Source organism: Roseovarius sp., assembly GCF_030373445.1.
In the GTDB taxonomy this organism is placed as follows: Bacteria; Pseudomonadota; Alphaproteobacteria; order Rhodobacterales; family Rhodobacteraceae; genus Roseovarius.
Genome location: NZ_JAUCYU010000009.1, coordinates 1 through 54,018 on the forward strand (window position 1 = coordinate 1; position 54,018 = coordinate 54,018).

The following is a 54,018-nucleotide window of genomic DNA, read 5'->3' on the forward strand; positions in this document are numbered from 1 at the left end:
TGTTTCGATGGTGTAGATATGACACCAACAATAAGTGTTGTAAAGACACTTAATGTCGAGATCCGCGGTATTTCCCCTAACCGCATGAAAATAAACGATTCGAAATTTTCTTTTTCGTGTTCCGGGCCGGCCATGAGTTCGCTTCACGGGGCTTGATTTCCGTCATTGGCTCCATGAGTCGCCGCCCATTGAGCCCGAAGTGCCAGCCGGCGCCCCGTTGCCTGTGGCCCTTTCGCCGCATTCGCGAATCCCCGGTCCCGGTTTGCGCGGGACAGGGTGGCGTTCTGCCGCCAGCCTTTGCTATCACCCAGGTGCCGGGGGGCGAATTTGAGGATTACGGCACTCATGACACGCCTTCTTGCCGCGCTTTGCGTGATTTTTTCCCTTTCCATCCCGGCCATGGCGCAAGATCGCGGGCCCTATAGTTTCGGCATGCTGGTCACCAATGACTCGCTGGGCGATGGGCATGACCGCTGGCGTACCGGCTCGATGGCGTCGAGCCACGTGTGGGCGCCGGGCTGGACCGGGGAGGGGGATTACGGGCTGGGCCAGGTGTGGGAGCTGCGCGTCAATGCCGAGGTGATGGGGCCGGAGAACCTTGCCACGCCGGCGCCGCTGGACCGGGTCTATGCGCAGGCGCTGTCCTTCGGGCTGCACAGCCACTTCAGGCGGAACGCCATCGAATACGCGATTGGCGGCGAGTTGGTGCTGACTGGACCGATGACACAGCTCGACCATGTGCAGGAAGCACTGCACGACGTGCTGGGCGGCCGCGATGCCTCGCCCGCGACGAAGGCGGCGCAAGTCAGCAACGATGTCGACCCGGCGGTGGTGTTCGAGGCGGGACGGGAGTTCCAGCTGGGCCAGCGGACGCGGCTGCGTCCCTTCGTCGAGGCGCGGGCCGGGGTCGAGACGCTGGTACGGGCGGGCGCGGACTTCACGCTGGGGCAGTTCGGGCAGGGCGGCCTGCTAGTCAGGGCGCCGGTCACGGGCCACCGTTACAGCGTAATACAGGAGGCGCCCTATAGCGGGTTGTCGCTGATGGTGGGGGCGGACACGGCCTATGTGCACAGCAGCGAGTTCATCCCGTCGAGCGGCCCGGTGCAGCTGAACGAGACGCGAAACCGGGCGCGCGCCGGCCTGCATTGGCGCAGCCGGGCGGGCAGCAGCGTGTTCTACGGGCTCACGTGGCTCGACAAGGAATTCGGCACGCAGCGCGAGGAACAGGTTGTGGGTTCCGTGCAGCTACGGATCAAATTCTGAAAAAACGTTCTTTGTGAAGGGTTTCCAAGGTGATTCGCATTTGGTACGCTTTGCACAATAAAAAAAGAGACTGAGGCAGGACGACAGGTGATGGAAACGGGCTTTCGGGGCGCGTTTGTCATTTCCTGGTCGCAGACGGAAGTGGACGGTTTGACCGCCGCTCCAATCGAATCCCTCGCCGTTGGCGCGACATGGTCGTGGCAGGGCGAGATCGTGCGGATTGACGGGCCAAACGGTGTGCTGCGGCTGGAAGGGGCAAATGGGAACGGGACAAGCCGCCGCTGCGCGGCCAAGCTTGTCCGGCGGCTGGTGTCAGCGGCCAGGACAGACACGCGTAATCTCGAAGAGGTGGAAGAGACCGGGCCACTGGCCGATACCGGCTTCGTGGTGACGGACGGGCTGAAGGCTTACAACGTGACGGTGGTGCCGGTGGGATACGGCGCGCCGCCGCTGGTCATGTTCGTGGATGACATTCCGCCGAAGCGGTGCGAGCTGTGGGTGGTGCATCACTCGCTCGACCGGTTGGGGCAGAATGCCACCGGTCCGGAGACGGGCGGGGTGATCTGTTTCACCCCCGGCACGCGGATCGAGACGCCGGAGGGGCCGCGGCTGGTCGAGGCGTTCCGCGAGGGCGATTACGTTCAGACCAAGGATAACGGCGCCCAGCCGGTGCAGTGGATCGGCAGCCGGCGGATGACCGGCGCTCGATTGTTCGCCATGCCGCAGCTTCGCCCCGTCAGGATCAGGGCCGGGGGGCTGGGCGTGCAGCGGCCCGACCAGGAACTGCTGGTCTCGCCCGAGCACCGGATGCTTGTGAAGGGGGCCGTGGCGCGGGCGCTGTTCAACACGCCGGAGGTGCTGGTTTCGGCCAAGGACCTCGTGAATGACGGCTCGATCACGGTCGATCGGAGCGTGCGGGAGGTGACGTACATCCACCTGCTGCTGCCCCGCCACCAGGTGCTGTGGGCGAACGGGGTGGAGACGGAGAGCTTTCACCCGGCCTCGGCCGCGCTGTCGACGCTGGACCCCGGCGACAGGGCACGGCTTCTGGCGATCAACCCGGGGCTGGAGCACGAGCCGAGGGCCTATGGCGGGTTCGCGCGGCGAAACCTGAATACCTCGGAGGCGGCGATCCTGATGCACGAGGCGGCCTAATGGGCCGGGTTAAGTGGGGGCGCTGCCCCCCGCGTTGAAATCTGGAGATTTCAACGCTCCCCCCGGGATATTTCCGGCCAGAAGAAGGGCGGGAGGGTTTGCCGTGTTTTCCGCGGTTGACACTGTCTCGCGTGGCTGTATAAGCGCGCCTTCATTGGTGTTGGTGGCCCCCGCGAGGGGATCCCTGTCACCCCGGCCAAATCCGGGGAGAGGACAACGCCCTTCGAAACCCTGAACGAAGGAGATCAGCCGTGACCAAACGCACGTCTGCCAAGTACAAAATCGACCGCCGGATGGGCGAAAACATCTGGGGCCGTCCGAAATCCCCCGTCAACCGCCGCGAATTCGGCCCGGGCCAGCATGGCCAGCGCCGCAAAGGCAAGATGTCCGACTTCGGCCTGCAGCTGCGCGCCAAGCAGAAGCTGAAGGGCTATTACGGCGACCTGACCGAGAAACAGTTCCGCCGCATCTATGCCGAGGCCGAGCGTGTGCGCGGCGACACCGGTGAGAACCTGATCGGCCTGCTCGAGCGCCGTCTCGACGCCGTGGTCTATCGCGCGAAATTCGTGCCGACCATGTTCGCCGCCCGCCAGTTCGTGAACCACGGCCACGTACGCGTGAACGGCCAGAAGGTCAACATCCCCTCCTACCGCGTGAAGGAAGGCGACGTGATCGAGGTGCGCAACCGCTCGAAGCAGCTCGCCGTCCTGCTGGAGGCCGTGCAACTGGCCGAGCGTGACGTGCCCGACTACATCGAGGCCGACCACACCAAGATGACTGCCAAGTTCGTGCGGACGCCGGGCCTGGGCGACGTGCCCTATCCGGTGATGATGGAACCGAACCTCGTCATCGAATTCTACGCGCAGAACTAAGGCGTTTCTGCAACAGCCGAAGGGCCGCGACGGGGGACCGCCGCGGCCTTTTTGTTTGTTCTGGCCAAGGCGATTTCCCGCCGATACAAGGCCCGGAAGGAGCAAGCTCATGACGAAAATCAAGCCGCAGCCGGGTATCCTGGATATCTCGCCCTACGTGGGCGGTTCGTCGAAAGTCGACGGGGTCGAGAACGTGGTGAAGCTCAGTTCGAACGAGAACCCGTTCGGGCCAAGCGAGGCCGCGAAGGAGGCGTTCCGCAAGGCCGGGTTCGACCTGCACCGCTATCCCTCGACCGGCCACGAACGGCTGCGGGAGGCGATCGGCGAGGTGCACGGGCTCGATGCCGACCGGGTGATCTGCGGCGTGGGCAGCGACGAGATCCTGAGCCTTCTGTGCCAGGCCTATGCCGGCCCCGGCGACGAGGTGATCCATACCGAGCACGGCTTTGCGATCTACAAGATCAGCGCGCAGGCCAACGGGGCGACGCCCGTGGAGGTGCCCGAGCGCGAGCGGGTGACGGATGTCGATGCGATCCTTGCCGCCTGTACCAAGAAGACAAAACTGGTCTTCATCGCCAATCCAAACAACCCCACCGGCACGATGATCGGGGAGGCCGAATTGGCGCGGTTGGCTGACAGGTTGCCCAAGCATGTGCTCCTGGTGGTGGACGGGGCCTATGCCGAGTATGTCGAGCATTACGACGGCGGCGCCGCGCTGGTAGACATGCGCGACAACGTAGTAATGACGCGGACCTTCTCGAAGCTTTACGGGCTGGGCGGGTTGCGCGTGGGCTGGGGCTATGGCCCGGCGCACGTGATCGACGTGCTGAACCGCATCCGCGGGCCGTTCAACCTGTCGACCGCCGCGCTGGTCACGGCCGAGGCAGCGGTGCGCGATGGGGAATGGGCCGCGAAATGCCGGGCCGACAACACGCGCCTGCGGGCGTGGCTGGCCGAGGCGCTGGCCGAGAAGGGGGTGCCGTCGGATACCTCGACCGCGAATTTCATCCTGGCCCGCTTCGCCAGCCGGGAAGAGGCCGAGGCCTGTGACGATTACCTCAAGTCCGAGGGGCTGATCGTGCGGCGGGTGGCGGGGTACAACCTGCCGCATTGCCTGCGTATCACCGTAGGTGACGAGCCTTCCTGCCGGCGGGTGGCCCATGCCATCGGCCAGTTCAAGGAGGGGGCACGATGAGCCAGGTCTATGACCGGGTGGCGCTGATCGGGCTGGGGCTGATTGCCTCGTCGATGTTCTGGGCGATGAAGCGTGCAGGATTGGCGGGCGAGGTGACGGGCTATGCGCGGTCGGCCGAAACCCGCGACGTGGCGCGCGAAATCGGGCTGTGCGACCGGGTCTGTGAGACCGCCGCCGAAGCTGTGGAAGGCGCCGATCTCGTGGTGCTGTGTGTGCCGGTAGGCGCGATGGGCGCCGTGGCCGCGGAAATCGCGCCGGTGCTGAAACCCGGCGCGACGGTGAGCGACGTGGGCTCCGTCAAAAAGGACGTGATCGAGGCGGTGGCGCCGCACCTGCCCGAGGGCGTGCATTTCGTGCCGGCCCACCCGCTGGCGGGCACAGAGCATTCGGGCCCGCGCTCGGGTTTTGCCGAGCTGTTCGAGAACCGGTTCACGCTTATCGTGCCGGTCGAAGGCAGCGATCGCGAGGCGGTAGAAAAGCTGGAAGGCTTCTGGCAGGGAATGGGTGCCAAGACCGAGGAGATGGATGCCGAGCATCATGATCTCGTGCTCGCCGTGACGTCCCATGCGCCACACCTGATCGCCTACACGATGGTGGGCGTGGCCGATGACCTCCGCCGGGTGACCGACAGCGAGGTGATCCGCTATTCCGCCGCCGGTTTCCGCGATTTCACCCGGATCGCCGCCAGCGACCCGACCATGTGGCGCGACGTCTTCCTGCACAACAAGGAGGCGACGCTGGAGATCCTCGGGCGGTTCACCGAGGAACTTTTCGCCCTGCAGCGCGCCATTCGCACGGGTGACGGCCAGCATCTTTTCGACTATTTCACTCGCACCCGGGCCATTCGGCGTGGTATCATCGAGGCCGGGCAGGATACCGATGCACCAGACTTCGGACGAGTGAAAAGAGGCTGAGACATATGCGTTTCATTTGGGTTATCCCATTGATCCTGATGGGATGCGGGGCGTTCGGCGGGCGCGACGATGAGCAGGTTTCGAGCCGCGGATCGGTCTGTGGCCAGCCCGCGATCAAAGGGTCGGTGGTGGGCGAGGTCGACGGCGCCAGCGCCATTTGCGGCATTGAGAACGCGGTCGAAGTCACCCGTGTCGGCGGGGTTTTGCTAAGCCAGCCGGCGATCATGGAATGCAACACCGCGCGGGTGCTGAACGCATGGGTCCAGCGTGACATGGACCAGATCGTCGGCAACATGGGTGGTGGCGTTCAGGAACTTCGGGTGGCCGCGCATTACGTCTGCCGAACCCGGAACCACAAGCCGGGCGCCAAGGTCTCGGAGCATGGCAAGGGGCGGGCGATCGATATCTCGGCCTTTCACCTGCGGGACGGCAGCGAGATTTCGGTGCTTGCGGATTGGGGCAATGGCCGCAAGGGGCGCGTCCTTCGGCGGCTGCACGAGTCGGCCTGCGGGCCCTTCGGCACGGTGCTGGGGCCGGAATCGGATCGGTTTCACCAGGACCATTTCCACTTCGACACGGCGAATTACCGGTCGGGCGCCTACTGCCGCTGAGGCGGGCGGGCCGCGGCCCGGTGAGAGCCGCGGCGCAGAGCGCTATTCGGAATGCGAGCCGTGGTCGTCGCCGCTGCGTTCCTCGACCTTGAAGACGATGTCGATTTCACCGGCCTTTTCGAAGATCAGGGTGACGGGGATCTCGTCGCCGACCTCGAACGGGTCGCTGAGCCCCATGAACATCACGTGATAGCCGCCCGGCGCGAGTTCGACGATGTCGTCGGCGGGGATCGCAAGCTTCTCGATATGGCGCATGCGGGCGACGCCGTCTTCCTCGTAGGACTCGTGCACCTCGACCTTCGGGAAGTCGCCGCGCACGCCGATCAAGGCGTCGTCGGTTTCGCCGTCATTGGCGATGGTGACGTAGCCGCCGCCGGTCTTTGCCGTGGCGGCGGTGGCGAAGACCCTGGGGTGAATGATCTGAAGGTCGCCCAGCATGTAGTCATGTGCCGCGGCAAGGCTCGGCAGGGCGAGGGCGAGGGTGGTTGCGATTAGGGTTTTCATGTGTCTCTCCAAGTCTTGAGGTGACCGCAAGGTGCGGCCGGGTGTCTGAGGTTGGTACGGCCCGTGTCAGACGAGCGGCGGCGCGCGAGGGAGAGAGGGGAGATAGGCCGGCACCACGGCGCGCAATGGCTGCGGCACGGGTGCCGGGGCAGATGCAAGCGCGTCTTCGGGTGCGGCAATCGGAATGATGTCTTCGGAGGTATCGGCGGCGTGGACCAGCGCGCAGGTGTCGGGGCTGTCCGAGACCTCGACCGGGTTGCCGTCAGCGTCGAAGCGCAGGGTGCGCAGCCCGTCACCGGTGCAGATGACCATGACACGGTCAAAGGTCAGGCCGAGCGCCGCCGCAACCCCCGCGCCCTGTGGCACGAGGAGGCCGAGCGCCACGATCAGCGCGACGAGGGTTCTGGCAATCCAGCCGGTCATGTCGGAAGGACTAATCCGCTTGCCGGCGGCGGAGCAAGCGCATTCCGCCGCCTGCGGCTATCTGAGGCGGAGGCGAGGGGCATCGCCCAGCGGCACCGGCCCGAGACGGACCTTGCCACCCTTGAAGTTCAGCGGAATGTCGAGCGTCTTGGGGTTGCCCGCCATCTGCGAGATCAGGCCCAGCCCGTCTTCCAGCGTGCCGGCGATGGCATCGGGGAGCGCGCCGGAGTCCACGGCCATCTTGAGGATGTCGCGCCAGTTGCGGGCCTTGACCGTGACGTCGCCGACCGGGAAGCCCTGGTCATCGACCGTCACCTCGCCCGCTGCCTGAAGTTCCAGCCGGCCCCAGCGGGCCTTGGCGAGGCGGATGTCGATGCGGCGCGGCTGGGGGCGGGCTTCTTCGATGGCGGAGCGGTTCCACGGCTTGTCGAACTCGACGGTGACGTCGGCCTCGAAGGCGTCGAAACGTTCCGGCAGCTTGCCCGCCGGGTCGAGCCGCACGCGCCATTCCAGCGCCGGCGAAAGGCCCTCGGCGGCCAGCCCCAGCCGGTAGGTCGAGGGGTGGGCGGCCACCCGCTCGGCGGCGACACGCACCGCCTTTGCCCGGGTCGGCTGATCGGCGGAGCGGGGGGTCACGACCAGTTCCTCGGCCGTCAGGGTAGTGCGTTCCAGCGGCAGGGACAGGTCGGCGCCGACCACGACGCTGGCGCGCATGTCGCTGCTTTCCACGTCAAACTTTTCCTGCGGTGTGGCGACCATCTGCTGATCCGGCCAGACGGCAATGACGTGGTTGGGCTTGTAGCTGAGCGCGAGGATCTGGAACATCGGCGCTTCCCACGCGAGCCCGGTTTCGGGGTCGGCGAGGGTGATGTCGGTAAAGGTGGTGTCGAAACGGTTGGGGAAGCCTTTCGTTTCCAGCGTGCCGGTTTCGGCTGCCCACCCCTCGGCGCGCCGGGCCTCGAGCCAGGCCGAGAACCCCTCGGTTACGCCGGTCTTGCCGATATACCAGTACCCCGACCATGCCGCCGCCGCGATCAGGATCAGGGTCAACAAAATACGCATCTGCCCGGTGCCTCTTTCATAGGGTCTTTCGATGGTGTTTAAGGCCTTGAAAGAGCGAGGAACAGGCAAAATGACGATGTGGGTATTCGGCTACGGCTCGCTGCTGTGGAACCCCGGCTTCAAGCCGCGCGAGGAGGTGATCGCCACGCTGCCCGGCTATCACCGCAGCTTCTGCATGCGCAGCATCCACCATCGCGGCACCGAGGAGAAGCCGGGGCTTGTGCTGGCGCTGGACGAGGCCGAGGGGGCGCATTGCACGGGCGTGGCCCTGAAGGTGAACGAGCCGGAAGAGGCGCAGGTGCTGGAGTACCTGCGCGAGCGGGAGCTGATCTCGTCGGCCTACCTGGAGAAGGTGTTGGCGCTGGAGCTGACCGATGGCCGCAAGGTCGAGGCGGTGACCTACGTGATCGATGCCGCGCATGACCAGTATTGCGGCGGGATGCCGCTGGAAGAGCAGGCGCAGATGATCGCCCACGCGGTCGGCGGGCGGGGGCCGAATACCGAGTACCTCTACAACACGACGAGCCATCTGAAAGAGCTCGGGCTGGAGGATGAGGACCTTGAGTGGCTGGCAAAACGGGTGCGCCAGATCGTGGGATAAATCCTTGGCTTGACACTATATAAATCGTAGTGTGGCGCCAAGAACCGTCAGAGCCGGGAGCCGTCCATATGGACCAGCCGGACCGTGAGGTCGAGCCGCAGTTTTCACAGCCAGTCCGTCAGATCACGCTGATGCTGATCGTGCTCGGGCTGACCGGGTTCGGGGCCTTCGTGGCCCTGCCCCGGGTTTTGCCGGTATTCCAGTCGAATCTATATCTCAACGGGTTCATCGTTTTCGTGTTCTTCATCGGCGTGGTGGCCTGTTTCTGGCAGGTGTTCCAGCTGATCACCTCGGTCCGGTGGATCGAGGAATACGCGCAGGATCACCAGGCCAGCGATACCTCGGGCGCGCCGCGGCTGCTGGCGCCGCTGGCGACGCTGATGCGGCAGCGCCGGGGCAAGCGGATGCAGATCGCCTCGACCTCCGCACGGTCGATCCTCGACTCGGTCGCACAGCGGATCGACGAGGCGCGGGAGATCACCCGCTATATCGTCAACATGCTGATTTTCCTTGGCCTTCTGGGCACGTTCTATGGGCTTGCCACGACGGTGCCGGCCGTGGTCGACACCATCCGCAGCCTTGCCCCGCAGGAGGGCGAGGGCGGGGTCGAGGTGTTCAACCGGCTGATGACCGGGCTCGAGGCGCAGTTGGGCGGCATGGGCGTGGCCTTCGCCTCGTCGCTGCTCGGGCTGGCGGGGTCGCTGGTGGTGGGGCTGTTGGAGCTGTTCGCGGGCCATGGGCAGAACCGGTTCTACCGCGAGCTGGAAGAGTGGATGTCGTCGATCACCCGCGTGGGCTTTGCCTCGGGCGACGGGGAAGGCGGGGGCGACCAGAGCGCGATGGCCGGCTTCCTCGAACATATGTCCGAGCAGATGGACGCCATGCAGCAGATGGTCAGCCAGTCGGATGTGAGCCGGGCGATGGTGGATGAAAAGCTGGGCGTTCTGGCGGATTCGATCGAGCGGCTGACCCACCGGATGAGCGAGGCGAATCCGGTCAACACCGCGCTGATGCAGGTGGCGAACGGGCAGGAACGCCTGATTTCTACGCTTGAGGCGCGCAACGAGTCGCTTGGCGAGACCGGCCTCGATGCCGAAAGCCGGATGCGCCTGCGGTCGATCGACGTGCAGATGCTGCGCATCCTCGAGGAGATCAGCGCCGGGCGGCAGGAGACGATGACCGAGATCCGCACCGACCTTGCGGCGCTGACCAAGATCTTCAACCAGTTGCGCAATGCCGAGAGCGGGCGCGCCCGCGCCGCACTTCGCGTCAGGCCCGACGCCGGCAAGACGGAGCGGGAGGGCTGATCCATGGCCCTGTCCCGCCGCACAGGACAACGCTTTCAATCCTCGATCTGGCCGGGCTTCGTGGATGCGATGACCGGCCTTCTATTGGTGCTGATGTTCGTGCTGACGATCTTCATGGTCGTGCAGTTCGTGCTGCGCGAGACGATCAGCGGGCAGGCCAGCAAGCTTGACGAGCTCTCGGCGGAGGTGGCGGCGCTGAGCCGTGCGCTGGGGCTGGAACAGGACCGCAGCGCCACGCTGAGCGAACGGGTGGGCGAACTGACCAGCACGCTGACCGCCGCCCGCCAGCAGCAGGAGCAGCAGACCGCCCTGATCGACAGCCTGCGGCAGGAGCGCGAGGAACAGGCCGAGGCGCTGGCCGCCGCGCAGTCGCGCATCGCCAGTTTCGAGGAGCAGGTGGCGAGCCTGTTGTCGGACCGCGAAACCAACCTCGGCACCATCGCCGAGTTGGAGGACCGGCAGGAGGAATTGCTTTCGGAGCAGGAGCAACTGAACCTTGCGTTGGCCAACATGCGCGAGGAGATCGACGCCCAGACCGAAGAGGCCCGCCTTGCCGCCGCCCGACGCGAGGCGCTTGAGGCGCTGATCGCCGATCTGCGGCGGCGCTATACCGAGGAGCAGGCGGAGGTTGCCAGCCTGTCGGGGCAGGTCGAGACGCTCGAGGCAGAGCTGAGCGAGGAAGAGAAGCTGCGGCTGGCCGAGGCGGCTGCGGCGGAGGCGTTGCGCGAGAAGCTGGAGAATGCCGAGACCGAGCTCACCTCGATGACGCTGGCGCTGGAGGAGGAGCGGCGCCGGGCCGAGGAGACGCTGACCCTTCTGGCGGCGGCGGAGAATGCCGAGGAGGATCTGGATATCCAGCTGGCCGCCGCGCTGCTGGCGCAGGACCAGATCAGCGAGGAGTTGACCACCGCGCAGTTGGCCATCGACGAGAAGGATGCCCGGATCGCGGAGCTGGAAGAGCAGGTATCGGAGGCCGAGGGCAACGCGGTGGCGCGGGCCAGTACGCTGGGTGACCTCGAGGCGCAGTTGGCCGCCGCGCTGGCGGATGCGGAGGACAAGGGCAAGACGCTGGACGAGCTGCGGCTTGAGCTGAGCGAGGCGCAGAGCCTTGCTGAAGGCCGGGCGGAAGATAACCGGACGCTGGAGGAACGCATCGCGTCGGCCGAGATTGCGCTGGCGGCCGCTCAGGCCGAGGCCGAGACGGCGCAGGCGGAGCTGGCGCAATCGCAGGAGGCGTTGACTTCGACCCGGGGCGAGCTGGAGGAACGGCTGGCCGCGCTGGAGGCGGAGCTGGCCGGGGTGAGCGCGCTGGAAACCCGGCTGGCGGAGGCCGAGGCCGAGGCGGAGGCGCTGACGGCGGAACGCGATGACCTTGCAACGCAGCTGTCGCAGGCCGAGGCGGTGGGGCGGGCCTTGCAGGACGAGACCGTGGCGTTGAAATCGCAATTGGAGGCGTCGCAGGGCGAAGCCAGCGAAACGGAGAACCTGCGGGCAGAACTGGCGCAGGCGCAGGCTTCGGGCGAGGAACTGGAAGCGCGGCAGGTGGAGCTGGAAACGCAGCTCTCGCAGGCGCAGGCCTCGGTCGAGGCGCTGGCGCAGGAGAAGGCCGATCTGGAAACCCGGCTGGCGGCGGCACGGGAGGCGCAGTCAGAGGCGGGCACGGAAAGCGCCGAGCTGGAGGAGCGGCTGGCGCGACTGGAAAGTCGGATTGCCGCGCTGACCGAGGAGCGCGAGACGCTGACGGGCGAGGCGAAGAGCCTCGAGGAGAAGCTGGCCGAGGCGCTGGCCGCGAAGACCGCCGCCGAGAACGAGGCGGTCGAGGATGCCGACCTGATCGCCGAGTTGCAGGCGCGGCTGAACCGGACCGAGGAGGCACTGCAGAAGGTGCGCCGGCGGCTGGCCGAGGTGCTGGCGGCGAACGAGGCCGCCGAGGCCGAAGCGGTGAGTTCCGAGGACGTGCGCAAGCAGCTGGCCGCCGCGCTGGCGGCCAAGCTGGCGGCCGAGAAACAGGCCGCCGCGAGCGACGAGGAGGTCGAGGACATCCGCGATCAGCTGGCGCAGGCACTGGCCGCGAAACTGGCCGCCGAGCGCGATGCGCAGGCCGAGATCAGCAAGGCCGAGGAGCGCCAGATCCTGCTGGAAGAGGCGCGGCGCAAGCTGGCCGAGGCCGAGGCGGCGCGCGAGAAGCAGGCGGACCTCGCGACGGAGGCGCAGAAACAGCAGGAATTGCTGAACCGGCAGGTGGCGTCGCTTCGGCAGCAGCTGGGCGAGTTGCGGGCGCTGCTGGATGACGCCAAGGCGCGCGAGGCGGCGGCGAACGTGCAGATTGAATCGCTGGGGCAGGACCTGAACGTGGCGCTGGCCCGGGCCGCCGCCGAGGAGCGGCGGCGCCGGCAGCTGGAAGAGGAGAAGGCCCGGCGGCTGGAGGAGGAGCGCAACGCCCTGCAGGCGCAGAACGAGGATCTCGAGAAGTACCGCTCGGATTTCTTCGGGCGGCTGCGCGAGGTGCTGGGCAATCAGGAAGGCGTGCGGATCGTGGGCGACCGGTTCGTGTTCTCGTCGGAGGTGCTCTTCGCGCCGGCCGAGGCCGAGCTGGAAGAGGCGGGGAAGACCGAGATTGCCAAGGTGGTGAACATCCTGCGCGGGGTGGCCGACGAGATACCGGAAGGCATCGACTGGGTTTTGCAGGTCGACGGGCACACGGATGACATCCCGATCCGCAACAGCCGGCAATTCGAGGATAACTGGGACCTGAGCCAGGCGCGGGCGCTGTCGGTGGTGCGCTACATGATCGACGACCTCGGGATGGACCCGGAGCGGCTGTCGGCGAACGGGTTCGGGGAATATCAGCCGGTGAACACCGCGAATACCGAAGAGGCCAGGGCGCAGAACCGGCGGATCGAGCTGAAGATCACCGAAAAATAAGGGCTATTGGCCGACGGTTATGTCGGCGTGGCGGGCGGCGATGAGAGTGTCTCCGCGCCTCAGCGTGACGTAGCCGCGATACTGGCCCGCGGGCCAGCCGCCATCCGGGCTGCGCCGGCCATAGGCGCGGAAGAGCTGGAGTTGCGGGGCGATCAGGGTGATGGTGCGGGTGAAGATTTCGCCCTCGGGGCCGGTGGCGGAAAGGGTCAGCGTGTCGTTCGGTTCGGCATGGAAGACGTGGCCATAGAGGACGAGGGCGTCGCCGGGCGTGGTCTGCGTGACGCGGGCGGCGCCGGTCTGGACATCGTCGAGCGTGGGCACGGCGGTGGAAAAGCTGGCGGTGAAAAGGCCGGTGGGCGTGTAGGCGGGGGCAGTCTTCCAGAGGCCGTTGCCGGTGCCGGCGCCGCATTGCCTGGTGTCGGGCCGGAAGGGGTCGATGATCTCGCCATCCTTCAGCACGGTCAGGTGGATATGCGGATTGTTGGTCAGCCCGCTGAGCCCGACGAGGCCGAGCGGATCGCCTGCCGCGACAGTCTGCCCCTCGCGCACGGTGAGGGAGCCGTTCTTCATGTGGCAATAGAGGGTTTGCCAGCCGTCGCCGTGGTCGAGGCGCACGGCGTTGCCGCATTCACGGCCGCGGATGGTGTCGCGGGTTGCGTCGGTGACGGCGATATCGGCCATGCCGTCGCGCAGGGCGGCGACGCGGCCGGGGGCGGCGGCGAGGACGGCGACGCCGTTTTCCATGGCCTCGAAGGACTGCAGGGCAATATCGGTGCCGCGGTGGCCGTCGCGGCTTTTGAGGCCGCAGGTATAATCGTGCTGGCCGGGGCCGGGATCGGCATCGACATAATCCTCGATGAAGCAGGTCTGCCCGAGGGTGCAGTCGATGGGGAGGGAGAGCTGCGGGGGCTCCGCAAACGAAGGCGCGGCCCAGAGGGCCGCGCCAATCAGTGCCGCAATCCGCGACGGCGTCACTAGTCAGCCGTCAGAAGTGGCGGCTTTTTTCCCGACAGCCGGGGACGGCTCGGACCTTCGTACTGAAGATCGATCTTGCCGTCCTTGACTCCAACCTTGACGATGCCGCCCTTGGAGAGTTTGCCGAACAGAAGCTCTTCGGCGAGCGGTTTCTTGATATGCTCCTGGATGACGCGGCCGAGCGGGCGCGCGCCCATCTTGTCGTCGTAGCCCTTCTCGCCAAGCCATGCGGCGGCGGGTTCGGTCAGTTCGATGGTCACGTTCCGGTCAAGCAACTGGGCTTCCAGTTGCAGGACGAACTTCTCGACCACCTGCAGGATCACCTCTTTCGGCAGCGGCGCGAAGGAGATGACCGCATCCAGCCGGTTGCGGAACTCCGGGGTGAAGGTGCGTTCGATCGCCTCGGTATCCTCGCCCTCGCGGCGGTCGCGGCCGAAGCCGATGGCGGCCTTGGCCTGTTCCGTCGCCCCGGCGTTCGAGGTCATGATCAGCACCACGTTGCGGAAGTTCACCGTGCGGCCGTTGTGGTCGGTCAGGTTGCCGTGGTCCATCACCTGCAGGAGGATGTTGAACACGTCCGGGTGGGCCTTCTCGATCTCGTCGAGAAGGAGAACGCAGTGCGGATGTTCGTCCACCCCGTCGGTCAGAAGGCCGCCCTGGTCGAAGCCCACGTAGCCCGGAGGCGCGCCGATCAGGCGGGAGACCGCGTGTTTCTCCATGTATTCCGACATGTCGAAGCGCAGCAGTTCCACGCCGAGCGAGTCGGCCAGTTGCTTGGCGACCTCGGTTTTCCCCACACCGGTCGGGCCGGCGAAGAGGTAGTTGCCGATGGGCTTCTCGGGTTCGCGCAGGCCGGCGCGGGCCAGCTTGATGGCGCTCGACAGGGCCTCGATGGCCTTGTCCTGCCCGAAGACCACGCGCTTGAGCGCGCCTTCGAGATCCTTGAGCACCTCTGCGTCGTCCTTCGAGACGTTCTTCGGAGGAATGCGCGCGATCTTGGCGACCACGGCCTCGATTTCCTTCGGACCGATGGACTTGCGCCGCTTGGAGGCGACGACAAGATGCTGGGCCGCGCCGGCCTCGTCGATGACGTCGATGGCCTTGTCGGGCAGCTTGCGGTCGTTGATGTAGCGGGCCGAGAGATCCACCGCCGACTTGATGGCGTCATTGGTGTACTTGACGCTGTGGTGATCCTCGAAATAGGGCTTGAGGCCCTTGAGGATCTTGATCGCGTCCTCGACCGTGGGCTCGACCACGTCGATCTTCTGGAACCGGCGGGAAAGGGCGCGGTCCTTCTCGAAATGCTGGCGGAACTCCTTGAAGGTGGTGGAGCCCATGCAGCGCAGCTTGCCACCCTGAAGCGCGGGCTTCAGGAGGTTCGAGGCGTCCATCGCGCCGCCGGAGGTGGCGCCGGCGCCGATCACGGTGTGAATCTCGTCGATGAAGAGCACCGCGTCGGGGTGCGCCTCGAGCTCGGTCACGACCGCTTTCAGGCGTTCCTCGAAGTCGCCACGATACCGCGTGCCGGCCAGAAGCGCGCCCATGTCAAGCGAGTAAATCGTTGTTTTCGAAAGAACTTTCGGCGTTTCACCCTGCACGACCTTGTGCGCGAGCCCCTCGGCGATGGCGGTCTTGCCGACGCCCGGGTCGCCCACGAGGAGCGGGTTGTTCTTGCGCCGGCGGCAGAGCACCTGGATGCAGCGCTCGACCTCGTGGTCGCGGCCGATCAGCGGGTCGACATCGCCGCGGCGGGATTTCTCGTTCAGGTCGACGCAGTACTTGGCCAGGGCGCTTTCGCCCTGTTCCACGGCCTCGGGGCCGCTGCTTTCGGACTTGGATTTCTCGTTGTCCATGTCGCTGACACCCTGCACGGGGCGGGTTTCACCATAGGCCGGGTCCTTGGCCACGCCGTGGGCGATGAAGTTGACCGCGTCGTAGCGGGTCATGTCCTGTTCCTGAAGGAAGTAGGCGGCGTTGCTTTCGCGTTCGGCGAAGATGGCGACCAGCACGTTGGCGCCGGTCACTTCCGTGCGGCCGGAGGACTGCACGTGGATGGCCGCGCGCTGGATCACGCGCTGGAAGGCGGCGGTGGGCACCGCCTCGGAGCCGTCGATGTCGGTGACGAGGTTCGACAGATCCTCGTCGATGAATTCCACAAGCGTCGCGCGCAGATCTTCGGTGTCGACCGAGCATGCCTTGAGGACGCGCGAGGCGTCGGGCTCGTCGATCAGCGCCAACAGAAGATGTTCCAACGTCGCAAATTCGTGCCGCCGCGCGTTGGCCAGCGCGAGGGCCGCGTGAATTGCCTGCTCCAGTGTCGTCGAGAATGATGGCACTTTCCTGTGCTCCTTCTGATCTGCGTCCGGGGGCTTGCCCGGAGTCTTGACCTCATAGGTTTAAAGTTTGGTCGATCTGCCGGGTCCTTCAAGTATTTTTTCGCGGCATCCGATCACATTTCTAAACGTTATTGAGGTTTTGCACCTATTTTGTGCCCGGCCGGAAACGGTCGGGGATTTTCAGAAATTGTCCTTGCGCGTCCGGATTTCGGCGAAGACCTCGGCCGGGTTGGCGCCTGTCAGTCCCAGATGGTCCTGAATGCGCGCATCCCCTGCACGCAGGAACGGGTTGGTGGCGAGCTCTTCGGCGAGGGTGGAGGGCACGGTGGGTTGGCCGTTCGCCCGGGCTGTTTCGACCGCCTCTGAACGGGATATAAGCTTGGGATTGTCGGGATCAATGGTCAGGGCGAAACGGGCGTTGGCGGCGGTGTATTCGTGGCCCGAGCAGATGGTGGTGTCGGGCGGCAGGGCCGCCAGTTTCTGCAGGCTTTCCCACATCTGCGGCATGGTCCCCTCGAACACCCGGCCGCAGCCCAATGCCATCAGGCTGTCGGCCGTGAAGGCGACCTTCGAGCCGGGGAAGTGAAAGGCGATGTGGCCGACGGTGTGGCCGGAGACGTCGATCACCTCGCCGCTCTCGTTGCCGATGCGAATGGTTTCGCCTTCCTTAACGGCGGTGTCGAGCGGGGGAAGGCGGTGGGCGTCGGCGGCGGCGCCCACGACCCTGGCGTCGTGTTTGGCGAGGATGTCGTCGAGCCCCTGCACGTGGTCGGCGTGGTGGTGGGTGAGCAGGACCTGTGTCGCGGTCCATCCCTTGTCGGCCAGCGCCTTCAGGATCGGGGCCGCCTCGGGCACGTCGATCACCGCGGTCTCGCCGGTGTCCGGATCATGCGCGAGGTAGGCATAATTGTCGGACAGGCAGGGAACGGTTTCGATCTGAAGTGTCATTGTGTTTCCCCATTCGCCGGTTACTGATACCCTTCAGACTGACTGATCGGGACAGCGGCTGCAATGCATCTTGATGTGCAGGATCTTAGGAATTTCTATTACCGCAGTGCGCTGGGCCGGGCTGCGCAGAAGATCATCCGCGCGGAGGTGCAGACGTTCTGGCCCGAGGCCAAGGGGCAGACGGTGCTGGGCTTCGGGTTCGCGGTGCCGTTCCTGCGGCCCTACCTGGCTGAAAGCAAACGGGTCATCGCCTGCATGCCGGCGCCGCAGGGGGTGATCGGGTGGCCGCAGGGGATGCCGAACGTCTCGGTTCTGTGCGAGGAGACGTGGTGGCCGGTCGAGACCGGGCACGTCGACAAGCTGCTGGTGGTGCACGGGCTGGAGACGAGCGAGCAGCCGAGCGCGTTGCTGGAGGAATGCTGGCGGGTTCTGGGGCCCGGGGGATCGGCGCTGTTCATCGTGCCGAACCGGGCGGGCCTGTGGTCGCGGAGTGACCGGACGCCGTTCGGCTTCGGCCGGCCCTATACCCAGAGCCAGCTTGAGAACCAGTTGAAATCGCACAATTTCCTGCCCGAGGGCCATGCCACGACCCTGTTCCAGCCGCCGTCGGAGAAGCGGTTCTGGCGCAAGACCTCGGGGATGTGGGAGAAGCTGGGCGGCTCGCTGTCGGTGGTGGCGGCGGGCGGGGTGCTGCTGGTGATGGCGACGAAACGGGTGCAGGCGCCGCTTGGGCCGGGGCTGAGAGAGACGGTGAGAAAGCCGCTGGGGGTGCTTCAGCCGAAGCCTGAGGCCAAGCCGGTGTGACGTCGGTATCACGTCGGTATTTTGTCGGTATTACGTCGGTGCGCGCGCCCGTACTTGCGGACGGTCTCGCCGGGCCGCGAGGGATGGTGGCGCTAACGACATGCCTTTGCAGCAAGGCGTTCTGCGGGGTCGTCGCGCGAAGGAATCGCGGTTTCGTGAAGAAATCCACAGCTTTTTCTTCGCGGAAAATATGCGCATTCGGTCGCAGGAGGATTAACCCTTTGAAAACGCTCAGTATTCAATTGTATACCGTTGGTTTCAAGCCGCTTGCTAGGTCCGCAAGGCTCTGCTACACCCCAGCCGAATTTCGATGTTTACAGACAGGCATCGTGTCCTAACGCCCCCGGACGACGGCATCCCTATGCCGTCATTTTGCTGAACCGGGGCCAGAAATCGGAAGGGTGGACGTGTCCGAACCAGCTTCGATCTCCTCCGGCATCGCCGAACGCTATGCCACCGCCATTTTCGAGATTTCGAAAGACGACAAGTCTCTGGCGAAACTTGAATCCAACGTCACCGATCTTGCAGCCGCGCTGGACGACAGCGACGAGTTCGCCGAGCTGATCGCCAGCCCGGTCGTGCCCCGGTCGGAGCAGAAGGCGGCGGTCATGGCGATTGCCGACAAGATGGGCCTCGAGCCGGTGCTGAAGAACGGGCTGGGCCTGATGGCCGAGAAGCGCCGCCTCTTCGTGCTGCCGCAGCTGATCGTGAAGCTGCGCGAGATGATCGCCGAGGACAAGGGCGAGGTGACCGCCGACGTGACCAGCGCCAAGGCGCTGACCAAGACCCAGTCGGAGAAACTTGCCAAGACGCTCAAGGCCACCGTGGGCAAAGACGTCAATATCAATGCGACCGTCGATGAAAGCCTCATCGGCGGTCTTATCGTCAAGGTGGGCTCGAAGATGATCGATACCTCGATCCGCTCGCGCCTCAACTCCCTCCAGAACGCAATGAAAGAGGTCGGATAAATGGGTATCCAAGCTGCAGAGATTTCTGCGATCCTGAAGGACCAGATAAAGAACTACGGCAAAGAGGCCGAAGTGGCCGAGGTCGGCCGGGTTCTTTCGGTCGGTGACGGGATCGCGCGGGTTTACGGGCTCGACAACGTGCAGGCCGGTGAGCTTGTGGAATTCCCGGGCAACGTCATGGGGATGGCGCTGAACCTCGAAACCGACAACGTCGGCGTCGTGATCTTCGGCTCGGACCGCGAGATCAAGGAAGGCGACACCGTCAAGCGCACCAAGTCGATCGTGGACGTTCCGATCGGTGACGAGCTGCTGGGCCGGGTCGTGGACGCGCTGGGCAACCCGCTGGACGGCAAGGGCCCGATCGGCGCCAAGACCCGCGGCGTGGCCGACACCAAGGCGCCGGGCATCATCCCGCGTAAATCCGTGCACGAGCCGATGGCGACGGGCCTGAAATCGGTCGACGCCATGATCCCGATCGGCCGTGGCCAGCGCGAGCTGATCATTGGCGACCGCCAAACCGGCAAGACCGCCGTGGCGCTCGACACGATCCTGAACCAGAAGTCCTATAACGAGGCTGCCGGCGACGACGAGAGCCAGAAGCTCTACTGTGTCTACGTGGCCGTCGGCCAGAAGCGCTCGACCGTTGCGCAGCTGGTGAAGAAGCTGGAAGAGAACGGCGCGATGGAATACTCCATCGTCGTGGCCGCCACCGCGTCGGACCCGGCGCCGATGCAGTTCCTGGCGCCCTATTCGGCAACCGCCATGGCCGAGCATTTCCGCGACAACGGCCGCCACGCGCTGATCGTGTACGATGACCTGTCGAAACAGGCCGTGGCCTATCGCCAGATGTCGCTTCTGCTTCGCCGTCCGCCGGGGCGTGAAGCCTACCCGGGCGACGTTTTCTACCTTCACTCCCGCCTGCTGGAACGTTCGGCCAAGCTGAACGAGGACAACGGCTCGGGTTCGCTGACGGCTCTGCCGATCATCGAAACGCAGGGTGGCGACGTGTCGGCCTTCATTCCGACCAACGTGATCTCGATCACCGACGGCCAGATCTTCCTTGAAACCGAGCTGTTCTACCAGGGTATCCGCCCGGCCGTGAACACCGGTCTGTCGGTGAGCCGGGTTGGCTCTTCGGCCCAGACCTCGGCCATGAAGTCGGTTGCCGGCCCGGTGAAACTGTCGCTCGCCCAGTATCGCGAGATGGCGGCCTTCGCCCAGTTCGGGTCGGACCTCGACGCTGCCACCCAGCAGCTGCTGAACCGGGGTGCGCGCCTGACCGAGCTGATGAAACAGCCGCAGTACTCGCCCCTGACCAACGCCGAGATCGTCTGTGTCATCTATGCCGGCACGAAAGGCTATCTCGACAAGCTGAAGGTGAGCGAGGTCGGCCGGTTCGAGGACGGGCTGCTCAACCACCTGCGGTCGAAGCACCAGGACCTGCTTGACTACATCACCAAGGAAGACCCGAAAATCGCCGGGGACGCCGAGGAGAAGCTCAAGGCTGCGCTGGACGAGTTCGCCGCTGACTTCGCATAAGGGGGGACGAGGCAATGCCGAGTCTTAAGGACCTTAAAAACAGGATCGAGTCGGTCAAGTCGACCCGCAAGATCACCAAGGCCATGCAGATGGTGGCCGCCGCGAAACTGCGGCGGGCACAGGATGCCGCCGAGATGGCCCGGCCCTACGCGGAGCGGTTCAACGCCGTGATGGCGAAGCTGGCCGCGTCGGTCGGTGACAGCGAGAGCGCGCCGAAGCTTCTGCGCGGCACCGGCAGCGATCAGACCCACCTGCTGGTGGTGATGACCGCCGAGCGGGGCCTGTGCGGCGGCTTCAACGGCAACATCGCCAAGCTGGCCCGCGCCGAGATCGAAAAGCTCAAGGCCGCCGGCAAGACGGTGAAGGTCATCACCGTCGGCAAGAAGGGCCGTGACGCGCTGAAGCGGGATCACTCGGACCTGTTCGTCGACCATGTCGACATGTCCGACGTGCGCAACGTGGGCTATGCCGATGCGCAGGCCGTGGCCGCCAACATCCTCGACCGGTTCGAGGCCGAGGAGTTCGACGTCGCGAAGATCTTCTTCTCGCGGTTCGAGAACGTGGTCAGCCAGATTCCGACGATGCAGCAGGTTATCCCGGCCGATGTCGGCGGGGACGAGCAGGCACAGGATGACGGTGCGTTCTACGATTTCGAGCCCGGCGAGGACGAGATCCTGCGCGAGCTTCTGCCGCGGGCCGTGGCCACCGCCATCTTCAGCGGGCTGCTGGAGAACGGCGCCTCGGAACAGGGCGCGCGGATGTCGGCGATGGACAACGCCACCCGCAATGCCGGAGAGATGATCGACAAGCTGACCATCGAGTACAACCGCTCGCGTCAGGCCGTGATCACCAACGAGCTTATTGAAATCATTTCGGGCGCGGAAGCGCTCTGACGAAAACCGGAGACGAAACATGGCAAACGCTAAAGGCACAGTCACCCAGGTGATCGGCGCCGTGGTGGACGTTCAGTTCAGCGACCACCTGCCCGAGATTCTGAACGCGCTCGAATGCGACAACAACGGCAAGCGGCTGGTTCTGGAAGTGGCGCAGCACCTTGGTGAAAGCACCGTGCGCTGCATCGCGATGGACGCGACCGAGGGTCTTGTCCGCGGCCAGGAAGTGACCGACATGGACGGCCCGATCAGCGTGCCGGTGGGCGACGCGACGCTGGGCCGGATCATCAACGTGATCGGCGAGCCGGTGGACGAGGGTGCGCCGATCAAGGCGAAAGAGACCCGCGCCATCCACCAGCCGGCGCCCGAGTTCGAGGAACAGTCGACCGAGTCGGAAATCCTCGTGACCGGCATCAAGGTGGTCGACCTGCTGGCGCCCTACGCCAAGGGCGGCAAAATCGGCCTGTTCGGCGGCGCCGGCGTGGGCAAGACGGTTCTGATCATGGAACTGATCAACAACATCGCCAAGGTGCACTCGGGCTACTCGGTTTTCGCCGGTGTGGGCGAGCGGACCCGTGAGGGGAACGACCTCTACCACGAGATGATCGAATCCGAGGTCATCAAGCCCGACAACCTTGAACAGAGCCAGGTGGCGCTGGTCTACGGCCAGATGAACGAGCCTCCGGGGGCCCGTGCCCGCGTTGCGCTGACCGGCCTGACGCTGGCCGAGCAGTTCCGCGACCAGTCGGGGACCGACGTTTTGTTCTTCGTCGACAACATCTTCCGCTTCACGCAGGCGGGGTCCGAGGTGTCGGCGCTTCTGGGTCGTATTCCCTCGGCCGTGGGTTACCAGCCGACGCTGGCCACCGACATGGGCGCGATGCAGGAACGCATCACCTCGACCAAGCAGGGCTCGATCACCTCGATCCAGGCCGTGTACGTGCCCGCGGACGACCTTACCGACCCGGCGCCCGCCACGACCTTTGCCCACCTCGACGCCACGACCGTTCTGTCGCGCGCCATCTCCGAGCTCGGCATCTACCCGGCCGTTGACCCGCTCGACTCGACCTCGCGCCTGATGGACCCGGCGATCGTGGGCGAAGAGCACTACAAGGTGGCCCGTGACGTTCAGGGGATCCTTCAGCGCTACAAGTCGCTGCAGGACATCATCGCCATTCTCGGCATGGACGAACTGTCGGAAGAGGACAAGCTGACCGTGGCCCGCGCCCGGAAGATCCAGCGCTTCCTGTCGCAGCCGTTCGACGTGGCCAAGGTGTTCACCGGTTCCGACGGCGTCCAGGTGCCGCTGGAAGACACGATCTCGTCCTTCAAGGCCGTGGTCGCCGGCGAGTACGATCACCTGCCCGAGGGCGCCTTCTACATGGTTGGCGGCATCGACGAGGTGAAAGCCAAGGCCGAGAAGATGGCCGCGGAAGCCGCCTAAGCATCGCGCCGCGCCTTTCGAGGCGCGGCATCCTCTCCCAAAGGAGACAGTGAATGGCTGACACAGTCCAATTCGATCTGGTAAGCCCCGAGCGGCTTCTGGCTTCTGTCGAGGCCAGGGAAGTGCAGATTCCGGGTGCCGAGGGCGACATGACCGCGCTGCCCGATCACGCGCCGCTGATCACGACGCTGCGCCCCGGTGTCGTCACCGTGACGGGGGCCGAGGGCACGCAATCCTACGTGGTGACGGGCGGCTTCGCCGAGATCAACCCGGAAAGCATCTCGGTTCTGGCCGAGCGCGCCATCCCGCGCGAGGAGGTCACGCAGGAGCATTTCGACGAGATGATCCGCGAGGCCAACAGCCGGCTGGAAAAGGCGCAGGACGCCTACAAGAACGAGCCCGGCCCGGTCGACGAGGCCGCCAAGCTGCTGGCCGACATGGTGGCGATGGGCGACGAGATCGGCCTTGCGACCACCTCGCGCGCGGCGGCGCCGTAACGGACCGCACCGACCGCGTTGCAGTGACAGGAAAGGCCCCGGGTTGCGGGGCCTTTTGCTTTTGGGGCGGGCTGTTCCGTGGGGGCGGGGCGGCGGTTGTTGACAGGTCGCCAGCCGCCTGAAAGCGTGTCTCCCCGTGGAAATCGAGGCGTGCGACCTGATGTACCAAGTGCTTTTCGAGGGTGAGGTTATCGGACATTCCCGGCTGGAAGGGGGTGATGCGCCCATGGGTGCGGCGTTCGGCACGTTTATTCCCGCCAGCCCGTTCGCGGCGTTCAGAAGAACGGCGACGCCTGAGAAGGACAGCGATCCGGGGACAGTTCGTTGGCTGGGACTATCGATATCGACTGCCGATGGGCAGCCTGTTGAATGCCATGGTGGTGTCGTTCTGTTCGAATACGACCTGGGGGATGAGATCGAATATGAGGTCGATGCGATCGGGATAGACGCGGCCGAGTACGAAAGGCTTTTTCCGGATCACGTGCGAGATTACAAGAACCAGTTCCGGTAGTCCTGGTACGGCGCATTTTTCCAAAACGCCCGCCTGATCAGTTGCTTGGACGGGATTTTCCTTTTTTGTTGCGCATTTCGGTCCAAATACGCCTATAAGACCGCTTCATCGAAGGACAGAAGACCAAGACCAATGAAAGAACTCTCGGGACACACCATCGGGATCGACCAGGGCGACGACGTGATGTTCTCGGATTTCGAGGACGACGGCGAGATGTGGACGGGATCGGGCCCGCGCGAGCGCCGCAAGGCGGTGCAGTTCAGCCGGCGGTTCCAGGCCCCGCCGACGGTGTTCGCAAGCCTGTCGATGTGGGATATGGACAGTGCGGCCAACGTGCGCGCCGATATCAGCACCGACAACGTCACGCCCGAGGGGTTCGAGCTTGTCTTCCGGACATGGGGCGACACGCGCGTCGCCCGCGCCCGGATGCGCTGGATGGCGATCGGGGCGCTCCGGTCGGAGGATGACTGGGACCTCTACTGAGGCCGGTCAGTTGCCGAACTGGCCCTCGTAGATCGGTTCCAGCGTCGGGATCTCGAAAAGCGACGACACGCTGGTGCCGTTCCAGATGTTCAGGATCGCCTGTGCGAAAACCGGCGCGGTGGGCAGGATGCGGATGTTCGGCGTGTTCTTCACCGGGTCGGGCGCCGCGATCGTGTCGGTGATGACCATCGACTTGAGCTTGGAATTGGTGATCCGCTCGACCGCCGGGCCCGAGAGCACGCCGTGAGTGACATACGCGTGCACCTCGCGCGCGCCGTTCTCGAGCAGGATCTCGGCCGCCTTGCACATGGTGCCGGCGGTGTCGCACATGTCGTCGACGATGATGCAGATCTTGTCGGTCACCTCGCCGATCACCGTCATTTCCGAGACCTCGCCCGCCTTCTCGCGCCGCTTGTCGACGATCGAGAGCGGTGCGGTGATGCGCTTGGCAAGCTCCCGCGCGCGGGCCACGCCGCCCACGTCGGGAGAGACGATCATGACGTCGTCGAGATGGCCCTTGAACTGGGTCTGGATATCCAGCGCGAAGACCGGCGAGGCATAGAGGTTGTCGACGGGGATGTCGAAGAAGCCCTGGATCTGGGCGGCGTGCAGGTCCATGGTCAGGACCCGCTCGATGCCGGATTCGACGATCATGTTGGCGACGAGCTTTGCGGAAATGGGCGTGCGGGCCTTTGTGCGCCTGTCCTGCCTTGCGTAACCGAAATAGGGGATCACGGCGGTGATGCGCTTGGCCGAGGAGCGGCGCAGCGCGTCGGCCATGATCAGCAGTTCCATCAGGTTGTCGTTGGCCGGGTTCGAGGTGGACTGGATGATGAACATGTCCTCGCCGCGGACATTCTCGAACACCTCGACGAAGACCTCCTGGTCGTTGAACCGTTCGACGCGGGCATCGACCAGCCCGATCCGGGTGCCGCGGTGCATCGACATGCGGCGGGTGATGGCGTTGGCAAGCGGCAGGTTCGCATTGCCGGAAATAAGCTTCGGCTCGGACGAGATCGACATTGGCAGGGGTCCCCGGGTGGCCTTCGATGACAGAATCGTGACGTTGACACCGCTTAGCACGCGCGTCACGTATGGCAAAGGATGCGGGACCGGAGGAGAGACGAAATGGCCCATATCGATTATTATTTTTCCGCGCTGTCGCCCTTCTCCTACCTCGCCGGCACGCGGCTGGAGGAAATGGCCGGGCGGCACGGGGCGACGATCACCTACAAGCCGCTCGACATCATGGCGCTTTTCCCGCGCACCGGTGGCCTGCCGCCGGGGGAGCGCCACCCGGTCCGCAACGCCTATCGCGCGCAGGACCTGCCGCGGCAGGCGAAGAAGGCGGGGATGAAGCTGAACCTGAAGCCTGCGCATTTCCCGACCAACGCCGCGCCCTCCTCCTATGCCGTGATCGCGGCGCAGAACGCGGGCGGCGGGCATATGGGGGCGCTGGTGCACGGCATCCTGCGGGCCGTCTGGGCCGAGGACCGCGACATCGCGCAGGAGGACGTGATCCGGAGCTGCCTCGAATGGGCGGAGTTCGACCCCGCGCTGGCCGATAGCGGGCTGCTGAGCGGGGCCGAGACCTATGCCGCCAACCTCGAGGAGGCGGTGGCGGCGGGCGTCTTCGGCTCGCCCTTCTACATCACCGATGACGGGGAGAAGTTCTGGGGCCAGGACCGGCTGGACGATCTCGACATGCACCTCTCGGGCACGCTCTGAACGGCAGCCGGGGGGGGGGCGTCCCGGCTTCTTCTTGGTAAAAATACTCACATTCCGACGCCGCCACGCGCGCGGCGCCGGAGGGGATTATCCCTTCGCCACCTCGACAAACCGGTCGATCTCTTCTTCCGTGATCGACCAGTCGCAGACCAGCCGGGCCAGCAGCGGTTCGTCGGCGTCGCCCTCTTCGAGCGGGCCGTCGTAGAGGCCGTAGACCGCGCCTTCCGCGTGCAGGCGTTGGTGGGTGGCGCGGGGCAGGCGGGCGAAGATCATGTTGGCCTGCGGTTCCACGTCGAAGCTGACGCCGGGTACGGATTTCAGCCCCTCGGCCAGCCGGGCCGCGCGGGCGTTGGCCGTTTTCGCCGAGCGGCGCCAGAGGTCATCGGTCAGGTAGGCCAGCATCTGGGCCGAGAGGTAGCGGTGCTTGGAGAAGAGATGCGCGGCGCGCTTGCGGCGCAGCTCGAACTCCCAGGCCTTGTCTGGGTCGAAGAAGACCACCGCCTCTACGCCCAAGCAGCCGTTCTTGGAACCGCCGAGGCTGAACGCGTCGATGCCGGCCTCGTGGGTCATCTGGGCCGGCGTGCAGCCGAGCGCCTCGAGCGCGTTGGCGAAGCGGGCGCCGTCCATGTAGACGGGCAGGACATGGGCATGGGCCACCTCGGTCAGGGCGGCCAGCTCCTCGAGGGTGTAGACGCGGCCCTTCTCGGTGACCTGCGTGAGCGCCACGGGCCCGCGTTGCGAGACGTGCACGTCGCCGGCGGGCCAGTTCTCGATGGCGGCATCGAGCGCCTCGGGGGTCATCTTGTCGCCTTCGCCCGCCAGCGTCAGCTTGGCGCCGCCGGTGTAGAATTCGGGCGCGTGGCATTCATCGCGGTGGATATGGGCGAGCGGGGTGCAGAAGATGGTCTGCCACGGCTGGGCCAGGGTGGCCAGCGCCAGCGCGTTGGCGGCGGTGCCGGTGGCGACGAGGAAGACCTCGGCCTCGGGCGCCTCGAACAGCTCGCGGATGCGGTCGCGGACGGCATCCATCAGCCCGTCGGCGCCGTAGGAGGGGGCAAAGCCCTGGTTCGCGGCGGTGATGGCGGCCAGCACTTCGGGGTGTGCGGGGCCGCAATTGTCGGAGGCGAAATTCATGCGCCAGGCTCCTCGATCAGGTGGTCTTCCCAGTCGTCCTCGTCGACCTCGAATTCGGGCACGGTGCCGTTCAGCACCGAGACGCCCGCGTCGTGCACCGTGTCGGGCGTGCCCGAGATCAGCGGGTGCCAGTCATAGAGCGGTTTGCCCAGATGCAGAAGCTTGTAGGCACAGGTTTCCGGCATCCAGTAGAGGTTGCGGTCGAGGTTCTTCGGGCTCAGGGTGATGCATTCCGGCACGAACTGGTGGCGGATGTCGTATTGCGCGCAGCGGCAGGTCGTATCGTCGAACAGGCGGCAGGCGACGCGGGTGAGGGCGACTTCGCCGGTGTCCTCGTCTTCCAGCTTGTTGAGGCAGCACTTGCCACAGCCGTCGCAAAGCGCCTCCCATTCCGCGCGGGTCATGCGGTTGAGCGGCGTCGTCTCCCAAAAGCGCGGGCGCAGGCCGGTCCGGTCGATGGGGTCGTCGGTCATAGCGTGTCGAGGATGGCCCGGGCGCGGGTGCAGTCGTTTTCCATCTGGGCGATGAAGGCCTCGAGGCTGTCGAAGGTTTCTTCCGGCCTGAGGTACTCGACCAGCGCGACGGAGAGGTCGGCGGAGTAGAGGTCGCCCGAGAAGTCGAAGATGAAGGTTTCGAGGTTGGGCACCTCGCCATTGAACATCGGTCGCAGGCCGAGCGAGGCAGCGCCCCGGTAGTGGCCCTTGTGCGGGCCGTCGAGTACGTCGGCCAGCACGGCGTAGACGCCGAACTTGGGCGGGTGGAGGCCTTCGATCGACATGTTGGCGGTGGGGTAGCCAAGGTCGCGGCCGCGTTGCTCGCCGCCGATCACCGGCCCGTCGATGCGGTGCCAGTGGCCCAGCATCCGCGCGGCATCGCGCGGGCGGCCATCGGTCAGGGCATTGCGGATGGCTGTGGAGGAGACCTCGCCGTTGTCGCCCTCCAGCAGCTCGGCGATGGTGACGCCGAAGCCCATCTCCTTGCCAAAAGCCACGAGGTCGGCGGCGTCGCCCGCGCGGCCCTTGCCGAAGCAGAAATCGGCGCCCACCACCACGTGGGACAGGCCCAGCCCGTCGCGGATCACCTTCTCGGCGAATTCGCGGGGGGCAAGGCCGGCGAGGGCGGCGTTGAAGTTCAGCTCGTAGAGCCGTTCGACGCCCAGCTTTTCCAGCCGGTGGGCGCGTGCCTCGGGGTTCATCAGGCGGAAGGGCGGGGCATCGGGCGCGAAATACTGGCGCGGGTGCGGCTCGAACGTCAGCACGCCCAGCGGCGCGCCGAGCCGGTCGCCGGCGGCGCGGGCCTGCTCGATCACCGACTGGTGGCCGATATGGACACCGTCGAAATTGCCGATGGCGACGGAAGCGCCACGGTCGGCCGGGTCGAGGTAGGTGAAGTCGCGGATGATGCGCATGGCGTTTGCGTAGCCCCATGCGGGCGCGGGTGCAAGACGCGATCCGGGGCGGTTGGCGCTTGCCTCGGCGTCGGGGCGCTGCCAATCTGCCGGGCATGGACAGTGACATGACATTTCGCCGCGCCACGACGATCGACGAGCTTGACGCGATCACCGGGTTTTCGACCGAAGCCGGCGAACGCATCGGCCTGGCCTATCGCCCCGATCCAGGCGACATCTTCATCTCGCCCTATGCCAAGTGCGGCACGACATGGATGCAGCAGATCGTGCACGGCCTGCGCTCGGGCGGGTCGATGGCGTTCGACGAGATCACGGAAGTTGTGCCGTGGCTGGAACTGGCGCATGACATGGGCGTCGACGTGAACGCCCCGCAGGTGGCCGCGCCGCGGGCGTTCAAGAGCCACCTGACATGGGAGGAGATCCCTAAGGGCGGGCGGTACATCGTGGTCTTCCGCGACCCGGTGGATGCGATGATCTCGCTCTACCGGTTCTTCGAGGGCTGGTGGTTCGAGACGGGCTCCATCAGCGTGGACGACTTCGCCGCGTATTACCTGCGGCGCGGGGAGGATTACTGGGCGCACGCGTCTTCGTGGTGGCGGCAGCGGGGGCGCGAGGACGTGCTGCTGGTGACGTTCGAGGAGATGAAGCGCAACCTGCCCGGCGTGGTGGGCCAAGTGGCGGATTTCATGGGCGGCTATGATGCCGCGAGGCGGGCAATCGCAACCGAACAGGCCGGGTTCGCCTTCATGAAGCGGCACGTGGGCCAGTTCGACGACCACCTCGTGCGACAGGCGCGGGATGCGGCCTGTGGGCTGCCGCCGGGCGGGGCCGCGACCAAGGTCGCCTCGGGAAAGAGCGGGGCGCAAATCTCGGACGATATCCGCCGCCGGTTCGACGACCGGTGGCAGGAGGGGATGGCGCAGGAATTCGGCCTGCCCGGCTACAGCGCCCTCGACCAGGCGCTGCAGGGGCGTTGAGCCGCGTCAGCCCTGGTTGGGCCCGCGCAACTCGCTGATGGCGAGGCGGATGCGCTTCCAGTCTTCCGCCTCGTCCGTCTTGCCGGCCTCTTCGCAGTCGCGCATGCGCTGCGCCGCTTCGGCCAGCGCCTTGTTGCCGCGCGCGCTGAACAGGGCGCGGGCGTATTCTGTCGTCTGAATGGCGTCCATTGGGATGTCCTCCATCAGTTTGGGACACCACCATAGCATGTATGGTGCGTGTCAGGCAAAGCTGATGGGGGCATGGCCCGATTTCAAGGGGCCGATATCAGTCGAACTTGCCCGAAGGCGCAAGCACGGTGGCCTCGCCGATCAGCACCTTCTTGCCATTGACCATGCAGCGGCAATCGAGCTGGACGCGGCGCTTGGCGTGGTCGATGCCGATCACCTCGACCTCGGCATGGACCATGTCGCCGGGGCGGACGGGCCCGAGGAACTTGAGCGTCTGGCCCATGTAGACGGTGCCATGGCCCGGAAGCTGTTCGCCGATCACGGCCGAGATCAACCCGGCCGTCAGCATGCCATGGGCGATGCGGCCTTCGAAGATGGTATCCTGGGCGTATTCGTCGTCGAGATGCACCGGGTTCCGGTCGGTCGAGACCTGCGCGAACATCTCGATATCCTCGTCGGTGACGACCTTCCGCAGGTGGCGGGTCATACCCATCTCGATTTCCTCGATGGTAATGGTTCCGCGCGGCATGTTGTCCAACATTCGACCCTCCGAGGTCTGCGAGTGCGTAACTTTCGGACCGATTCACGCCCGATCTGGCAACTTAATTACTTCGCGGGTGCAGAAAATCAAGGGGTAATTTGTCAGCGCAGCCGCCCGATGGTGTAGGTGGGCGACACTTTTTCCATGTCGAGATAGGTCTTTAGCGCCTCCGGCTCGGGCTGGTGCGTTGTCTTGGTGGCCTCGGCTGCAAGACCGCCGGCGATGAACAGGCTGTCGAGATCCTCGCCCATGGCGCCGGCAATGTCGGTATGGGCGCCGTCGCCCACGGCGAGGATCTGGTCGTTCGAGAAGTCGCGGCCAAGTTCGGCCAGCCGGCGGTGGGCGAGGTCGTAGATCGGCGGATGGGGCTTGCCGAAATAGAGGCTTTCGCCGCCCATCTCGGTATAGAGCCGGGCCAGCGCGCCGGCGCACCATTCGCGGATATCGCCGCGGTCGACCACGATATCGGGGTTGGCGCAGAGCAGTTTCATGCCCTTCTGCTTGGCATAGAGGAAGTCGGCGCGCATCTCGTCGAGATCGGCGGATGGGTCAAACGGACCGCAGCAGACGATGCCCTCGGCCTCGGCCAAGGGCACGCTGGTCACGTCGACCGGGTCCTCTATGATCTTGAGCGGTTCGAAGAATTTCAGGTCGTGATCCTGGCCCACGAAATAGACCTTGCGGCCCACGGCGCCGCGGAACATGGCCATGCGCGCGCTGTCGCCGGAGGTGGCGATGGTGTCCCACGCATCCTCGGGGACGCCGAACTTGACCAGTTGCCGCTCGACCCCGCTGCGGGCGCGGGGGGCGTTGGTGACCAGCACCACCACGCCGCCGGCTTTCCGGTAATCCTGCATGGCCGCGACGGCCTCGGGGTAGGCGGTGACGCCGTTATGCAGGCAGCCCCACAGGTCGACGAACATCGCCTTGTAACGGCCGGAAATCTCGGAAAGGGCGGTGATGATCTGGGTCATGGGGCCTCGGCGCCTTGGGTCGGGGGAACGGGGCCAGATATGGCAGGCGCGGCAAGGCTTGGCCAGTGCGAGTTTGCCCCGGCACCGGTTTGCCCGGCGGCCACGGGGGCGGCCGCCGGCAAGATGTCTCAGTGAACCGCGACGGGTTCCATGTCGTGCTGCTTGGCCAGCACGAAGGCCAGCGCCCGGTCGCGCACCAGCGCGAGGCGTTCGCCGTCGGCATTGTGCACGGCATAGAGCGTTTCCAGCCCCATGGCCTGTTGCTGCACGTCCGCGGGCAGGTCGTCGACCTTGACCGGGCGGACATAGACGATGGCCCGTTCCGCCTCGGCGGCGGCGCCGTTTTCGAAATCGTATCTGGTATCCATACCGCTTATCCCTTCTTGATGTTGATGGTCTGCACCACCGTTTCCGGCTGGGCGCGCTTCAGGTCGATGTGCAGCAGGCCGTTTTCCATCAGGGCCTCGCCCACCTCGACCCCGTCGGCCAGCACGAAAGAGCGCTGGAACTGACGCGCCGCGATGCCGCGATGCAGGAACACCCGGTGATCCGAGTCGTCCCGCTGACGCCCGCGGATGACCAGTTGCCGGTCTTCCACGGTGATCGAGAGGTCGCCCTCGCCAAAGCCCGCCACGGCGAGCGTGATGCGGTAGGAGGTGTCCGACGTCTGCTCGATGTTGAAGGGCGGATAGCCCTCGTTGCCCGACTTGGCGCTGCGTTCCAGCATGCGCTCAAGCTGCTCGAAGCCAAGCATATAGGGGTGCGACCCCAGGGATAGCTTTGTCATCGGTGCGTCCTTTTCGATTAAGCGACCGTCCGTCTTCTGCCCGGGCCCCTTTTCGGCGACCCTGCCAATGAAATATGGTATCGGGGGCATTCGGGCGCAAGGGCTTTGCGAAATGCGCCATTGGCGGTATCTTGGGATGTCTGATCTTCAGGGGAATCGGCCCGGATGAACATGTTGAGCGACCTGTCGATGAAATCGGACGAGGTGCTGCGGGTGGAACTGGAGGAGTTTCGCCGCCAGCACCGTGACCTCGACGAGGCGATCCACGCGCTCGAGGAGCGCGGCACCAGCGACCGGCTGACCATCAAGCGGCTGAAGCAGCAGAAGCTGCGCCTGAAGGACCGCATCTCGTGGATCGAGGACAGGCTTTACCCGGACATCATTGCGTAACGGCAAGTGATCGGTATAGTGCGCGCTCCTGACACCGGGCGGATCGCGAGAGGGCGCAGCATGGCCGAAATTTCCGTGGGCATCATCATGGGCAGCCAGTCTGACTGGGCCACGATGAAGAAGGCGGCCGATATCCTGGATGAGCTGGGGGTGGCCTATGAGGTGAAGATCGTCTCGGCGCATCGCACGCCCGACCGGCTCTGGGAGTACGGCAAGACCGCCGCCGGGCGCGGGCTGAAGGTGATCATTGCCGGGGCCGGGGGCGCGGCGCATTTGCCGGGGATGATGGCCTCGAAGACGCGCGTGCCGGTGATCGGCGTGCCAGTGCAGACCAAGGCGCTGTCGGGGGTCGACAGCCTATATTCCATCGTGCAGATGCCCAAGGGCTTCCCGGTGGCGACCATGGCGATCGGCGAGGCCGGGGCGGCCAATGCCGGGCTGATGGCGGCGGCGATCCTGGCGAATGGCGATGCGGCGTTGGCAGAGCGGCTAGACGCGTGGCGCGAGGCGCTGTCGGCCTCGATCCCGGAGGAGCCGCAGGATGGTTGAGGCACTGGCACAGGGCAGCACGATCGGCATTCTCGGTGGCGGACAGCTGGGCCGGATGCTGGCCGTGGCGGCGAGCCGGCTGGGGTTCAAGACCTGCATTTTCGAGCCCGGCGGCGATTGCCCGGCGAGTCATGTTTCGAACTATCATTTCCAGAAAGCCTACGAGGATGAAGACGCGCTGCGCGCCTTTGCCGATGCGGTGGATGTCATCACCTACGAGTTCGAGAACATCCCGACCTCGGCGCTCGATATCCTCGAGCCACTGAAGCCGGTGCGGCCGGGGCGCAATGCGTTGCGGGTGAGCCAGGACCGGCTGGTGGAAAAGGCGTTCCTGGCCGACCTGGGGTTGAAGACGGCGCCGTTTGCCGCCGTTGACGAGGCCGAGGACCTGGCCGAGGGGCTGTCGGAGATCGGCTTTCCGGCGATCCTGAAGACGCGGCGTTTCGGCTATGACGGCAAGGGGCAGGCGCGGATCAACGCAGCTTCCGAGGCCGAAGCGGCGCTGGAGGATATGGCGGGGCAACCCGCGATCCTGGAAGGGTTCGTGAATTTCAGCCACGAGGTGTCGGTGATCGGGGCGCGGGGGCTGGACGGCTCTGTCGCCTGTTTCGACCCGGGCGAGAACGTGCACGAGGGCGGCATCCTGCGGACCACGACGGTTCCGGCACGGCTGTCGACGAAACAGCGGACGGACGCGGTGCTGCTGGCGGGGCAGATCCTCAACAAGCTCGATTACGTGGGCGTGATGGGGGTGGAGCTGTTCGTGACCGAGGCCGGGCTGGTGGTGAACGAGATCGCGCCGCGGGTGCATAACTCGGGCCACTGGACGCAGCAGGGCTGTACCATCGACCAGTTCGAGCAGCATATCCGCGCCGTGGCGGGCTGGCCCCTGGGCGATGGCGGGCGTTATGCCGACGTGGTGATGGAGAACCTGATCGGCGACGACATGAAGAAGGTGCCGGGCGTCGCGCGGGAGGCGGGCGCGGCGCTGCATCTCTACGGCAAGGCCGAGGTCAAGCCGGGGCGGAAGATGGGGCATGTGAACCGGATCGTGCCGGCTCGTCCGTCCTGACGGACGGTCTCGCGAGGGGCGGGCCGAGCGGCTGAGCCTCTGGCCGAGGTGGCGGTCCGGATTGTCGGATTTGAGTATTTTTACCAAGAAGAAGCGATTGGTGGGGCCCGGAACCAAAGCGCGCCGCGCATCGGATCGCTCCGACGGCGGCGCGCGAAATGCGTGTTTGGTTGCATCTCGTTGGGCGGTCATCGGCTCCCCAGCCCGAACCGCCGAGTCAGCGTAGGCCGGAAAAGGTTAACGAAAGGTTAGCACGATCCGGGGCCTCCATTGCGGAAGGTCAGCCCAGGAACCGCATCGCTGCCTCGCCCCTGAGATGGGTGATCCGGCCGCCCGAGAACGTGGCGCAGATGTCGCGGGTCGTGGCGTCGAGGATGACGAGATCGGCGCGCTGGCCGGGGGTGAGCCTGCCGCGGTCGTCGAGGCCCAGCAGGCGGGCCGGGCCGGCGGAGACGAGGGACCATGCGGCGGCGAGGTCGCAGACGCCGCCATCGGCCAGCAGGAAGGCGGCGCGGCGCAGCGAGGGGTAGTGGTAGTCCGAGGCCAGCGCGTCGCAGAGGCCCATGGCGGCGAGGTCGATGGCGCTGACATTGCCATTATGCGAGCCGCCCCGCACCACGTTGGGGGCGCCGAGGATGACGCCGTCGCCGGTGGCGCGGGCGGCTTCGGCGGCCTCCTGCGTTTCGGGGAATTCGGCGAGGTGGACGCCCATGGCGTGCCACCGGTCGCGCTGGGCTTGGGTGCGGTCGTCATGGCTGCCCATGCGGATGCCTTCGGCGGCGAGGGAGCCGGTGAGGGTTTCGAGGGCGGCGGGCACGTCGCCCATGCGGGCGTGCAGGCCTTGCATGTATTCGAGATGTTTCTCGGGGTTGCGGCCGATGCGCAGGGCCTGGCCGGTCAGGCGGGGCGGGCGTTTGCCCTTTTCCAGCGCCTCATGCGGCAGGTGGTCGTTGAAGACGACGTAGGGGATGGCGTAGCGGCGGAGCATGGCCTGCATGGCGTCGTAATCTTCGAGCATGGGCGTTTCGAAACGGAGCTGCGCGATCAGGGTGGTGTCGAGCCGGGGGCGCACCTCTTCGAGGCCCGAGAAGACGCGCTCGGCGAAGTCGGGCCCGCGCATGCCGCCCTCCCAGCTGTAGAACTGGGCGAGCACGGCGGTGGTGATGCCGTTGGCCGCAAGCTCCGCCTCGGCCGCGATCAGGCCCTGGCCGATATCCTTCATCGCGCCGCGCCTTGGGGCGAGGTGTTTCTCGAACCCGTCGCCATGGGCGTCGACGAGGCCGGGCAGGACGAGGAAGCCGGAGAGGTCGATCTCTCGCGGCTGGCGCGCGTCGGTGACCTGCCCGCCGGCGAGGTTGAGATCGCTATCTGCCAGCCCGTCGGGCAGCAGCACGCGCGCCCCGGTGAGGCGGAGGGAGAGGCTCATTCGCTGCCGCCCCAGAAGAGGTCGCCCAGGTTCATGGCGTGATCGAAGGCGCCGGTTTCCAGGAACCGGGTGACCTGTGCGATCACCATCGGGTTGTTCATCATGAAGGTGTGGGTGACGGGCAGCTCGATATGGTCGGCCATCCCCTCCACCCGTGTCGAGGCGACCGAGACCTTGCCGTCATCCGGCCCCTCGATCAGGGTCGAGAAATAGGGGTTGAGCGAGCGGGTGCCGGCGATCACGCCGAGCTCGAAATCGACCGGCGGCAGGGTGGCGGGCAGCCCCTCGGCGCCGGTGACGAGTTCCTGGGCGGCCGGGCCGTTGATCCATTGGAAGAGCTCGACCTCCCCCAGCTCGTCGACCAGTTCCGAGCCCTGGTTGGGGGGGGCCAGCATCACCACGCGGCCGAGCCGTTCGGGCCGGTGATCCTGAAGCCAGTAGCGCAGGAGGATGCCGCCCATGGAATGGGTGACGAAATGAACCTCCGTGTCGCCGCAGACGCGCACGGCGAAGGGGAGGGTTTCTTCCGCGAGCTGTTCGATGGTCTGTTCGGTCGAGGGATAATCGGAGCGGAAGGTGGTGTAGCCCTGTGCCCGCAGCGCCTCCTCCATCACGATGAACGAGGCCTCGGTGCGGGCGAGCCCGTGCAGCATCACCACGCAATCGGCCAGCGCCGGAGCGGGGAGGAGCAGGGCAAAGGCGGTGGCAAGCGCTTTCATGGGGATTGAGATATAGCGAACGGCGGCGTTACAACAGCCCCCGATGCGGAATGGAGGGGCGCGGGCATGGTACGTCTGGCGGTGCGGGCGGTGATCGTCGAGGACGGGCGGCTGTTGCTGGTCAACGCCTATCCCGGCGAGGAAAGCGCGCTGTGGTGCGCGCCGGGCGGCGGGGTGGAGACGCACAGCTCGCTGGAAGACAACCTTGCGCGCGAGGTGTACGAGGAAACCGGGCTGACCATCTCGTTGGGCGAACCTTGCCTCGTGAACGAGTTTCATAGCGAGGCGCGGGGGTTCCACCAGGTCGAGATGTTCTTTCGCTGCCGGGTCGAGGCGGGCGAATTGACCGATGAGTGGGAAGACCCCGAGGCGGTCGTCAACCGGCGGCGGTTCTTCACGCGGGCGGAGCTGGCGGGCATCGCGCTCAAGCCCGACAGCCTGCCGCAGGTCGCCTTCGGGGGCGGGTTTCGGTATGATCCGCTGGAGGAGTTGGTGAAACCATGAACAAGGCCTTCACGAAAGAGGATGATGGCGGCGGGCCAGAGCGGCTGCCCGACCTGCCGATCAGCCCGCACCCGAACCACGTCACCCCGAGGGGGCTGGCCCTGCTGAAGGCGCGGGCCGAAGCGCTGGAGGCCGAGGTGGGACGGCTGCGCGCCGGGCAGGAGGAGGCGGGCGACCTGACCCCGTTGGCGGTGGCCGAGCGGGACTTGCGTTATGTCGAGGCGCGGATATCCAGCGCCATTCTGGTGACCCCGCCCGAGGCGCCGGAGCGGGTGCAGTTCGGCACCACGGTGACGGTGGTCGACGAGGAGGACCGGGAGGCCAGTTACACCATCGTCGGCGAGGACGAGGCGGAGCCGGAGAAGGGGTTGATCACCCATGTTTCGCCGTTGGCCCGCGCGTTGATGGAGGCCGAGCCGGGGGACGTGGTGGATTGGGTGAAGCCAAGCGGCACGGTGGCGCTGGAGGTTCTGGCGGTGCGTCCGGCGGAGGGCTGAGCCGCCTCAGCGGCTGCGCAGGACGGAGACCGCCACGCCGCCGAGGACCAGGACAGAGGCCAGCACGGTCTTCGTTTCCAGCGTTTCCCCGAGGAAGATCATCCCGCCCGCGATGGCGATCACCGGCACGGTGAGCTGTGCCACTGCCGCTACCGAGGCGTCGAGCCGGGGCAGGATGCCGTACCACAGCGCATATCCCATGCCGGAGGTGACCGCGCCCGACAGGACGGCAAGCGCCACGCCCGGCATGGTCACGTCGATCGCGCCGACGGGCAGGGCGAGGCCGATCACCACGCCCACCGGGGTGGCGAGGATGAAGTTCGCTGCCGTCGCCTGAAGCGCATCGTCGGCCCGGCGCCCGGCCAGCGAGTAGATGCCCCAGCCGACACCCGCCGCGGCCATGAAAAGCCCGTGGCGGACGCTCACCTGCACCGGGCCCGCGGGCCAGAGGAGCCAGGCGAGCCCCGCCAGCGCCAGCGCTGCGCCGATCCAGCGGCGGGCCGGCATCGCCTCGTGCGCCAGAAGGCCGCCCGCGAACATGGTCACCTGCACCGTGCCGAAGAGGATCAGCGCGCCGAGCCCGGCGTCGAGCACGCCGTAGGCCAGAGAGAACCCGTACATGTAGACCAGCAGCGCCAGCATCCCCGCCGCCCGCGCCGGCCCGCCCAGCCGCAACCCGCCGCGCAGGATGACGCAGAGCCCGGCCAGCATCACCGCCCCGGCAAACAGGCGTATCGTGCCGAAATCGGTGGGGCCGATATGCCCGCCCGCCAGCGCCATCCGGTTGAGGATCGAGTTGGCCGCGAAGGCCACCATCGTCAGCGCGGTGAGCAGGAGGAGCCGCATCAGAGGCCGTTGAACGGCTTGGGATAGCGCAGGGCCTGCGCCGGGGAAGCCTCGCCCGGCCCGGCCAGCAGCGTGTGCTCGAGCGGGTAGGGCGAGGTGAGGTATGCGGCGCGGTCCTTGCGGAAGCCGGCCTTTTCGTAGAATTCCTCCTGCCCCAGGACGACCACGTACTGCCCTGTCAGTCGCGCCCATTCGGCCAGTTGCCCGATCATCCGGCGGCCATGGCCGTGGCCTTGCAGATCGGGCGCGATGGCGACGGGGGCAAGGCACAGCCAGCCTTTCGGCGCACGGAACGGGGACAGGGCGTAGTAGCCGATGACCCGCTCGCCCATCGGCAGCACCATCTCGCCCGCCATGTCGCCGGATTTGCGCAGCGCGTCCACCAACCGGCTTTCGTCACGGCCGCCGAAGGCCGCGTCCAGCAGGTCGCGCACGGCGTCCTCCTCTCCCGGCTGCATCGGCCGGGTGAAGCCGGGGAAGGCGGGCGTCACGGCCGGCCTGCCATGTCGGTGAAGCCGGGCGTGCCGAGATCCTCGGGGTGGGCCTCGAGGTGCTTGCGCTTGATCCCGTCGGACATGGTTCGAGAGCCGTCATGGCTCCAGCCCGGGGGCATCACGCAATACATCAGCCGGTCGCGCATGGTCAGGCCCGGCTGCGTGGCGTCGCGCCAGATCGCCACCCATTCGTGGAAGGCCACGCGCAGCGGGTTGAAGGTGCCGATATTGTGGACGAGGCCGTAATCGACCTTTTCCTTCTCGTATTCGGGCACGAAGGTGCCGAACAGCTTGTCCCAGACGATGAAGACCCCGGCATAGTTGGCATCGAGGTAACGCGGGTTGCGGCCGTGATGCACGCGGTGGTGGCTGGGCGTGTTCATCACCGCCTCGAACCAGCGGGGCATCCGCCCGATCGCCTCGGTATGGATCCAGAACTGGTAGATCAGGTTCAGCCCGCCGCAGAACAGCACCATCGCCGGGTGGAACCCCAGAAGGATCAGTGGCGCGCGCACGAGCATCATGAAGGTGAAGGTGCCCGTCCATGTCTGGCGCAGGGCGGTGGTGAGGTTGTAATGCTGGCTGGAATGGTGGTTCACGTGGCTGGCCCAGACCCAGCGGATGCGGTGGCCGAAGCGGTGGACCCAGTAATAGCGCAGGTCGTCGAGCACGAAGCACAGCAGCACCACCCAGATGCTGGTGCCGAGGTCGAGCGGCGTGATTTCCCACAGGACCATGAAGAAGCCGTAGGCGACGAAGCCCAGCACGATGCCCGAGGCGACGTTACCCGCCCCCATCAGCAGCGAGGTCAGCGCGTCGCGCGTCTCGTACCGGCCACCGCGGCGCTTGATCATGATCCAGACCAGCTCGGCCAGGATGGCGGCGATGAAGAAGGGTACGGCGAAGTTCACCACGTCCGGATAGGTCAGGTCTTCGGTCATGCGTTTTCCTTCCTCTCCATCAGGGTCGGCCAGAGTTCGGCCTCGTCATCCTCCAGCCGGAGCCGGATACGGGGGGCGGCGAAATCCGGCAGGTCGATGCGCAGCCCGTCCCCGGTGCGACGGATGTCGGCGCCGTTCAGGAAACGGGCGGTCGTGTCCATCCCCATCGGCCAGACCACCCCCGCGCCGTGCGCCGTCTCGATCAGCGCGGCGTGGCGGTCATGGCTCAGGATCACCCGCGTCGGCGGGGTGCCGGGATATTCCCGCAGCCACGCGCGCCGGGCGGCGTCCTCATCCTCGAACCGGGCCAGTTCCGACCGCCCAAGCATATGCAGCAGGATCACGACCCCGGCAATGCCGATGACGACCATTGGCAGAAGTATCTGAAGCGGCATGTGTCCTCCCGGCCCCCTCGCACCCAAGTAAGCCAAATGCCGGGCGCGCTTGTCAAAGGGGGCGTGGCGTCACATCGGTTGCGAGGGGGGCACCGGCGGCGGCGATTTCTTCAGGCGCGCCTCGCGCCATGCCAGGAGCCCCGCGCCGCACAGGATGATCGCCGCGCCGGTCAGCGACACTGCGTCGGGGATGACGCCGAAGACAAGCGCGTCGTAGATCGATGCAAAGACCAGCGCGGCATAGAAGAAGGGCGCTACGAAGCTGGCATCGGCCCGCGCCATGGCGTTGACGAAACAGGCCTGCGCCGCGGCCATCAGCACCCCGATCGCGGCCAGCGCCAGCCACTGCCGTGGCTCGGGCCATTGCCAGACGAAGGCGGCCGCGGCGGCCGAGATCAGCAGGCCGATGACATTGTTGATCAGCAGGATCTGCACCGGCCCCTCGTGCCGGGAGAGCCGCTTGATCAGGATTATCTCGGAGCCCAGCAACATCGCCGCCCCCAGTGCGAGCAATGCCCCCAGTTCCACCACCCCGCCGCCCGGCCGGGTCAGGATGGCGGCGCCCAGAAGCGCGATCGCTGCCGCGCTCCAGCGGATGCGGCCCACGGTTTCGCCCAGCAGCGGAATGGCCAGCATCATCGCGAAGACCGGGTTGAGGAAGCTGATCGCGGTAGCGTCGCTCAGCGGGATGAAGGCGGCCGCCGCGAACATCAGCGTCACCCCGCCCCAGCCGAGGCCCGAGCGCACGGTATGCAGCTTCAGGTCGGGCCGGGTGAAGCGCGGGCGCATCACCGCCGTGACCGCGCCGATGGCGAGGAAGGCGAACAGGAACCGCCCGTTGGAGACCTGCAGCGCGTGCATCTCGAGCCCCAGCGCGCCGGTGCCGAGCGCCTTGGCAAGAAGCGTGGTGGCCGCGGCGAACGCGGCCGCGCAGAGGGTCAGCAGGGCGGCAAGCGCCGGGTTCTGGTCGCGCGGGGTGAACATGGGCGGGGCTTCGCGCGAAATGCCGGAAGGGTCCAGAGGCGAAATTGTGCGCGGTACAAGTTTTCGCTTTCCCTTGCGGCAGTCGGGCGGTATGACCGCGGCCATGATCGCACGCCCCGCATACGCTGCCACCCGACGCCGACGCACCCGCGCCTGACGTCCGCCCGCGTTCGATCCCCGGCGCCCGACAATCGCGCCATTCCCACATCGCATTTGACTCATGGGCCCGCCTGAGCAATCAAAGGGCCTCCATATCAGAGGATATCGCCATGATCCCGTCCGTTCTGCCGACCTACAACCGCGCGCCGCTCTCCTTCGCGAAGGGCGAGGGCAGCTGGCTGATCGAGGATAACGGGCGCCGATTCCTCGACCTCGGTTCCGGCATCGCGGTGAACGCGCTGGGCCATGCGCACCCCGATCTTGTGGCCGCGTTGACCGAGCAGGCGGGCAAGCTGTGGCATACCTCGAACCTCTACCAGATCCCGCAGCAGCAGGCGCTGGCCGACAAGCTGGTGGCCGCTACCTTCGCCGATACCGTCTTCTTCACCAATTCCGGCACCGAAAGCTGTGAGCTGGCGGTCAAGATGGCGCGCAAGTATTTCTACGAGAAGGGCCAACCCGAGAAGGTCGAGATCATCGGCTTCGAGGGCTCGTTCCACGGCCGCTCCTCTGCCGGTATCGCCGCCGCCGGGTCCGAGAAGATGACCAAGGGCTTCGGCCCCCTGCTGCCGGGGTTCCGTCACGTGGCGTGGGACGACCCGGAGGCACTTAAGGCCGCGATCACCGACGAGACCGCCGCAATCCTGATCGAGCCGGTGCAGGGCGAGGGCGGCATCCGCCCGCTCTCCGACCAGGCGCTGCGTGACCTGCGGGCGCTGTGCGACGAGCACGGGTTGTTGCTGATCCTCGACGAGGTGCAGTGCGGCATGGGCCGGACGGGCAAGCTTTTCGCCCATGAATGGGCCGGCATCAGGCCGGATATCATGATGGTCGCCAAGGGCATCGGCGGGGGCTTCCCGCTGGGCGCCGTGCTGGCCACCGAGGAGGCCGCCTCGGGCATGACCGCGGGTACCCATGGCTCGACCTATGGCGGCAACCCGCTGGGCTGTGCCGTGGGCAACGCGGTGATGGATCACGTGGCCGACCCGGCCTTCCTCGACGAGGTGAACCGCAAGGCGGGGCTTCTGCGCCAGAAGCTCGAAGGGCTTGTCGGAAGTCACCCGGAGGTGTTCGAGGAGGTGCGCGGATCGGGCCTGATGCTGGGGCTGAAGTGCAAGGCGCTGAATGCCGACGTGGTCAAGGCCGGCTATGACGCGGAGGTCATCACCGTGCCGGCCGCCGACAACGTCATCCGCCTTTTGCCGCCGCTCAACATATCCGAGGACGAGATCGCCGAGGCCGTCAACCGGCTGGATGCCGCTGCCACCGGGATCGAGCTCACCGTGGCCAAGCAGACCGCCTGACTTTCACTTTTCCAGAAATACTCCGGGGGTCCGGGGGCTGGCCCCCGGTTCTGCCATTAGACAAGAGAAACCGCCATGAACGATTTCCTCGATATCCACAAAACCGACTCCGCCGACCTTCGGCAGATCCTCGACCAGGCGAGCGCCATGAAGACCGCCCGCGCCGGTCGGCTTCGGGGCGCGCCCGATGACGACCAGCCGCTCAAGGACCGGATGGTTGCCCTCATCTTCGAGAAACCCTCGACCCGGACGCGCGTCAGCTTCGACGTGGGCGTGCGCCAGATGGGCGGGCAGACCATGCTGCTGTCGGGCGCCGAGATGCAGCTGGGCCATGGCGAGACCATCGCCGACACCGCCCGCGTGCTCAGCCGCTACGTCGACCTGATCATGATCCGGACCTTCGACGAATCCGTGCTGATGGAGATGGCGGAATATGCCGACGTGCCGGTGATCAACGGGCTGACCGACCGCACCCACCCCTGCCAGATCATGGCCGACGTGCTGACCTTCGAAGAGCATCGCGGGCCGATCGACGGCAAGAAGGTGGTGTGGTCGGGCGACGGCAACAACGTCTGCGCCTCCTTCCTGCATGCCGCCGCGCAGTTCGGTTTCGACCTGACCTTCACCGGCCCCGCCCAGCTTGACCCCGAGGACGAGTTCGTGGGCCTGGCCCGCAAGGCAGGCCGCAAGATCACCATCGAGCGCGACCCCTACAAGGCGGTCGAGGGTGCCGACCTGATCGTTGCCGATACCTGGGTGTCGATGCATGACAGCCAGTCCACCAAGGAGCGGCGCCACAACATGCTGCGGCCCTACCAGGTGAACGAGGACCTGATGGCACATGCCAAGCCAGATGCCCTCTTCATGCATTGCCTTCCCGCCCACCGCGAGGAGGAGGTGACCAGCGCGGTCATGGACGGGCCGCAATCGGTGATCTGGGACGAGGCCGAGAACCGGCTACATGCGCAGAAGGCGATCATGCGGTGGTGCCTGGGCGTGTGAACGACGACGCCGCCACCGGGCCCGGCCGCCTTCTGGCGGCGGGGCTGCTCATCCTGATGGGAATGATGTGGGGGCTGCAATTCGCCATGCTGAAGCTCACCTCGCAGGGTGGGTATTCGGAAATTTCCGTGGTGATGATCGCGCTGGTGCTCTTGTCGGTGGCCTTCCTCGCCATCTCGCATGTCCGGGGCGAGCATATCCGCAGCCTGCGGGGCGTGGTGCCCTTCCTGCTGATCACCTCCGTGCTGGGCTATGTCATTCCGCTTTTCGCCGCGCTCACCGCGGCGGGCGAGATCAGCACCGGCCTGCTCAGCCTGACCGGCTGTACCTCTCCGGTCGTCGCCGTCATCGTCGCGCTTCTGATGCGGACCGAGCGGGTCTCGCCCCGGCGCGTCGCGGCGGTGGCGCTGGGTGTAATGTCGGTGGCCGTGATCCTCGTGCCGCAGGTCGATGCGCCGGGCTTCGGGATGGCGCCGTGGATATTGCTGGCGCTGGTCGTGCCCGTCTCCTACGGGGTCGAGTCCGTTTATATTTCGCGCCACTGGCACGAGGGCATGACCGCCATGCAGGCGGTTACGGGCGAGACCATCACCGCCGCCGTGCTGGTCCTGCCGCTGTTCCTTGCCTTCTCGGGCGGTACGCTGCCGCTCTCCGGCGGCTGGACGCTGGCCGAAACTGCCATCGTCGTCTTCGTGGGCGCGGGCGTGGTGGAAAGCCTGATCTATTTCTACCTGATCCGGCACACCGGCGGGGTCTTCGTGAATTTCGGCACCTTCGTATCGCTCTTCGCCGGCATCGGCTGGGGCATCGTGCTGTTCGGGGAAAGCCATTCCGCGATGGTCTGGGGGGCGGTGCTGTTGCTCGTGGGCTCGCTTTACCTCGTCAGCCGCGAGGGGTGATCTGGCCGATCGGCTTGCACGTGGCCGCGTATGCAATAGGCTGACCTTGGCGGAGCGGGGAAAAGGCGCAGTCATGGCCAAGGCACAGATCGGCGTTTACGGGCTCGGCACGATGGGCAGCGCGCTGGCGCTGAACATGGCCGAGAAAGGGGTGGCGGTGGCCGTCACCAACCGCGAGATCGACTGGATTTCCGCCTTCATGGCCGAGGCGGGGGCGCTGGCCGAACGCCTGCACCCGCACGACACGCTCGAGGATTTCGTCTCCGGCCTCGCAACCCCCCGGGTGATCCTGTTCATGATTCCGTCGGGCGCGCCGATGGACGCGATGATCGAGGCGGTCGCGCCGCTGCTCTCGCCCGGCGACACGATCATCGACGGCGGCAATGCCGATTTCCACCTGACCCGCCGCCGCTCGGCCGCCCTTGCGGAACAGGACATCCATTTCGTCGGCATGGGCGTTTCGGGCGGCGAGCAGGGCGCCCGGCACGGGCCGTCGATGATGGTGGGCGGCACCGAGCATAGCTGGCAGCAGCTCAAGCCCATCCTGCGCGCCATCGCCGCGCAGCACGAGGGCGAGCCCTGCGTCGCCCACCTCGGCCCCGACGGGGCGGGGCATTTCGTCAAGACGGTGCATAACGGCATCGAGTATGCCGACATGCAGATGATCGCCGAGATCTACAGCCTTCTGCGCAACGGCGCCGCCTGGGCGCCCGCCGAGATCGGCCAACTTTTCGCCGAGTGGAACAAGGGCCCGCTGCGCTCCTACCTTGTCGAGATCACCGCCGACATCCTGCAATACCATGACCCCGAGACCGGCCACCCGATGGTCGACGTGATCAAGGACGCGGCCGGGCAGAAGGGCACCGGGCGCTGGACGGTGATCGAGGCGCAGATGATGGGGCAGGCCGCCAGCATGATCGAGGCCGCCGTGGGGGCGCGGGCGTGGTCCTCGGAGAAGGAGACGCGCCAGACCGCGCAGGAGAAGCTGGGCGGCGCACGGGGCGGGCTGGAGCTGGATGGCGCCACGCTGGCCGAGGCGATGATGGCGGCGCGCGTCCTGGGCTATGCGCAGGGGTTCCGAATCCTTGCCGCCGCATCGGCGGAGTATGACTGGCAGCTCGATTTTGCCCGGATCGCCGAGATCTGGCGGGCGGGCTGCATCATCCGCTCGGCCCTGCTCGACGATATCGCCACGGCCTTCCGGGGAGATCTGCCGCATGGCGAGCTGATCCTCGCGCCGGCCTTCACCGAAACCCTCGGCCGCACTTTGCCGGCGCTGCGCGCGGTGGTGGGCGCGGCGGTGGCGCAGGGCCACGCGGTGCCCGTGCTGTCGGCCGCGCTGCAATGGGCCGACACGATGCGGCAGGGTTTCGGCACCGCCAACATCATCCAGGCACAGCGCGACTATTTCGGCCATCACGGGTTCGAGCGGTTGGGGCAGGCGGGCCAGCACCACGGACCGTGGTGGGATTAGGGCGGCCTCAGTTGTCCGGCGCGCCGGGGGTGCGGCGGGTGCCTTCCATCGGCGTGTTCATCCACCGGTAAAGCAGCGCCTCGTAGGCGGTGAGCCGCTTGATGGCGGTGGCCTTGTCCTCGGTCTCGTCCTCGAGCCGGTAAAGCACGGTGGCCCCGGCGGGCACCGCCTCTCCCTTCAGCGTGGCAAGGGTGCGGCCGACGATCTCGGCCTCGTAGCCGAGATTGGTGAGCCGCGCCTGCGGGGTGCGCTTGTTTTCGAGCGAGTCGAGCAGGTTGACGGTGCGCTGGCGCAAAAGAAGCAGCATCCGGAACAAGTGCACCGACATCTCCTGGCTGAACCCGTCGGCGACGACCTCTCCCCCCGCCTGGTTCAGCCTGATGGCGTTCCGGAGCGCCCGGTCGGTGACCACCTTCAGGTAGGGCCGGTTGTAGACCACGTAGCGCTGCGAGGGCTTGCGGGGGCGGCCATCGGGCTGGACGGTGACGGCGGGGGCAGTGATCCTGGCGGAGGCGGGCGGGCTGCGGGTCGTGCTCTCGGGTTTCGGGCTGGCCGGGGCCGGGGCGGCAAGCCCGAGCGACAGGGCGGCGGACAACAGAAGCAACACACGGTCCTTCGAAGCAGCGTTCGTCATCGTCATCGAAGTTCCATGCCCCCACCGGGACCACGCTACAATCCGCACCGCATCCGGTCAAACGGAGACGGACGTGGACCGCTCAGACGAGGACCGAGTTCAGCAACAGGAAGATCGCCGCCGACATCGCCGCCGCCGCCGGCACGGTGATGACCCATGCGGCGATGATGGTCATGAAGTGGCTGCGCCGGACCAGCTTGCGCCGGCGGCGCTCCTCGGGCGGCAGGCGGCGGGCGGGGCCGGCGCCCGCGTTCGAGCTGCGGCGGCGGCGCTCCATGTACCATTCGCGGAAGAAGCCAACGCCGAACACCCCGCCCACGGCAATATGGGTGGAGCTGACAGGCAGGCCCAGCCAGCTTGCCACGATCACGGTGATGGCGGCCGACAGCGCCACGCAATAGGCCCGCATCGGGTTCAGCTTGGTGATCTGGCTGCCCACCATCCGGATCAGCTTGGGCCCGAACAGGAACAGGCCGAAGGAAATGCCCAGCGCTCCGATCACCATGACCCAGAGCGGGATGGCCACCTGCCCGGCGGCGGCGCCGAACTCCGAGGCGTGGACGATGGCGGCGAGCGGGCCCACCGCGTTGGCCACGTCATTTGCCCCGTGGGCAAAGGACAGAAGCGCCGCCGACACGATCAGCGGCAGCGCGAACAGCGTCTTGAGCGAGCGGTTCCGGTTCTCCAGCCCGCGCGACTGGCGCCGGACCAGAGGCACGGTGAGGCCCCAGCAGACCAGCCCGCCTATCAGCCCGATCAGCAGGGCGGTGCCCATGTCGATATGGATGACCCGTTTCAGCCCCTTCAGCGCCAGGTAGGCGGCAAAGGTACCGGCCATCACGCCCACCAGGATCGGCACCCAGAATCGCGCGGCGGCCAGCTTGTCCTCGCGGTAGATGATGCGGCTCTTGATCAGGGCGAGGAAGGCGGCGGCGAAGACCCCGCCCAGCACGGGAGAGATCACCCAGCTTGCGGCGATCGCGCTCATCGTGGGCCAGGAGACCGCGCCGAACCCCGCCGCGGCGATCCCTGCGCCCATCACCCCGCCGACGACCGAATGGGTGGTCGAGACCGGCGCGCCCACCTTGGTGGCCAGGTTGACCCAGAGCGCGGCCGAGACCAGCGCGGCCATCATCGCCCAGATGAAACTTTGCGTTTCGGCCACGCTGGAGGGGTCGATTATGCCCTTGGAAATGGTCGAGACCACGTCGCCGCCCGCCAGGAGCGCGCCTGCTGTCTCGCAGACCGCGGCGATGACGATGGCCCCACCCATGGTCAGCGCGTTGGCGCCCACGGCGGGGCCCATGTTGTTGGCCACGTCGTTGGCGCCGATGTTCAATGCCATGTAGGCCCCGAACACCGCCGCCGCGACCACGATCAGGTTGCCGGGCTGGGTGCCGAAGAACAGCGCCGCCGCAAGGCCGGCAACGACGATGAAGGCCAGGGCGATGCCCAGCGCCGTCAGCGGGCGGGCGACATAGGCCGTGGCATATTCGACCTGAGAGATGCGCCCGAGGTCCTTGTCGAGCGTCTTCCACTGGTTGGTGTCGGGCGAATTGCTCACTCGGCGGGCCTTCCGGGGTCATTCCTCTTCCGGGGCGCAGCGCTACCGGCACCGGCATGCCATTTCAACCGCCTCTGTCACGAAACCGTCACAAAAGCTTTACAGTTGCAGCAAAAGCTCTTTCAGGCTGGGTTCGTCCACGCGGTTCGAGGCGGTCGCCGGGTCGAGCCAGAGCCGGGCACGCTCGCGCGATTCCGGGTAGGCGTCGTCAAGCTCTTCCACGTCGATGCGGTAGACCTGTACCTCGACCGGGGCGACATAGCCGTCGTCGAGCCGCTTCTCGTAGTGGTAGACCCCGACGGGCGCCTCGCTGACATTGGCCGTCTTGACGCCGGCCTCTTCCCACGCCTCCTCGCACGCGGCCTCGGCCGCGTTCTTGCCATCCATCAGCCAGCCCTTGGGCATGACCCAGCGACCGGTGTCCCGGCTGGTGATCATCAGCACCTCGGTGCCGTTCTCGCCCGCCCGGCAGCACAGGGCGGCAACCTGAAGCTCCGGCGGTCGGCGGAAGAGGGGCTGGACCATCTCGGTCCAGGCTTTTTTCAATCCATCGTTCATTCGGTTTATACTTCTGCTCAAAGATTTTTCTTATCCCTTTAATATAACAAAGGTTTACGGAATATCAATTCAGCCGCCGCGCCGCTTGGCACGAAGCGTCGGGTCGGCCACAGTCGGATCCTCGGGCCAGGGGTGTTTCGGATAGCGCCCGCGCATGTCCTTGCGCACGTCCGCATAGGAGGAAGCCCAGAAGCCGGGCAGGTCCATCGTGGTCTGCACCGGGCGGCCGGCGGGCGACAGGAGCGTCACGCGCAGGGGCGTGCGGCCGACGGTGGGGTGGGTGGTCTGGCCGAACATCTCCTGCAGGCGGAGCGAGATCTCCGGGTGCTCGCCGGAATAGTCGATGGGGATGTCGCGGCCGAGCGGCGTGGTGAAATGGGCGGGCGCCTTGGCGTCGAGCTTTTGCATCCGGTCCCAGTCGAGCCGGGCGCGCAGGGCCGGCAGGATGTCGAAGCGCTTCCAGTCCTGCGCGGTCTTCACGCCGGTCAGGTAGGGCAGGAGCCAGTCTTCGAGGCTGTCCATCAGGGCGGGTTCGGTCATGTCGGGCAGGTCCTCGCCCGCCTCGCGGAGCAGTTCGACCCGGGCGGTGAAGCGGCGGGCGGCGTCCGTCCAGCTGAGCCCGAGGTCCCGCACGCCGTCGAGCATGGCGCGCGCCACGGCATCCGGCGGCGGGTCTTTCCAGACCCGATCGTCGAGGGCCAGCGCGCCAAAACGTTCCTGCTGGCGGGTCGCGACGCGGCGCTCGCGACGGTCCCATTCGCAGATGTCCTGCCAGGCGATCTGGTCGGCGAAAAGCGCGCGCAGCTCGGCCTCCTCGATGCGGATCGCCTGTCTTATGCGGGCCTCGCGGCGGTCGCCGTCGAGATCGGTCGCCACGATCAGGCGGGTGCCCGAGAGCGGGTCGCCCTCGGGGAGGACCGCGCCCTTGCCGCCCGACAGCACGTAGCGCGGCGCGTCGCCCTTGCGGCGAAGGCCGACCCGGTCGGGATAGGCCAGCGCGGCGGCCGCGGCGTCGCTCATCGCGCCGTCGCCGGCGCGCGTCGCGGTTCTGGCGAGGCGCTTGGCCTCGGTGCGGATGCGTTCGATGACAGGGCGGCTGGGCTGGTGCGGCGAGCGGTCGGCGAAGCCTTTCGGATCGCGCACCGCCGCCAGCCTGAGCGACAGGTCCACCGGCGCCCCGCGCGGCAGCGGGTCACGCTCGGCCAGAAGCGCGGCGAGGGGGGCGGCGTCGGGGCCCGCCATGGCCAGCATGTGCGCAAGGCGGGGGTGGAGCGGCAGGGCGGCCAGCGCCTTGCCATGCGGGGTGATCCGGTTCTCGCGGTCGAGCGCGCCCAGCATCCGGAGCAGGGATTGCGCCTCGGCATAGCTGCCGGGGGCAGGCGGGGTGAGGAAGGCCAGATCGCCCGGTTGCGCGCCCCAGAGCGCCAGTTCCAGCGCAAGCCCGGCCAGGTCCGCCGCCTCGATCTCGGCCGGGGGATAGGCGCGGAGCGCGCCTTCTTCGCCCTTCGTCCAGAGCCGGTAGCAGGTGCCTTCGGCCACCCGGCCGGCGCGGCCCGCGCGCTGCGTCGCCTCGGCCCGCGTGACCGGTTCGGTCACCAGCCGCGACATGCCCGAGGAGGGGTCGAACCGCGCACGGCGCGCCTTGCCGCCGTCGACGACGACGCGGATATCCTCGATGGTCAGCGAGGTTTCGGCGATGGAGGTGGCGAGCACCACCTTACGGCCCGTCTCCACCGGCGCGATGGCGGCGCGCTGCTGGGCAAAGGGCAGGGCGCCGTAGAGCGGACGGAGCGTGCAGTCGGCGGGCAGGCGGGTCTTGAGCAGCCCCTCGATCCGGCGGATTTCCCCCTCGCCGGGGAGGAAGACGAGGATGCCGCCCTCGGTTTCTCCTGCCGCTTGCACCACGAGATCGGCCAACGCCGCGTCGAACCGCTCGCCCTTGTGCAAGGGGCGGGGCAGGTGGCGGATATCGACGGGAAAGCTGCGACCCTCGGAGGTGATGACCGGCGCGCCCATCAGCTCGGCCACCGGCCCCGCGTCCAGCGTAGCGGACATGGCGACGAGGACCAGGTCGTCGCGCAGCGCGTCGGCGATCTCGAGGCAGAGGGCGAGGCCGAGGTCGGCGTTGAGGGAGCGTTCGTGGAATTCGTCGAAGATCACCGCGCCGATGCCGGTGAGCTCGGGGTCGGACTGGATCATGCGGGTGAGAATGCCCTCGGTCACCACCTCGATCCGGGTGGCTTTCGAGACTTTCGCCTCGCCCCGCACGCGGTAGCCCACCGTCTCGCCCGCCTGCTCGCCCAGCGTCGAGGCCATCCGTTCCGCCGCCGCGCGCGCCGCCAGCCGGCGCGGTTCGAGCATCAGGATGCGCCCCCCGGTCAGCTTGGCCGACAACATCTCCAGCGGCACCACCGTCGTCTTGCCCGCCCCCGGCGGCGCCTGCAACACGGCCCGCCCGCCGCGCCTCAACGCGTCGATCAGGGGCCGTATCGCCTCGTGGATGGGCAGCGTGGTCATGGGCCCGGGTTATCGGGCAAAGGGGCGCGGATTTCCATAGGCCGTGGCGCGGGGCCGCGAGGGACGGACTTTGAGTATTTCAGCCAAGAAGAAGCGCAGGGGCGCTCAGCGCCGGTCCATCACCGCGGGGCCCAGCTTGGTGTCGAAGGCCACCCGTTCGGCGCGCATCACGTCGCCCGCGGGCACGTAGGTGACCGAGATGCCGACATTGCGCTTCTCGCGCTCGCTGTCGGAATAGCCTGCGACCCGCCGGTAGGAGCCGTTGCAGGTGATGGTGCTGCCGTTGGGTTGCCGCCCCTTGAGCGTGATGACGGCATGGCGGTGGCCGTCATAGACATCGGCCTGGAAGCGGCAGACCTCGTCTCGGGGCTGGTCGCGCAGGGCAACGTAGAGCAGGGTCAGCGGGTCGATCGCGCCGTTCAGCTTCGAGGTATCGGCGGGCGGCGCGCTGCTGCCGGTATCGCCCGAGAGCAGGCGGGGCTGGCCCGGCGCGAACTGGACCTTCACGTTGGTCACCCGGCTGCCGTCGTCGATCGCCTCGGAGTAGGTCTGGGGTTTCAGCGCCCCGCCCGCCACGCGGCCCTGCACCGAGACGTCGGCGCGCACCTGCTTGAGCGCGCCCACCACGCCGGCGGTGCGGAACCGGGTGCGGGCGGCATAGGCCCGGTCGTTGACGTTGGCGGCAATCTCGATCGTCCCGGCCTTCAGCCCCAGGAGCCGGACGTCGAACTGCATCGAAGACGGATCGTCTGCCTGCGCGGGGGCGGCCAGCAGGGCAAGAAGAACAACAGGGAGTAGTCGCATCACGTAACCTCATTCGCCGCGCGCCCCGCTCTGGACATCCGCGCCCTGGCCAAGGCATTAGGAACCGTAAGACCAATACACGGGCGGCGGCCATGGATATTGCACAGCTAAGCGACAGAATTATCAAGGGGGATCGGCGCGCCCTGTCACGGGCCATCACCCTGATCGAGAGCGGACGGGCGGATCACCGCCTAAAGGCGGGCGAGTTGATGGAGGCGCTGAAGGGGCAGGGACAGGCGATCCGCGTCGGCCTGTCGGGCACGCCGGGCGTCGGCAAATCCACCTTCATCGAGGCCTTCGGCACGATGCTGACGGCGGAGGGGTTGCGGGTGGCGGTGCTGGCGGTCGATCCCAGTTCGACCCGCTCGGGTGGGTCTATCCTGGGTGACAAGACGCGGATGGAACGGCTCAGCCGCGACCCCAACGCCTTCATCCGCCCCTCGCCCAGCCAGTCGCACCTGGGCGGCGTGGCCCGGCGCACGCGCGAGGCGGTGGCGGTCTGCGAGGCCGCGGGCTTCGACGTGGTGCTGATCGAGACGGTGGGCGTGGGCCAGTCCGAGACGGTGGTGGCCGAGATGTCGGACCTCTTCATCCTGCTGCTGGCCCCGGCGGGCGGTGACGAGCTGCAGGGGGTCAAGCGCGGCATCATGGAGATGGCGGACATGATCCTCGTCAACAAGGCCGATGGTGACCTGAAAGCCGCGGCCACGCGCACCTGTTCCGACTATACCGGCGCACTGCGCCTGCTGCGCAAGCGGCCGCAGGATCCGGAGGGGTTCCCGAAGGCGATGATGGTCTCGGCCCAGCAGGAAGAGGGGCTGAAATCGGCGTGGGAGGAGATGACCGCCCTGGTCGACTGGCGCCGCGAGAACGGCCATTTCGACGCCCGCCGCGAGGCGCAGGCCCGGTACTGGTTCAACGAGGAAGTGAAGCAGGTCCTGCTGGCGCAGCTGGAAACGCCGCAGGCGAAGGCGGCGATGGCGCAGGCGGCCGAGGACGTGGCCGAGGGCCGCGCGACGCCCACCAACGCGGCGCGGGAGTTGCTGGAGCGGCTGAAGGGGTAGGGGCCCGCCGCGCCGGTTCACCCGGCCTCGGGCAGCTGCAGGTCCCCCTCGACGCCCGACATCGGCACGGGCGCATACGTGGTCTTCTGTTCGGGCTCGATGCCCTTGGTCACCATCAGGCGGAAGACCGCGAACAGCACCATGACCGATTGCGCGGCGCTTAGCGTGATCAGAAGGCCGGTCGGGCCCAGCGCCTCCATCGCCGCGCCGCCGATGAAGGGGCCGGCGGCGGCGCCGATCCCCTGCATCAGGACGATTCCGCCAGACGCCGCCAGAAGCGAGTCGGCCGGCGCCCTGTCGTTGATATGCGCCACCACGACCGAGATCGTTGGCAGCAGAAGCCCGCCGATCAGCGCCGCGATGGCAAGGCTCGTGGCAAAGCCCTGCACCTCCACCCGCGAGAGGTAGGCAAGGATGAGCGTCGCCGCGAGGGCCACGCTGATGCAGACCCAGCGGCGGTCGATCCGGTCGGAAAGGGCCCCGATGGGGAACTGCAGCGCAAGCGCCCCGAGGGTGGCGGCGGCCATGAGGTAAGCGATTTCGGACGGCGAGAAGCCGATCCGCTGCGCAAAGACCGGTGCAAGCCCGAGGAAGGTGCCGAGCGAGGCGCCGGCCATGGCCATGGCGATCGCCCCGAAGGGCGAGATCCGCCACAGGAGCCGGATCGAGGGGCGTTGCTGGGCGCCCTCCGGCACCGGTGCCTTCGCCTGGCTGAGGGCGGTGGGAACGAGGGCCAGGGACAGCCCGACCGACACGACAAGGAACAGCAGGAAGCTTTCGGGCGGCGCCGCGTCGAGCAGCAGCTGGCCGCAGACCCCGGCCGCCATGCCGACCATGGCGTAGATGGACAACAGGCGGCCCCTTTCATGGCTGGCGATCGAGGCGTTCAGCCACGATTCCACCGCGATCAGCAGACCCGCGAAGCAAAAGCCGGTGATCGCCCGCACCAGGACCCAGGTGACCGGGTCGATCAGGATCAGGTGGACCAGCGCCATCGCCGAGGCGACCGACGCCAGCGCCGCGAATGTGCGGATATGCCCCACCCGCTCGATCAGGCGCCCGGCCAGGAGCGAGCCGAGCCCCATGCCGACGTAAAAGCCGGACATGACGAGCCCGATTGCCGTGGCCCCGAAGCCCTCGATATCGCCGCGGAGCGCCAGCAGCGAGCCTTGCAGGCCGTTGCTCATCTGGAGCATGAAGAAACCCAGCAGCAGGGCGGAGAGGGTGACGAGCGTGTGTTTCATCGCCCGGTCA

Annotated in this window: 57 protein-coding genes; 29 read left to right on the forward strand and 28 right to left on the reverse strand. The window is 66.7% G+C overall.

Annotated features, from left to right (window positions below; translation table 11 throughout):
* Window positions 1–345 precede the first annotated feature (345 nt).
* The 6 genes from QUV18_RS15925 to QUV18_RS15950 all read left to right on the forward strand — a co-directional run bounded on the left by QUV18_RS15925 (window position 346) and on the right by QUV18_RS15950 (window position 6,010).
* Complete coding sequence (locus QUV18_RS15925; RefSeq protein WP_300895005.1) at window positions 346–1,263, forward strand: lipid A-modifier LpxR family protein; 918 nt, start codon at window positions 346–348, stop codon at window positions 1,261–1,263.
* Window positions 1,264–1,353: 90 nt separating this feature from the next.
* Entirely contained in the window at window positions 1,354–2,418 is a 1,065-nt protein-coding gene (locus QUV18_RS15930; protein ID WP_300895006.1) for a Hint domain-containing protein, read from the forward strand.
* A 251-nt stretch (window positions 2,419–2,669) separates the two neighbouring features.
* Window positions 2,670–3,290, forward strand: coding sequence for a 30S ribosomal protein S4 (gene rpsD, locus QUV18_RS15935; protein ID WP_300895007.1), 621 nt, complete (start codon window positions 2,670–2,672; stop codon window positions 3,288–3,290).
* Window positions 3,291–3,399: 109 nt separating this feature from the next.
* The gene (hisC, locus tag QUV18_RS15940) at window positions 3,400–4,485 is read left to right on the forward strand and encodes a histidinol-phosphate transaminase (protein ID WP_300895008.1); all 1,086 of its coding nucleotides are present in this window, start codon (window positions 3,400–3,402) and stop codon (window positions 4,483–4,485) included.
* On the forward strand, window positions 4,482–5,399 hold the full coding sequence (locus QUV18_RS15945) for a prephenate/arogenate dehydrogenase family protein (RefSeq protein ID WP_300895009.1): 918 nt from the start codon (window positions 4,482–4,484) through the stop codon (window positions 5,397–5,399). The genes hisC and QUV18_RS15945 overlap by 4 nt, the downstream gene beginning before the upstream one ends.
* A gap of 5 nt (window positions 5,400–5,404) precedes the next feature.
* Window positions 5,405–6,010: an extensin family protein gene (locus QUV18_RS15950; RefSeq protein ID WP_300895010.1), complete on the forward strand. Its 606-nt coding sequence runs from the start codon at window positions 5,405–5,407 to the stop codon at window positions 6,008–6,010.
* Window positions 6,011–6,052: 42 nt separating this feature from the next.
* Here the strand turns inward: QUV18_RS15950 and QUV18_RS15955 are convergent, their stop codons facing one another.
* From QUV18_RS15955 to QUV18_RS15965, 3 genes are all read right to left on the reverse strand, one after another.
* Window positions 6,053–6,514 carry a copper chaperone PCu(A)C gene (locus tag QUV18_RS15955; RefSeq protein WP_300895011.1) on the reverse strand — a complete coding sequence of 154 codons (462 nt, stop codon included), beginning with the start codon at window positions 6,512–6,514 and terminating at the stop codon, window positions 6,053–6,055.
* Between the two features lie 66 nt (window positions 6,515–6,580).
* Window positions 6,581–6,937, reverse strand: a complete 357-nt coding sequence (locus tag QUV18_RS15960; RefSeq protein WP_300895012.1) for a hypothetical protein — start codon at window positions 6,935–6,937, stop codon at window positions 6,581–6,583.
* Between the two features lie 57 nt (window positions 6,938–6,994).
* Window positions 6,995–7,999: a DUF2125 domain-containing protein gene (locus QUV18_RS15965; protein WP_300895013.1), complete on the reverse strand. Its 1,005-nt coding sequence runs from the start codon at window positions 7,997–7,999 to the stop codon at window positions 6,995–6,997.
* A 70-nt stretch (window positions 8,000–8,069) separates the two neighbouring features.
* On the opposite strand from QUV18_RS15965, the gene QUV18_RS15970 reads away from it, so the two are divergent.
* The 3 genes from QUV18_RS15970 to QUV18_RS15980 all read left to right on the forward strand — a co-directional run bounded on the left by QUV18_RS15970 (window position 8,070) and on the right by QUV18_RS15980 (window position 12,832).
* Window positions 8,070–8,600 carry a gamma-glutamylcyclotransferase gene (locus QUV18_RS15970; RefSeq protein ID WP_300895014.1) on the forward strand — a complete coding sequence of 177 codons (531 nt, stop codon included), beginning with the start codon at window positions 8,070–8,072 and terminating at the stop codon, window positions 8,598–8,600.
* 68 nt (window positions 8,601–8,668) lie between these two features.
* Complete coding sequence (locus QUV18_RS15975; RefSeq protein WP_300895015.1) at window positions 8,669–9,907, forward strand: biopolymer transporter ExbB; 1,239 nt, start codon at window positions 8,669–8,671, stop codon at window positions 9,905–9,907.
* Window positions 9,908–9,910: 3 nt separating this feature from the next.
* A complete protein-coding gene (locus QUV18_RS15980; protein WP_300895016.1) occupies window positions 9,911–12,832 on the forward strand; it encodes a peptidoglycan -binding protein in 2,922 nt (973 codons plus the stop codon).
* 3 nt (window positions 12,833–12,835) lie between these two features.
* Here QUV18_RS15980 and QUV18_RS15985 read toward each other — a convergent pair whose 3' ends face one another.
* From QUV18_RS15985 to gloB, 3 genes are all read right to left on the reverse strand, one after another.
* On the reverse strand, window positions 12,836–13,807 hold the full coding sequence (locus QUV18_RS15985; RefSeq protein WP_300895017.1) for a M23 family metallopeptidase: 972 nt from the start codon (window positions 13,805–13,807) through the stop codon (window positions 12,836–12,838).
* Entirely contained in the window at window positions 13,807–16,143 is a 2,337-nt protein-coding gene (gene clpA / locus QUV18_RS15990) for an ATP-dependent Clp protease ATP-binding subunit ClpA (RefSeq protein ID WP_300895018.1), read from the reverse strand. The genes QUV18_RS15985 and clpA overlap by 1 nt, the downstream gene beginning before the upstream one ends.
* A gap of 180 nt (window positions 16,144–16,323) precedes the next feature.
* Window positions 16,324–17,091 carry a hydroxyacylglutathione hydrolase gene (gloB, locus tag QUV18_RS15995; protein ID WP_300895019.1) on the reverse strand — a complete coding sequence of 256 codons (768 nt, stop codon included), beginning with the start codon at window positions 17,089–17,091 and terminating at the stop codon, window positions 16,324–16,326.
* 63 nt (window positions 17,092–17,154) lie between these two features.
* Between gloB and QUV18_RS16000 the strand changes: the two genes are divergently transcribed.
* The 8 genes from QUV18_RS16000 to QUV18_RS16035 all read left to right on the forward strand — a co-directional run bounded on the left by QUV18_RS16000 (window position 17,155) and on the right by QUV18_RS16035 (window position 24,230).
* Window positions 17,155–17,895 carry a methyltransferase domain-containing protein gene (locus tag QUV18_RS16000; RefSeq protein ID WP_300895020.1) on the forward strand — a complete coding sequence of 247 codons (741 nt, stop codon included), beginning with the start codon at window positions 17,155–17,157 and terminating at the stop codon, window positions 17,893–17,895.
* Between the two features lie 401 nt (window positions 17,896–18,296).
* The gene (locus QUV18_RS16005) at window positions 18,297–18,863 is read left to right on the forward strand and encodes a F0F1 ATP synthase subunit delta (protein WP_300895021.1); all 567 of its coding nucleotides are present in this window, start codon (window positions 18,297–18,299) and stop codon (window positions 18,861–18,863) included.
* Complete coding sequence (gene atpA / locus QUV18_RS16010; RefSeq protein WP_300895022.1) at window positions 18,864–20,402, forward strand: F0F1 ATP synthase subunit alpha; 1,539 nt, start codon at window positions 18,864–18,866, stop codon at window positions 20,400–20,402.
* Between the two features lie 14 nt (window positions 20,403–20,416).
* Window positions 20,417–21,295: a F0F1 ATP synthase subunit gamma gene (locus QUV18_RS16015; protein WP_300895023.1), complete on the forward strand. Its 879-nt coding sequence runs from the start codon at window positions 20,417–20,419 to the stop codon at window positions 21,293–21,295.
* 19 nt (window positions 21,296–21,314) lie between these two features.
* Window positions 21,315–22,739, forward strand: coding sequence for a F0F1 ATP synthase subunit beta (gene atpD / locus QUV18_RS16020; RefSeq protein WP_300895024.1), 1,425 nt, complete (start codon window positions 21,315–21,317; stop codon window positions 22,737–22,739).
* A 53-nt stretch (window positions 22,740–22,792) separates the two neighbouring features.
* Window positions 22,793–23,236: a F0F1 ATP synthase subunit epsilon gene (locus tag QUV18_RS16025; RefSeq protein WP_300895025.1), complete on the forward strand. Its 444-nt coding sequence runs from the start codon at window positions 22,793–22,795 to the stop codon at window positions 23,234–23,236.
* Window positions 23,237–23,372: 136 nt separating this feature from the next.
* A complete protein-coding gene (locus QUV18_RS16030; protein WP_300895026.1) occupies window positions 23,373–23,747 on the forward strand; it encodes a hypothetical protein in 375 nt (124 codons plus the stop codon).
* 132 nt (window positions 23,748–23,879) lie between these two features.
* Window positions 23,880–24,230, forward strand: coding sequence for an H-type lectin domain-containing protein (locus QUV18_RS16035; protein ID WP_300895027.1), 351 nt, complete (start codon window positions 23,880–23,882; stop codon window positions 24,228–24,230).
* 6 nt (window positions 24,231–24,236) lie between these two features.
* Here QUV18_RS16035 and QUV18_RS16040 read toward each other — a convergent pair whose 3' ends face one another.
* Complete coding sequence (locus tag QUV18_RS16040; RefSeq protein ID WP_300895028.1) at window positions 24,237–25,253, reverse strand: ribose-phosphate pyrophosphokinase; 1,017 nt, start codon at window positions 25,251–25,253, stop codon at window positions 24,237–24,239.
* A 105-nt stretch (window positions 25,254–25,358) separates the two neighbouring features.
* Here QUV18_RS16040 and QUV18_RS16045 point away from each other — a divergent pair, with 105 nt between their 5' ends.
* Window positions 25,359–25,958: a 2-hydroxychromene-2-carboxylate isomerase gene (locus tag QUV18_RS16045; RefSeq protein WP_300895029.1), complete on the forward strand. Its 600-nt coding sequence runs from the start codon at window positions 25,359–25,361 to the stop codon at window positions 25,956–25,958.
* Between the two features lie 87 nt (window positions 25,959–26,045).
* On the opposite strand, the gene QUV18_RS16050 is transcribed toward QUV18_RS16045, so the two are convergent.
* From QUV18_RS16050 to QUV18_RS16060, 3 genes are read right to left on the reverse strand one after another with little or no spacing between them, the layout of a single operon-like run.
* Window positions 26,046–27,092, reverse strand: a complete 1,047-nt coding sequence (locus QUV18_RS16050) for a beta-eliminating lyase-related protein (RefSeq protein WP_300895030.1) — start codon at window positions 27,090–27,092, stop codon at window positions 26,046–26,048.
* The gene (locus tag QUV18_RS16055; protein ID WP_300895031.1) at window positions 27,089–27,565 is read right to left on the reverse strand and encodes a YcgN family cysteine cluster protein; all 477 of its coding nucleotides are present in this window, start codon (window positions 27,563–27,565) and stop codon (window positions 27,089–27,091) included. The genes QUV18_RS16050 and QUV18_RS16055 overlap by 4 nt, the downstream gene beginning before the upstream one ends.
* The gene (locus QUV18_RS16060) at window positions 27,562–28,500 is read right to left on the reverse strand and encodes a bifunctional riboflavin kinase/FAD synthetase (RefSeq protein WP_300895032.1); all 939 of its coding nucleotides are present in this window, start codon (window positions 28,498–28,500) and stop codon (window positions 27,562–27,564) included. Before QUV18_RS16060 ends, QUV18_RS16055 begins: the two co-directional genes overlap by 4 nt.
* A 107-nt stretch (window positions 28,501–28,607) precedes the next feature.
* Here QUV18_RS16060 and QUV18_RS16065 point away from each other — a divergent pair, with 107 nt between their 5' ends.
* On the forward strand, window positions 28,608–29,477 hold the full coding sequence (locus tag QUV18_RS16065; protein ID WP_300895033.1) for a sulfotransferase domain-containing protein: 870 nt from the start codon (window positions 28,608–28,610) through the stop codon (window positions 29,475–29,477).
* A 6-nt stretch (window positions 29,478–29,483) separates the two neighbouring features.
* Here QUV18_RS16065 and QUV18_RS16070 read toward each other — a convergent pair whose 3' ends face one another.
* The 5 genes from QUV18_RS16070 to QUV18_RS16090 form a co-directional block, all read right to left on the reverse strand.
* A complete protein-coding gene (locus QUV18_RS16070; RefSeq protein ID WP_300895034.1) occupies window positions 29,484–29,666 on the reverse strand; it encodes a hypothetical protein in 183 nt (60 codons plus the stop codon).
* 97 nt (window positions 29,667–29,763) lie between these two features.
* The gene (locus QUV18_RS16075; RefSeq protein WP_300895035.1) at window positions 29,764–30,207 is read right to left on the reverse strand and encodes a MaoC family dehydratase; all 444 of its coding nucleotides are present in this window, start codon (window positions 30,205–30,207) and stop codon (window positions 29,764–29,766) included.
* Window positions 30,208–30,308: 101 nt separating this feature from the next.
* Window positions 30,309–31,181, reverse strand: coding sequence for a TIGR01459 family HAD-type hydrolase (locus QUV18_RS16080; protein ID WP_300895036.1), 873 nt, complete (start codon window positions 31,179–31,181; stop codon window positions 30,309–30,311).
* A gap of 128 nt (window positions 31,182–31,309) precedes the next feature.
* Window positions 31,310–31,549: a DUF1150 family protein gene (locus QUV18_RS16085; RefSeq protein ID WP_300895037.1), complete on the reverse strand. Its 240-nt coding sequence runs from the start codon at window positions 31,547–31,549 to the stop codon at window positions 31,310–31,312.
* Between the two features lie 5 nt (window positions 31,550–31,554).
* Window positions 31,555–31,968 carry an Hsp20 family protein gene (locus tag QUV18_RS16090; protein ID WP_300895038.1) on the reverse strand — a complete coding sequence of 138 codons (414 nt, stop codon included), beginning with the start codon at window positions 31,966–31,968 and terminating at the stop codon, window positions 31,555–31,557.
* 165 nt (window positions 31,969–32,133) lie between these two features.
* Here QUV18_RS16090 and QUV18_RS16095 point away from each other — a divergent pair, with 165 nt between their 5' ends.
* From QUV18_RS16095 to QUV18_RS16105, 3 genes are read left to right on the forward strand one after another with little or no spacing between them, the layout of a single operon-like run.
* Window positions 32,134–32,358, forward strand: coding sequence for a DUF465 domain-containing protein (locus QUV18_RS16095; protein WP_057817721.1), 225 nt, complete (start codon window positions 32,134–32,136; stop codon window positions 32,356–32,358).
* Window positions 32,359–32,418: 60 nt separating this feature from the next.
* On the forward strand, window positions 32,419–32,907 hold the full coding sequence (gene purE / locus QUV18_RS16100) for a 5-(carboxyamino)imidazole ribonucleotide mutase (protein ID WP_300895039.1): 489 nt from the start codon (window positions 32,419–32,421) through the stop codon (window positions 32,905–32,907).
* Entirely contained in the window at window positions 32,900–33,979 is a 1,080-nt protein-coding gene (locus QUV18_RS16105) for a 5-(carboxyamino)imidazole ribonucleotide synthase (RefSeq protein WP_300895040.1), read from the forward strand. The genes purE and QUV18_RS16105 overlap by 8 nt, the downstream gene beginning before the upstream one ends.
* 280 nt (window positions 33,980–34,259) lie before the next feature.
* On the opposite strand, the gene QUV18_RS16110 is transcribed toward QUV18_RS16105, so the two are convergent.
* Window positions 34,260–35,405, reverse strand: coding sequence for an alpha-D-ribose 1-methylphosphonate 5-triphosphate diphosphatase (locus QUV18_RS16110; RefSeq protein ID WP_300895041.1), 1,146 nt, complete (start codon window positions 35,403–35,405; stop codon window positions 34,260–34,262).
* The gene (locus QUV18_RS16115; RefSeq protein WP_300895042.1) at window positions 35,402–36,124 is read right to left on the reverse strand and encodes an alpha/beta fold hydrolase; all 723 of its coding nucleotides are present in this window, start codon (window positions 36,122–36,124) and stop codon (window positions 35,402–35,404) included. The genes QUV18_RS16110 and QUV18_RS16115 overlap by 4 nt, the downstream gene beginning before the upstream one ends.
* 66 nt (window positions 36,125–36,190) lie before the next feature.
* Here QUV18_RS16115 and QUV18_RS16120 point away from each other — a divergent pair, with 66 nt between their 5' ends.
* Together QUV18_RS16120 and QUV18_RS16125 are read left to right on the forward strand one after the other, a co-directional pair.
* Window positions 36,191–36,628 (forward strand): NUDIX hydrolase, encoded by a 438-nt coding sequence (locus QUV18_RS16120; RefSeq protein ID WP_300895043.1) that lies wholly within the window; start codon window positions 36,191–36,193, stop codon window positions 36,626–36,628.
* The gene (locus tag QUV18_RS16125) at window positions 36,625–37,125 is read left to right on the forward strand and encodes a GreA/GreB family elongation factor (RefSeq protein ID WP_300895044.1); all 501 of its coding nucleotides are present in this window, start codon (window positions 36,625–36,627) and stop codon (window positions 37,123–37,125) included. The genes QUV18_RS16120 and QUV18_RS16125 overlap by 4 nt, the downstream gene beginning before the upstream one ends.
* 6 nt (window positions 37,126–37,131) lie before the next feature.
* On the opposite strand, the gene QUV18_RS16130 is transcribed toward QUV18_RS16125, so the two are convergent.
* The 5 genes from QUV18_RS16130 to QUV18_RS16150 all read right to left on the reverse strand — a co-directional run bounded on the left by QUV18_RS16130 (window position 37,132) and on the right by QUV18_RS16150 (window position 40,785).
* A complete protein-coding gene (locus tag QUV18_RS16130) occupies window positions 37,132–37,971 on the reverse strand; it encodes a DMT family transporter (RefSeq protein WP_300895045.1) in 840 nt (279 codons plus the stop codon).
* On the reverse strand, window positions 37,971–38,462 hold the full coding sequence (locus QUV18_RS16135) for an N-acetyltransferase (protein ID WP_300895046.1): 492 nt from the start codon (window positions 38,460–38,462) through the stop codon (window positions 37,971–37,973). Before QUV18_RS16135 ends, QUV18_RS16130 begins: the two co-directional genes overlap by 1 nt.
* Window positions 38,459–39,406, reverse strand: coding sequence for a sterol desaturase family protein (locus QUV18_RS16140; RefSeq protein WP_300895047.1), 948 nt, complete (start codon window positions 39,404–39,406; stop codon window positions 38,459–38,461). Before QUV18_RS16140 ends, QUV18_RS16135 begins: the two co-directional genes overlap by 4 nt.
* Complete coding sequence (locus QUV18_RS16145; protein WP_300895048.1) at window positions 39,403–39,801, reverse strand: hypothetical protein; 399 nt, start codon at window positions 39,799–39,801, stop codon at window positions 39,403–39,405. Before QUV18_RS16145 ends, QUV18_RS16140 begins: the two co-directional genes overlap by 4 nt.
* Before the next feature lie 69 nt (window positions 39,802–39,870).
* Window positions 39,871–40,785 carry a DMT family transporter gene (locus QUV18_RS16150; protein WP_300895049.1) on the reverse strand — a complete coding sequence of 305 codons (915 nt, stop codon included), beginning with the start codon at window positions 40,783–40,785 and terminating at the stop codon, window positions 39,871–39,873.
* A 269-nt stretch (window positions 40,786–41,054) separates the two neighbouring features.
* Here QUV18_RS16150 and QUV18_RS16155 point away from each other — a divergent pair, with 269 nt between their 5' ends.
* The 4 genes from QUV18_RS16155 to gndA all read left to right on the forward strand — a co-directional run bounded on the left by QUV18_RS16155 (window position 41,055) and on the right by gndA (window position 45,623).
* Window positions 41,055–42,248, forward strand: coding sequence for an aspartate aminotransferase family protein (locus tag QUV18_RS16155; RefSeq protein WP_300895050.1), 1,194 nt, complete (start codon window positions 41,055–41,057; stop codon window positions 42,246–42,248).
* A 75-nt stretch (window positions 42,249–42,323) separates the two neighbouring features.
* Window positions 42,324–43,250, forward strand: coding sequence for an ornithine carbamoyltransferase (argF, locus tag QUV18_RS16160; protein ID WP_300895051.1), 927 nt, complete (start codon window positions 42,324–42,326; stop codon window positions 43,248–43,250).
* On the forward strand, window positions 43,247–44,149 hold the full coding sequence (locus tag QUV18_RS16165) for a DMT family transporter (RefSeq protein ID WP_300895052.1): 903 nt from the start codon (window positions 43,247–43,249) through the stop codon (window positions 44,147–44,149). The genes argF and QUV18_RS16165 overlap by 4 nt, the downstream gene beginning before the upstream one ends.
* Before the next feature lie 73 nt (window positions 44,150–44,222).
* Window positions 44,223–45,623, forward strand: coding sequence for an NADP-dependent phosphogluconate dehydrogenase (gndA, locus tag QUV18_RS16170; protein WP_300895053.1), 1,401 nt, complete (start codon window positions 44,223–44,225; stop codon window positions 45,621–45,623).
* A 7-nt stretch (window positions 45,624–45,630) separates the two neighbouring features.
* On the opposite strand, the gene QUV18_RS16175 is transcribed toward gndA, so the two are convergent.
* From QUV18_RS16175 to QUV18_RS16195, 5 genes are all read right to left on the reverse strand, one after another.
* Window positions 45,631–46,263, reverse strand: coding sequence for a hypothetical protein (locus QUV18_RS16175; RefSeq protein WP_300895054.1), 633 nt, complete (start codon window positions 46,261–46,263; stop codon window positions 45,631–45,633).
* 76 nt (window positions 46,264–46,339) lie between these two features.
* Window positions 46,340–47,821 (reverse strand): inorganic phosphate transporter, encoded by a 1,482-nt coding sequence (locus QUV18_RS16180; protein ID WP_300895055.1) that lies wholly within the window; start codon window positions 47,819–47,821, stop codon window positions 46,340–46,342.
* Between the two features lie 99 nt (window positions 47,822–47,920).
* Window positions 47,921–48,346 carry an NUDIX domain-containing protein gene (locus QUV18_RS16185; RefSeq protein WP_300895056.1) on the reverse strand — a complete coding sequence of 142 codons (426 nt, stop codon included), beginning with the start codon at window positions 48,344–48,346 and terminating at the stop codon, window positions 47,921–47,923.
* A 102-nt stretch (window positions 48,347–48,448) separates the two neighbouring features.
* On the reverse strand, window positions 48,449–50,896 hold the full coding sequence (gene hrpB / locus QUV18_RS16190; RefSeq protein ID WP_300895057.1) for an ATP-dependent helicase HrpB: 2,448 nt from the start codon (window positions 50,894–50,896) through the stop codon (window positions 48,449–48,451).
* 105 nt (window positions 50,897–51,001) lie between these two features.
* Entirely contained in the window at window positions 51,002–51,700 is a 699-nt protein-coding gene (locus tag QUV18_RS16195) for a DUF3108 domain-containing protein (protein WP_300895058.1), read from the reverse strand.
* 92 nt (window positions 51,701–51,792) lie between these two features.
* On the opposite strand from QUV18_RS16195, the gene meaB reads away from it, so the two are divergent.
* On the forward strand, window positions 51,793–52,764 hold the full coding sequence (gene meaB / locus QUV18_RS16200) for a methylmalonyl Co-A mutase-associated GTPase MeaB (RefSeq protein ID WP_300895059.1): 972 nt from the start codon (window positions 51,793–51,795) through the stop codon (window positions 52,762–52,764).
* 17 nt (window positions 52,765–52,781) lie between these two features.
* On the opposite strand, the gene QUV18_RS16205 is transcribed toward meaB, so the two are convergent.
* Complete coding sequence (locus QUV18_RS16205; protein ID WP_300895060.1) at window positions 52,782–54,008, reverse strand: MFS transporter; 1,227 nt, start codon at window positions 54,006–54,008, stop codon at window positions 52,782–52,784.
* Between the last annotated feature and the right edge of the window lie 10 nt (window positions 54,009–54,018).

What these genes read in the sequence shown, in the direction of transcription:
- QUV18_RS16045 (WP_300895029.1), top strand. Translation starts at nt 25,359, where the DNA reads ATGGCCCATATCGATTATTATTTTTCCGCGCTGTCGCCCTTCTCCTAC.
- QUV18_RS15960 (WP_300895012.1), bottom strand. Translation starts at nt 6,937, where the DNA reads ATGACCGGCTGGATTGCCAGAACCCTCGTCGCGCTGATCGTGGCGCTC.
- QUV18_RS16055 (WP_300895031.1), bottom strand. Translation starts at nt 27,565, where the DNA reads ATGACCGACGACCCCATCGACCGGACCGGCCTGCGCCCGCGCTTTTGG.
- QUV18_RS16050 (WP_300895030.1), bottom strand. Translation starts at nt 27,092, where the DNA reads ATGAATTTCGCCTCCGACAATTGCGGCCCCGCACACCCCGAAGTGCTG.
- QUV18_RS15925 (WP_300895005.1), top strand. Translation starts at nt 346, where the DNA reads ATGACACGCCTTCTTGCCGCGCTTTGCGTGATTTTTTCCCTTTCCATC.
- QUV18_RS16000 (WP_300895020.1), top strand. Translation starts at nt 17,155, where the DNA reads ATGCATCTTGATGTGCAGGATCTTAGGAATTTCTATTACCGCAGTGCG.
- QUV18_RS15975 (WP_300895015.1), top strand. Translation starts at nt 8,669, where the DNA reads ATGGACCAGCCGGACCGTGAGGTCGAGCCGCAGTTTTCACAGCCAGTC.
- QUV18_RS16090 (WP_300895038.1), bottom strand. Translation starts at nt 31,968, where the DNA reads ATGACAAAGCTATCCCTGGGGTCGCACCCCTATATGCTTGGCTTCGAG.
- QUV18_RS16085 (WP_300895037.1), bottom strand. Translation starts at nt 31,549, where the DNA reads ATGGATACCAGATACGATTTCGAAAACGGCGCCGCCGCCGAGGCGGAA.
- QUV18_RS16025 (WP_300895025.1), top strand. Translation starts at nt 22,793, where the DNA reads ATGGCTGACACAGTCCAATTCGATCTGGTAAGCCCCGAGCGGCTTCTG.
- QUV18_RS16155 (WP_300895050.1), top strand. Translation starts at nt 41,055, where the DNA reads ATGATCCCGTCCGTTCTGCCGACCTACAACCGCGCGCCGCTCTCCTTC.
- gndA (WP_300895053.1), top strand. Translation starts at nt 44,223, where the DNA reads ATGGCCAAGGCACAGATCGGCGTTTACGGGCTCGGCACGATGGGCAGC.
- QUV18_RS16140 (WP_300895047.1), bottom strand. Translation starts at nt 39,406, where the DNA reads ATGACCGAAGACCTGACCTATCCGGACGTGGTGAACTTCGCCGTACCC.
- QUV18_RS16120 (WP_300895043.1), top strand. Translation starts at nt 36,191, where the DNA reads ATGGTACGTCTGGCGGTGCGGGCGGTGATCGTCGAGGACGGGCGGCTG.
- QUV18_RS16110 (WP_300895041.1), bottom strand. Translation starts at nt 35,405, where the DNA reads ATGAGCCTCTCCCTCCGCCTCACCGGGGCGCGCGTGCTGCTGCCCGAC.
- QUV18_RS16075 (WP_300895035.1), bottom strand. Translation starts at nt 30,207, where the DNA reads ATGTTGGACAACATGCCGCGCGGAACCATTACCATCGAGGAAATCGAG.
- gloB (WP_300895019.1), bottom strand. Translation starts at nt 17,091, where the DNA reads ATGACACTTCAGATCGAAACCGTTCCCTGCCTGTCCGACAATTATGCC.
- QUV18_RS16105 (WP_300895040.1), top strand. Translation starts at nt 32,900, where the DNA reads ATGGTTGAGGCACTGGCACAGGGCAGCACGATCGGCATTCTCGGTGGC.
- QUV18_RS15950 (WP_300895010.1), top strand. Translation starts at nt 5,405, where the DNA reads ATGCGTTTCATTTGGGTTATCCCATTGATCCTGATGGGATGCGGGGCG.
- atpA (WP_300895022.1), top strand. Translation starts at nt 18,864, where the DNA reads ATGGGTATCCAAGCTGCAGAGATTTCTGCGATCCTGAAGGACCAGATA.
- QUV18_RS16035 (WP_300895027.1), top strand. Translation starts at nt 23,880, where the DNA reads ATGAAAGAACTCTCGGGACACACCATCGGGATCGACCAGGGCGACGAC.
- meaB (WP_300895059.1), top strand. Translation starts at nt 51,793, where the DNA reads ATGGATATTGCACAGCTAAGCGACAGAATTATCAAGGGGGATCGGCGC.
- QUV18_RS16185 (WP_300895056.1), bottom strand. Translation starts at nt 48,346, where the DNA reads ATGGTCCAGCCCCTCTTCCGCCGACCGCCGGAGCTTCAGGTTGCCGCC.
- purE (WP_300895039.1), top strand. Translation starts at nt 32,419, where the DNA reads ATGGCCGAAATTTCCGTGGGCATCATCATGGGCAGCCAGTCTGACTGG.
- QUV18_RS16115 (WP_300895042.1), bottom strand. Translation starts at nt 36,124, where the DNA reads ATGAAAGCGCTTGCCACCGCCTTTGCCCTGCTCCTCCCCGCTCCGGCG.
- hrpB (WP_300895057.1), bottom strand. Translation starts at nt 50,896, where the DNA reads ATGACCACGCTGCCCATCCACGAGGCGATACGGCCCCTGATCGACGCG.
- QUV18_RS16070 (WP_300895034.1), bottom strand. Translation starts at nt 29,666, where the DNA reads ATGGACGCCATTCAGACGACAGAATACGCCCGCGCCCTGTTCAGCGCG.
- QUV18_RS16145 (WP_300895048.1), bottom strand. Translation starts at nt 39,801, where the DNA reads ATGCCGCTTCAGATACTTCTGCCAATGGTCGTCATCGGCATTGCCGGG.
- QUV18_RS16150 (WP_300895049.1), bottom strand. Translation starts at nt 40,785, where the DNA reads ATGTTCACCCCGCGCGACCAGAACCCGGCGCTTGCCGCCCTGCTGACC.
- QUV18_RS15970 (WP_300895014.1), top strand. Translation starts at nt 8,070, where the DNA reads ATGACGATGTGGGTATTCGGCTACGGCTCGCTGCTGTGGAACCCCGGC.
- QUV18_RS16095 (WP_057817721.1), top strand. Translation starts at nt 32,134, where the DNA reads ATGAACATGTTGAGCGACCTGTCGATGAAATCGGACGAGGTGCTGCGG.
- QUV18_RS16125 (WP_300895044.1), top strand. Translation starts at nt 36,625, where the DNA reads ATGAACAAGGCCTTCACGAAAGAGGATGATGGCGGCGGGCCAGAGCGG.
- argF (WP_300895051.1), top strand. Translation starts at nt 42,324, where the DNA reads ATGAACGATTTCCTCGATATCCACAAAACCGACTCCGCCGACCTTCGG.
- QUV18_RS16015 (WP_300895023.1), top strand. Translation starts at nt 20,417, where the DNA reads ATGCCGAGTCTTAAGGACCTTAAAAACAGGATCGAGTCGGTCAAGTCG.
- QUV18_RS15945 (WP_300895009.1), top strand. Translation starts at nt 4,482, where the DNA reads ATGAGCCAGGTCTATGACCGGGTGGCGCTGATCGGGCTGGGGCTGATT.
- QUV18_RS15980 (WP_300895016.1), top strand. Translation starts at nt 9,911, where the DNA reads ATGGCCCTGTCCCGCCGCACAGGACAACGCTTTCAATCCTCGATCTGG.
- QUV18_RS16040 (WP_300895028.1), bottom strand. Translation starts at nt 25,253, where the DNA reads ATGTCGATCTCGTCCGAGCCGAAGCTTATTTCCGGCAATGCGAACCTG.
- QUV18_RS16195 (WP_300895058.1), bottom strand. Translation starts at nt 51,700, where the DNA reads ATGCGACTACTCCCTGTTGTTCTTCTTGCCCTGCTGGCCGCCCCCGCG.
- QUV18_RS15930 (WP_300895006.1), top strand. Translation starts at nt 1,354, where the DNA reads ATGGAAACGGGCTTTCGGGGCGCGTTTGTCATTTCCTGGTCGCAGACG.
- QUV18_RS16080 (WP_300895036.1), bottom strand. Translation starts at nt 31,181, where the DNA reads ATGACCCAGATCATCACCGCCCTTTCCGAGATTTCCGGCCGTTACAAG.
- QUV18_RS16175 (WP_300895054.1), bottom strand. Translation starts at nt 46,263, where the DNA reads ATGACGATGACGAACGCTGCTTCGAAGGACCGTGTGTTGCTTCTGTTG.
- atpD (WP_300895024.1), top strand. Translation starts at nt 21,315, where the DNA reads ATGGCAAACGCTAAAGGCACAGTCACCCAGGTGATCGGCGCCGTGGTG.
- QUV18_RS15955 (WP_300895011.1), bottom strand. Translation starts at nt 6,514, where the DNA reads ATGAAAACCCTAATCGCAACCACCCTCGCCCTCGCCCTGCCGAGCCTT.
- hisC (WP_300895008.1), top strand. Translation starts at nt 3,400, where the DNA reads ATGACGAAAATCAAGCCGCAGCCGGGTATCCTGGATATCTCGCCCTAC.
- QUV18_RS16205 (WP_300895060.1), bottom strand. Translation starts at nt 54,008, where the DNA reads ATGAAACACACGCTCGTCACCCTCTCCGCCCTGCTGCTGGGTTTCTTC.
- QUV18_RS15965 (WP_300895013.1), bottom strand. Translation starts at nt 7,999, where the DNA reads ATGCGTATTTTGTTGACCCTGATCCTGATCGCGGCGGCGGCATGGTCG.
- QUV18_RS16065 (WP_300895033.1), top strand. Translation starts at nt 28,608, where the DNA reads ATGACATTTCGCCGCGCCACGACGATCGACGAGCTTGACGCGATCACC.
- QUV18_RS16130 (WP_300895045.1), bottom strand. Translation starts at nt 37,971, where the DNA reads ATGCGGCTCCTCCTGCTCACCGCGCTGACGATGGTGGCCTTCGCGGCC.
- QUV18_RS16060 (WP_300895032.1), bottom strand. Translation starts at nt 28,500, where the DNA reads ATGCGCATCATCCGCGACTTCACCTACCTCGACCCGGCCGACCGTGGC.